This window comes from Nocardia asiatica NBRC 100129 (assembly GCF_000308415.1).
Taxonomy (GTDB): Bacteria; Actinomycetota; Actinomycetes; order Mycobacteriales; family Mycobacteriaceae; genus Nocardia; species Nocardia asiatica.
Genome location: NZ_BAFS01000007.1, coordinates 1 through 57671, shown reverse-complemented (window position 1 = coordinate 57671; position 57671 = coordinate 1). Strand labels below are relative to the sequence as shown.

General features: G+C 68.5%; 41 protein-coding genes. 15 read left to right on the top strand and 26 right to left on the bottom strand.

The window, feature by feature from the left end; genetic code table 11:
• The first annotated feature begins 296 nt into the window (after nucleotides 1-296).
• The 3 genes from ON27_RS01040 (at nucleotide 297) to ON27_RS01030 (ending at nucleotide 4056) form a co-directional block, all read left to right on the top strand.
• Nucleotides 297-815: a hypothetical protein gene (locus tag ON27_RS01040; protein ID WP_245559734.1), complete on the top strand. Its 519-nt coding sequence runs from the start codon at nucleotides 297-299 to the stop codon at nucleotides 813-815.
• A 189-nt stretch (nucleotides 816-1004) separates the two neighbouring features.
• Complete coding sequence (locus tag ON27_RS01035) at nucleotides 1005-3191, top strand: molybdopterin-dependent oxidoreductase (protein WP_043717933.1); 2187 nt, start codon at nucleotides 1005-1007, stop codon at nucleotides 3189-3191.
• A gap of 232 nt (nucleotides 3192-3423) precedes the next feature.
• A complete protein-coding gene (locus ON27_RS01030; protein ID WP_043717930.1) occupies nucleotides 3424-4056 on the top strand; it encodes a pyridoxamine 5'-phosphate oxidase family protein in 633 nt (210 codons plus the stop codon).
• A gap of 141 nt (nucleotides 4057-4197) precedes the next feature.
• Here ON27_RS01030 and ON27_RS01025 read toward each other — a convergent pair whose 3' ends face one another.
• On the bottom strand, nucleotides 4198-5061 hold the full coding sequence (locus ON27_RS01025) for an NAD(P)-dependent oxidoreductase (RefSeq protein WP_043717925.1): 864 nt from the start codon (nucleotides 5059-5061) through the stop codon (nucleotides 4198-4200).
• Nucleotides 5062-5160: 99 nt separating this feature from the next.
• Here ON27_RS01025 and ON27_RS01020 point away from each other — a divergent pair, with 99 nt between their 5' ends.
• On the top strand, nucleotides 5161-5520 hold the full coding sequence (locus tag ON27_RS01020; protein WP_043717921.1) for a winged helix-turn-helix transcriptional regulator: 360 nt from the start codon (nucleotides 5161-5163) through the stop codon (nucleotides 5518-5520).
• Here the strand turns inward: ON27_RS01020 and ON27_RS01015 are convergent.
• A complete protein-coding gene (locus ON27_RS01015; RefSeq protein ID WP_051046101.1) occupies nucleotides 5477-6112 on the bottom strand; it encodes an SDR family NAD(P)-dependent oxidoreductase in 636 nt (211 codons plus the stop codon). The genes ON27_RS01020 and ON27_RS01015 overlap by 44 nt on opposite strands.
• Nucleotides 6113-6135: 23 nt before the next feature.
• Nucleotides 6136-6318 (bottom strand): SDR family NAD(P)-dependent oxidoreductase, encoded by a 183-nt coding sequence (locus ON27_RS44255; protein WP_218002944.1) that lies wholly within the window; start codon nucleotides 6316-6318, stop codon nucleotides 6136-6138.
• Nucleotides 6319-6438: 120 nt separating this feature from the next.
• Here ON27_RS44255 and ON27_RS01010 point away from each other — a divergent pair, with 120 nt between their 5' ends.
• Nucleotides 6439-7083 (top strand): TetR/AcrR family transcriptional regulator, encoded by a 645-nt coding sequence (locus ON27_RS01010; protein WP_043717917.1) that lies wholly within the window; start codon nucleotides 6439-6441, stop codon nucleotides 7081-7083.
• A gap of 75 nt (nucleotides 7084-7158) precedes the next feature.
• Here the strand turns inward: ON27_RS01010 and ON27_RS43810 are convergent, their stop codons facing one another.
• Nucleotides 7159-7686 (bottom strand): GtrA family protein, encoded by a 528-nt coding sequence (locus ON27_RS43810; protein WP_083887314.1) that lies wholly within the window; start codon nucleotides 7684-7686, stop codon nucleotides 7159-7161.
• Nucleotides 7687-7802: 116 nt separating this feature from the next.
• Here ON27_RS43810 and dprE1 point away from each other — a divergent pair, with 116 nt between their 5' ends.
• The 5 genes from dprE1 to ON27_RS00980 all read left to right on the top strand — a co-directional run bounded on the left by dprE1 (nucleotide 7803) and on the right by ON27_RS00980 (nucleotide 17601).
• Nucleotides 7803-9290 carry a decaprenylphosphoryl-beta-D-ribose oxidase gene (gene dprE1 / locus ON27_RS01000; protein WP_043717913.1) on the top strand — a complete coding sequence of 496 codons (1488 nt, stop codon included), beginning with the start codon at nucleotides 7803-7805 and terminating at the stop codon, nucleotides 9288-9290.
• Nucleotides 9287-10048, top strand: a complete 762-nt coding sequence (dprE2, locus tag ON27_RS00995) for a decaprenylphospho-beta-D-erythro-pentofuranosid-2-ulose 2-reductase (protein WP_043717911.1) — start codon at nucleotides 9287-9289, stop codon at nucleotides 10046-10048. Before dprE1 ends, dprE2 begins: the two co-directional genes overlap by 4 nt.
• Nucleotides 10049-10264: 216 nt before the next feature.
• Nucleotides 10265-12223, top strand: coding sequence for a galactan 5-O-arabinofuranosyltransferase (locus ON27_RS00990; RefSeq protein ID WP_043718032.1), 1959 nt, complete (start codon nucleotides 10265-10267; stop codon nucleotides 12221-12223).
• 120 nt (nucleotides 12224-12343) lie between these two features.
• Nucleotides 12344-14206, top strand: coding sequence for a glycosyl transferase (locus ON27_RS00985; RefSeq protein ID WP_043717909.1), 1863 nt, complete (start codon nucleotides 12344-12346; stop codon nucleotides 14204-14206).
• A gap of 47 nt (nucleotides 14207-14253) precedes the next feature.
• Nucleotides 14254-17601, top strand: coding sequence for an arabinosyltransferase domain-containing protein (locus ON27_RS00980; RefSeq protein WP_043717906.1), 3348 nt, complete (start codon nucleotides 14254-14256; stop codon nucleotides 17599-17601).
• A gap of 48 nt (nucleotides 17602-17649) precedes the next feature.
• On the opposite strand, the gene ON27_RS00975 is transcribed toward ON27_RS00980, so the two are convergent.
• Complete coding sequence (locus tag ON27_RS00975; protein WP_043717902.1) at nucleotides 17650-18573, bottom strand: NADP-dependent oxidoreductase; 924 nt, start codon at nucleotides 18571-18573, stop codon at nucleotides 17650-17652.
• A 98-nt stretch (nucleotides 18574-18671) separates the two neighbouring features.
• Here ON27_RS00975 and ON27_RS00970 point away from each other — a divergent pair, with 98 nt between their 5' ends.
• Both ON27_RS00970 and ON27_RS43805 read left to right on the top strand, forming a co-directional pair.
• A complete protein-coding gene (locus ON27_RS00970; protein WP_043717900.1) occupies nucleotides 18672-19073 on the top strand; it encodes a winged helix-turn-helix transcriptional regulator in 402 nt (133 codons plus the stop codon).
• Between the two features lie 85 nt (nucleotides 19074-19158).
• On the top strand, nucleotides 19159-19317 hold the full coding sequence (locus tag ON27_RS43805) for a hypothetical protein (protein WP_169334478.1): 159 nt from the start codon (nucleotides 19159-19161) through the stop codon (nucleotides 19315-19317).
• Between the two features lie 159 nt (nucleotides 19318-19476).
• Here ON27_RS43805 and ON27_RS00965 read toward each other — a convergent pair whose 3' ends face one another.
• The 3 genes from ON27_RS00965 to ON27_RS00955 all read right to left on the bottom strand — a co-directional run bounded on the left by ON27_RS00965 (nucleotide 19477) and on the right by ON27_RS00955 (nucleotide 23608).
• The gene (locus tag ON27_RS00965; RefSeq protein ID WP_043717898.1) at nucleotides 19477-19893 is read right to left on the bottom strand and encodes a type II toxin-antitoxin system VapC family toxin; all 417 of its coding nucleotides are present in this window, start codon (nucleotides 19891-19893) and stop codon (nucleotides 19477-19479) included.
• Nucleotides 19890-20108 carry a type II toxin-antitoxin system CcdA family antitoxin gene (locus tag ON27_RS00960; protein WP_051046099.1) on the bottom strand — a complete coding sequence of 73 codons (219 nt, stop codon included), beginning with the start codon at nucleotides 20106-20108 and terminating at the stop codon, nucleotides 19890-19892. The genes ON27_RS00965 and ON27_RS00960 overlap by 4 nt, the downstream gene beginning before the upstream one ends.
• A 143-nt stretch (nucleotides 20109-20251) precedes the next feature.
• Nucleotides 20252-23608: an arabinosyltransferase domain-containing protein gene (locus ON27_RS00955; RefSeq protein WP_083887308.1), complete on the bottom strand. Its 3357-nt coding sequence runs from the start codon at nucleotides 23606-23608 to the stop codon at nucleotides 20252-20254.
• A gap of 228 nt (nucleotides 23609-23836) precedes the next feature.
• On the opposite strand from ON27_RS00955, the gene ON27_RS00950 reads away from it, so the two are divergent.
• Nucleotides 23837-24334, top strand: a complete 498-nt coding sequence (locus ON27_RS00950) for a peptidylprolyl isomerase (protein ID WP_043717894.1) — start codon at nucleotides 23837-23839, stop codon at nucleotides 24332-24334.
• Nucleotides 24335-24403: 69 nt separating this feature from the next.
• Here the strand turns inward: ON27_RS00950 and ON27_RS00945 are convergent, their stop codons facing one another.
• The 16 genes from ON27_RS00945 to ON27_RS00870 all read right to left on the bottom strand — a co-directional run bounded on the left by ON27_RS00945 (nucleotide 24404) and on the right by ON27_RS00870 (nucleotide 51121).
• Nucleotides 24404-25948, bottom strand: a complete 1545-nt coding sequence (locus ON27_RS00945) for an acyl-CoA carboxylase subunit beta (RefSeq protein WP_043717890.1) — start codon at nucleotides 25946-25948, stop codon at nucleotides 24404-24406.
• A complete protein-coding gene (gene pks13, locus ON27_RS00940; protein ID WP_083887307.1) occupies nucleotides 25945-31227 on the bottom strand; it encodes a polyketide synthase Pks13 in 5283 nt (1760 codons plus the stop codon). Before pks13 ends, ON27_RS00945 begins: the two co-directional genes overlap by 4 nt.
• A gap of 110 nt (nucleotides 31228-31337) precedes the next feature.
• A complete protein-coding gene (gene fadD32 / locus ON27_RS00935) occupies nucleotides 31338-33251 on the bottom strand; it encodes a long-chain-fatty-acid--AMP ligase FadD32 (protein ID WP_043717886.1) in 1914 nt (637 codons plus the stop codon).
• Nucleotides 33252-33440: 189 nt separating this feature from the next.
• Nucleotides 33441-34484: an LLM class F420-dependent oxidoreductase gene (locus tag ON27_RS00930; protein WP_083887306.1), complete on the bottom strand. Its 1044-nt coding sequence runs from the start codon at nucleotides 34482-34484 to the stop codon at nucleotides 33441-33443.
• Nucleotides 34485-34654: 170 nt separating this feature from the next.
• The gene (locus ON27_RS00925; RefSeq protein ID WP_373282718.1) at nucleotides 34655-35647 is read right to left on the bottom strand and encodes a cutinase family protein; all 993 of its coding nucleotides are present in this window, start codon (nucleotides 35645-35647) and stop codon (nucleotides 34655-34657) included.
• Complete coding sequence (locus ON27_RS00920) at nucleotides 35638-36129, bottom strand: DUF732 domain-containing protein (protein ID WP_245559732.1); 492 nt, start codon at nucleotides 36127-36129, stop codon at nucleotides 35638-35640. Before ON27_RS00920 ends, ON27_RS00925 begins: the two co-directional genes overlap by 10 nt.
• Nucleotides 36130-36836: 707 nt before the next feature.
• Nucleotides 36837-38636 carry an alpha/beta hydrolase-fold protein gene (locus ON27_RS00915; protein ID WP_051046098.1) on the bottom strand — a complete coding sequence of 600 codons (1800 nt, stop codon included), beginning with the start codon at nucleotides 38634-38636 and terminating at the stop codon, nucleotides 36837-36839.
• Nucleotides 38637-38858: 222 nt separating this feature from the next.
• The gene (locus tag ON27_RS00910; protein ID WP_373282716.1) at nucleotides 38859-39773 is read right to left on the bottom strand and encodes an alpha/beta hydrolase; all 915 of its coding nucleotides are present in this window, start codon (nucleotides 39771-39773) and stop codon (nucleotides 38859-38861) included.
• Between the two features lie 1069 nt (nucleotides 39774-40842).
• On the bottom strand, nucleotides 40843-41904 hold the full coding sequence (locus ON27_RS00905; RefSeq protein ID WP_043717878.1) for an alpha/beta hydrolase: 1062 nt from the start codon (nucleotides 41902-41904) through the stop codon (nucleotides 40843-40845).
• A 305-nt stretch (nucleotides 41905-42209) separates the two neighbouring features.
• Nucleotides 42210-43277, bottom strand: coding sequence for an alpha/beta hydrolase (locus ON27_RS00900; protein ID WP_245559730.1), 1068 nt, complete (start codon nucleotides 43275-43277; stop codon nucleotides 42210-42212).
• 230 nt (nucleotides 43278-43507) lie between these two features.
• Entirely contained in the window at nucleotides 43508-45445 is a 1938-nt protein-coding gene (locus ON27_RS00895; protein WP_083887304.1) for an arabinofuranosyltransferase AftB family protein, read from the bottom strand.
• A gap of 4 nt (nucleotides 45446-45449) precedes the next feature.
• Nucleotides 45450-46376, bottom strand: a complete 927-nt coding sequence (locus ON27_RS00890) for a decaprenyl-phosphate phosphoribosyltransferase (RefSeq protein WP_043717873.1) — start codon at nucleotides 46374-46376, stop codon at nucleotides 45450-45452.
• Nucleotide 46377: 1 nt separating this feature from the next.
• Entirely contained in the window at nucleotides 46378-46938 is a 561-nt protein-coding gene (locus ON27_RS00885; RefSeq protein WP_051046105.1) for a phosphatase PAP2 family protein, read from the bottom strand.
• A gap of 74 nt (nucleotides 46939-47012) precedes the next feature.
• Nucleotides 47013-48947 (bottom strand): glycosyltransferase, encoded by a 1935-nt coding sequence (locus ON27_RS00880; RefSeq protein WP_043717870.1) that lies wholly within the window; start codon nucleotides 48945-48947, stop codon nucleotides 47013-47015.
• 7 nt (nucleotides 48948-48954) lie between these two features.
• A complete protein-coding gene (glf, locus tag ON27_RS00875) occupies nucleotides 48955-50181 on the bottom strand; it encodes a UDP-galactopyranose mutase (protein WP_043717867.1) in 1227 nt (408 codons plus the stop codon).
• 217 nt (nucleotides 50182-50398) lie between these two features.
• Nucleotides 50399-51121, bottom strand: a complete 723-nt coding sequence (locus ON27_RS00870) for an SDR family NAD(P)-dependent oxidoreductase (protein WP_043717864.1) — start codon at nucleotides 51119-51121, stop codon at nucleotides 50399-50401.
• Between the two features lie 108 nt (nucleotides 51122-51229).
• On the opposite strand from ON27_RS00870, the gene ON27_RS00865 reads away from it, so the two are divergent.
• Nucleotides 51230-51865, top strand: a complete 636-nt coding sequence (locus tag ON27_RS00865; RefSeq protein WP_043717861.1) for a TetR/AcrR family transcriptional regulator — start codon at nucleotides 51230-51232, stop codon at nucleotides 51863-51865.
• A 163-nt stretch (nucleotides 51866-52028) separates the two neighbouring features.
• On the opposite strand, the gene ON27_RS00860 is transcribed toward ON27_RS00865, so the two are convergent.
• Nucleotides 52029-52787, bottom strand: coding sequence for a MerR family transcriptional regulator (locus ON27_RS00860; RefSeq protein ID WP_043717857.1), 759 nt, complete (start codon nucleotides 52785-52787; stop codon nucleotides 52029-52031).
• Nucleotides 52788-53209: 422 nt separating this feature from the next.
• Entirely contained in the window at nucleotides 53210-54595 is a 1386-nt protein-coding gene (locus ON27_RS00855; protein WP_245559729.1) for a SpoIID/LytB domain-containing protein, read from the bottom strand.
• A 427-nt stretch (nucleotides 54596-55022) separates the two neighbouring features.
• Here ON27_RS00855 and ON27_RS00850 point away from each other — a divergent pair, with 427 nt between their 5' ends.
• Complete coding sequence (locus ON27_RS00850) at nucleotides 55023-57473, top strand: N-acetylmuramoyl-L-alanine amidase (protein WP_083887312.1); 2451 nt, start codon at nucleotides 55023-55025, stop codon at nucleotides 57471-57473.
• The last annotated feature ends 198 nt before the right edge of the window (nucleotides 57474-57671 follow it).

Sequence of the window (57671 nt, the reverse complement as noted above, 5' to 3'; positions counted from 1 at the left end):
CATGCCGGAATCCTCCCTGCCCGGGGCGGGCGAATCCAGCCGGAAACGCACTCGACCGGGATGTTCTCGTACCAGCAACATCGTTCACACCCATCCACAGCGATCTCGCGGCCTCGGCACAGCGAGCGGCCAGGTCCGCGGCCGAAAGTAGCTGCGTGGCAAGCCTGGCGAGCCACCTCGGGATGCTTGGCCGAAAGCCGACGAACCCCCTCGGAAATGAGACGTAGACGACACTCCGGAAATTCTTTCGGAGAACCCGTAACGTCCGCGGCGGCCCCCGGCGATACGACCCATGAATGCAGGACCCAGAGATCTACCGGGGAATGGAGAAGACAGTGCGCACCACGTTTCCGACTTCCGTCACGGCGGCCGAACTGACCGCCGCTGCGCAGGACTACAACCAGCGCGGGTGGACGGTCGCCGAAACGGCCAACGGTCTGAGCCTGATCACCGACAACGACCTGTCCGGCATCGAGGTCACCGGCGAACTGGCCGGCGAGGTCCGCCGCTTCCTGCGCGCGAACAACCTGTCCGGTGCGGTGATCGAGATTCCCGGCCCGGAGCGTCGCGAGATCCACCTGGTCACCGGCGTCCGCAAGGCCGCGATGGCGCTGCAGGCGCTGCGCGAGGCCGGCGCCACCGTGTACACCGACGGCGCGGGCATCCCGCTGCCGCCCACCCATCTGTCGGCCGGTTCGGCCTGCTGGGGCGTCGCACCCGCCGAGGCCCGCTGGGTGCCGCCGGTCGTCGCGATCGCAGCTGCCGTGCGCGCCGCCACCGCCTCGCGTCGCGCGAAGCTGACCATCGCCTGCTGAAGCAACGCGCCCATGATCGAGTTCACCTGCTGATCGCGGGCCGGGGCCGCGCTACCCGGCCTGTTTGCGACCGGTATCCGTCCTGACGCTCCGGCTCCCCACCCCGGAGCGTCACCGGGTACCGGTCGTTTGGCGTCGCGATATCAAGCGTTCTCTTTTCAGTTTCGCCACCGGACGACAAGATGGGGTATGGCCCCGATCACGCAATCGCGCAATCTGCTGCGGACCTGCCCGCTCTGTGAGGCGGTCTGCGGCCTGGAACTCACCCTGGATCCCGACGACCACGTGACCTCGGTCCGCGGCGATCGCAGCGATCCCTTCAGCAAGGGCTTCATCTGCCCCAAAGGGGCCAGCTTCGGCCACCTCGACGAGGACCCCGACCGGGTGACCGAACCGCTGATCCGCGATCGCGTAACCGGTGCTCGGCGCACTGCGACCTGGGACGAAGCTTTCGACTACATCGCCGAGCGCTTCCCCGCCGTCGTGGCCGAGCACGGAAACCAGTCGGCCGGGGCATACTTGGGCAACCCCAACGCGCACACGGTGGCAGGCACGCTGTACGTGCCGATGCTGCTGCGTGCGCTCGGCACCAAGAACATCTTCTCGGCCAGCACCGCCGACCAGATGCCCAAACAGGTCGCCAGCGGACTGATGTTCGGCGACCCGCTGACCGTGCCCGTGCCCGACCTGGACCGCACCGATTATCTGCTGATGCTCGGGGCCAATCCGCTGGAGTCGAACGGCTCACTGTGCACCGCACCCGATTTCCCGGGCAGGTTGAAGGCGCTGCGCGGCAGGGGCGGCCGCTTCGTGGTGGTCGATCCGAGGGTGACCCGCACCGCGAAACTGGCCGACGAGCACCTGTTCATCCGGCCCGGCAGCGACGCGTACCTGCTGTTCGGCATCGTGCACACGCTGTTTTCCGAGCAGCTGACCGATCTGCGTGTCGAGGTCACCGGCCTGGACGAACTGCGCACGGCCGCCGCGGCATTCGACCCCGAGACGGTCGCGGCCCGCACCGGCGTCCCGGCCGCCACGATCGTGCGCTTGGCCCGCGAGCTCGCGGCGGCGCCGACCGCGGCGGTGTACGCCCGCATCGGCACCTGCACCGCGGAATTCGGCACCATCACCCAGTGGCTCGTCGACGCCATCAACGCGCTGACCGGCAACCTCGACTCCCCCGGCGGCGCGATGTTCGCCACCGCCGCCGCGGGCGGCATCCCGCGTACCAGGCCGTTCCGCACCGGCCGCTGGACCAGCCGGGTGCGCGAACTGCCCGAGGCGATGGGCGAACTGCCCGTCGCCACGCTCGCCGACGAGATCACCACGCCCGGCGCGGGGCAGATCCGCGCGCTGGTGACCGTCGCCGGGAATCCGGTGCTGTCCGCGCCCAGCGGAGCCCGCTTGGACGAGGCGTTCGCCCAGCTCGACTTCATGGTGAGCGTGGACCGGTACCTGAACGAAACCACCAAGCACGCCGACGTGATCCTGCCTCCGCCGCGCCCCATCCAGTCGGCCCACTACGACTTCGCGCTGCTGCAATTCGCCGTGCGGAACTACACCCGCTACTCCCGTCCGTTGGTGCCACTGGGCGATCGGCCGTCCGAGCCCGCCGTGCTGGCTCGCCTCGCCGCGGCGCTGACCGGCAGGCCGCACAACGGCTCCGACGGGGTCGATCCGCTCACCGCCGTGGACGAACTCGTCATCGCGGGGATGCTGCACAAGGCCGGGATCGCACAGCGGCGCGGCGACCTGATCGGCGAGAACAGCACCGAGCAGCGCATCGATCTGATGCTGCGTCTCGGACCGTACGGGGAATGGAACGGCGGCGCGCTCAATCTGCAAGTGCTGCTGGACAACCCGCACGGCCTCGATCTCGGCCCTTTGCAGCCCCGGCTGCCGGGCGTGCTGCGTACGGCGAGCGGCCGGGTGGACCTGGCCCCCGCACCACTGCTCGATGACGTGGCGCGGATGAAGGCGCGGCTGTCGGACGCCGCACCGGAGATCGTGCTGATCGGGCGGCGGCAGCTTCGGTCCAACAACAGTTGGATGCACAACATCGCACCGCTGGTGAGCGGATCGAATCGCTGCACACTGCACATCAATCCGGCCGACGTGGCGCGACTCGGGCTCGGCGACCGAGCGGTGGTCAAGTCGGCCGCCGGGACACTGACGGTCCCGCTGGAGCCGACAGAGGCCATCATGCCGGGCGTGGTGAGCCTGCCCCACGGGTGGGGCCACGCCGACAGCGAGCAGAGCGTGGCCCGTGCGCACGCGGGCGTCAACGCCAATGTGCTCACCGATGATTCGGTGGTCGACGCGCCTTCCGGGAACGCCGTGTTCAACGGGGTTCCGGTCACGCTGGCCCCTGCCTGAGGCACCGTGCATCACTTCCGCAAATCCCGACCGGCCGGAAATAATTCCGGCCGGTCGGCTCTTAGCTAATCTATGGAAATCACTGCGCCGGAAGCGAATCGCGGACCGAATCTCCGTGGATTCCGGCGTTTTGCCGCGCGCTCTTCATCTAAAATTGTCGCGATCTCGGTACGACCGCGGTTCAACGTCGAGCCTGGCGGACCCCGGATTCCGGCAACCAGAGGGGGCGGCAATGCCCGGCACACACAACGGCAGCGACGGTGAGCGTGAGCTGCAGGAACGGTACGGAACACAAGATCGCGCCCAGCGCTTCTACGACGATCAAGTGCTCGATCGCCTCAATCCGGCGATGATCGAATTCATCGGCCGGATGGATATGGCTTTCATCGCCACGGCGGACAAACGCGGCGAATGCGACTCGACTTTCCGTGCCGGGGTACCCGGCTTTCTGCATGTCATCGATGAACGCCGGATCGCCTACCCGGAATACCGTGGCAACGGCGTGATGGCCAGTCTCGGCAATATCCTGGAGAATCCGCACGTCGGGATTCTGCTCATCGATTTCGTGCGCGACCTCATCGGACTGCACATCAACGGCTCGGCACATATCGTCCCGGACCCCGCACTCCGGAGCGTCGTGACCGACCTGCCCGTCGATCACAAGGGCCGCACTGCCGAGAACTGGGTAGTGGTCGACGTCGAAGAAGCCTACATCCACTGCCGCAAACACATCCCGCACCTGGTCCTCGCCCCACGCGAACAGCGCGAGTGGGGCACCGACAACGTGCGCGCCAAAGGCGGCGACTACTTCGGCGCGAAGGCGGAGAAGAACGAACTGGCCGAGACGTCGATCAGCGCTTCCTGAGGGGTGGGCGGCCGAGCGAGCCCGGCATCAACCGCTCCCCATCCTGCCCAAGCGGACACACCACGGACCTGCGGTCGACCAGTGCCTCCGACTCGACCGAGGGCGGGCATCGCCTCGCCCCTCGATCCACTCGCAGAACTCTCAGCGGCGCAGGAGGTCGACGACGCCGGTGGTCGACTCGTTCCCGCCGCCCTCGGCCAACCGGCGCTCCATCAGCGCCATGAAGGGCGTGAGGAGTTCCGGGCTGACGCCTTGTTCGGTGGCGGTACGCAGCAGCGTTCGATTGCTCGTCACCATCATGGCCAGGTTCGACTCGACGCCTTCGGTGTAGTCGCCGCTGGCCAGTTGCGCGGCGGTGCCGTACGCGTATCCCGCCATGGCCTGCTGGTAGGCGACCAGGAGCGGCGCGAACTCCACCGGCGCGATGTCTTCCTTGCCGATCAGCGCGAAAGCGTGTGCGGCGCCGGCGAACATGCCCCACATGGCACTCAGCAGGGCAACGTCGTACAGGGCTGCGAATCCGGGGTCCGCGCCCACGTACTCGACACCGGCGGGTACGGCCAAGGTCTCGGCGTACGTCTCGTGCAACTGCGGCGAACCGCTGTAGAACACGTACGCGCCCGAGCCGGCCACCCCGATCATCGACGGAACGGCCATGATCCCGCCATCCAGGAAACGTCCCCCGCGGGCGGTGATCCATTCGGAGAGCCCGCGGGCTTCCGCGGGGGTGCTGGTGGTCAGGTTGACGATGTCGCGACCGGTCAGGTCGATCCCGTCCAGGGTGGCACGCACCGAAGCATCGTCGAGCAGGCAAACGACGACGAGAGTGTTCGCGGTGACGGCGGCGGCGACGGTGGTGGCGACCGTCGCCCCCTGCGGCGCCTGCCGGGCACTGCGATTCCAGACCGTGACGGCGTGGCCGGCAGCAAGCCAGGCGCGGACGAGGGCCGACCCCATGTCACCGAGACCGAGGACAGTGAGCGCTTTGTTCGAGTTGACGGACATGACCGCTACTCTTCGTCCGGCGCCCGGGCCGGACAAGTACGCACAGGGAAGTGGGTACGCACCTCCGGGTAAGCAAACAGGCAGGTGAAAGGGGTAGTCGTGCCGATCACACGCAGGCCGGGTGCGTACACGTGCGGGCTCGACGCGACACTGTCGGTCCTGAACGGCAAGTGGAAGATGCTGATCCTCTGGCCCCTGAGCGAACGCCCCCACCGCTTCGGTGAGCTGCGTCGCCAGGTGCCGGGCGTCACCGAGAAGGTCCTCACCACACACCTGCGCGAACTCGAGGCAGACGGGATCGTCCACCGCGAGGTGTACGACGAAGTGCCTCCCCGAGTCGAATACTCGCTGACCCCGCTGGGTGAACAGCTCAACGCCGCCCTGCTCCCGCTGGAAGCGTGGGGCCGGGCGAACCTCATGGCTTCGGGGTCTGAACCGCTAGGAGCAGATCAGCGGTGATACGCGCCAATCGGTCGGCAGCTTCGGGGTCGAACGGACGGCCGTGGACGTCGACCGGATCGTCCTGCATGAAAGCGCTGAGGCGTGCGGTCGGCGGGTGGTCGAGGTGACGGAGGATGCGAGTGAGAGCGGCTTGCACCGGTTGACCCCGCTTCCGCATGCTCGCGACCAATTCGGCACTGGCGGCGTCGTATTGCCCGGTGAATCCGGTCGCCGTCAGTCCGGGATGCAACAGGACATATCGAATCCGGCTGTCGGGATAGCGCCGAGTGAAGTTCACCGCGAGTAGATCGCTCAGCTTCCCGCATTGCCGCATGACCGCGTCCGGGTCGTAGGACTCGGCGAACTGCAGGTCTTCCCAGCGAATTCCGGCGAGGTCGCCACCGGGGCCGGACAGGTCGAGGATCACTGGAGCGTCCGCCCGGTCCAACTGGGTCACGATGCCGTGCCCGAGCAGGTACCTGCTCAGATAGAACAGCGCGAAACCGGCTTCGAAACCTTCCGCGGTGACGAACCGCGTGGCGCGGTAGTAGCGCGCGCCCAGCACCAGCGTGTCCACCACCTCGTGCGCCGCCGTGATCTGCTCGATCACCCGCCTGTTCTCCGCGACCGAGCTCAGATCCGCCCGGATGACTCGATGCGCGCGCCGGCCTCCAGTTCGGCGGCGGCATCCAGCATCGCCTGCCCTTTGGACGCGTCGGTGCCGATGACGACGACCTGATCGCCGCGACGCAGGTAGGTCAGCGCCAGCGCCTTTCCCATGCCATCGGTCCCGCCGGTAATCACCGCTGTTTTCACGGTCATTCCCTTCGCATAGATCCACAAGAACAGTCGATTAGACTCACCAGTCTAGGTTGACCAGTCTGACTGAGCAGACTCGCGAGTTCAAATCGCTGGTCCGACGGTTATGATGACCGCATGACCGCGTTGCAGACCTCAGGGAACTGGCGAACGCCGTCCCGTGGCCGGATCGACAAAGAGCAGGCCGTTCTGGGCGCGGCGTTCACGGTCTTCGCGCGAGAGGGATACGCGCAGGCCCGGGTGGAGGACATCGCCGCCGAGGCCAAGGTCGCCAAGGCCACGGTCTACAACCACTTCCACGACAAAGAGTCCTTGTTCCGCCGAGCGGTGCAATCGCTTTCGCAGACCGCGCTCGCGGCGAACCTGGGCGTGATCGAGCAGCTCGAATCCTCCGGTGACGACCTGCCCGCTCGCTTACGTGAAGTCGGGCTGCGATTGCTCAGGTGCTACTGCGCCGAGGAATCGCGTGCGTTGCGACGGCTGGTCTCCGCCGAAGCCACGCGATTTCCGGATCTGATCGATCTGGTGACCGAGGTCTCCCGTCGCACCACCGCCGCACTCGGCGATCGGCTCGCCCGGCTGTCGCTGGCCGGCCGGCTCGGCATCGATGACCCCGAGATGGCAGCCGGGCAGTTCACCGCACTGCTGGCCGGTCCCGCCGACGGTCTGCTCCGGCTCGGGACATCGCCGGTCCCCGACGCCGAACTCCGCAACCTCACCGACTCCGCGGTGGCCACTTTCCTCAAGGCCTTCGGCCGCTGACTACACGCAGCGAGGGCACCGTAAGTGAGCCAGCCGGTTGCCAGGTCGCGAAGATCGAGGCGGCCGACCCGCGCCTCAGCGGATCTTGAAGATCACCAAGCGCTGGACGACGAAGTTGATGACCGTCGCGGTGCCCTGGGCGACGACGAAGGCCAGCGGCTGCCGCCACCACTCGCCGGGCAGGGTGAAGTAGAGCAGTGCGTTGATGCCGACCTGCACCGCGAAGGTCACCGCGTAGAGGGCGACCACCGCGAGGAAGCGGACGCGGCTGGGCGCGGCCTGGAAGGTCCAGCGGCGATTGATCAGGTAGGCCGTGGTGGTGCCCGCCACGAAGCCGATCGACTTGGCGACATTGACCGGGAGGCCCACCAGGTTCAGCAGCAGGCTGTAGAGCCCGTAGTCGACGACGGCCGAGAACCCGCCGGTGAGGGTGAACCGGATGATCTGCGTTTTGAGATCGACCTCGGCGCTGGGCTCGATCCGGCGCTCCCGGGACCCTGCGTGGTCACGCACGCTGCCTCCTTCGGGCCCGTCGCTCGCGTCGGCGGGCTCGTCGACCAGGGGCAACTCCGCCGGCAGCGGCAGGTGGGGTTCGGCTTGCACGCCGACGAGCGTAGCGGCCGACCGGGAAATGGCCGAGATTCGGTTGGGCGACGCGTACATCACTACCCAGGGGTAGAGCGACCCCGTCCCCATCTGGCGTCATACCTGTAGCCTCTATGCCGATGTCCACGAAAGCTCCGACCGCCACCAAGACAACCGGGAACGACAAAGGCGCCGGCGTCACGAACGACGGCCCGGCCGCGGGGAACGCGTTCGATCTTCCGACGCGCACCCGCACGTTGACCGGGTGGGGTCGCACCGCACCCACCTCTTCCGAAGTGCTCTCGACCAGCGATCCCGAACTGATCGCCAAGGCAGTCGCCATGGTCGCCGAGGACAACGACGCCAAGCCCGCCCACCTGCGGCGCGGCGTGATCGCCCGCGGCCTCGGCCGCTCCTACGGCGACCACGCGCAGAACGCGGGCGGCCTGGTCGTCGACATGACCGCGCTGAACAACATCCACCGCATCGATCGCGACACCCGCATCGTGGACGTGGACGGCGGTGTCAGCCTGGATCAACTCATGAAGGCCGCGCTGCCGTTCGGCCTGTGGGTGCCGGTGCTGCCCGGCACCCGCCAGGTGACCATCGGCGGCGCGATCGCCTCCGACATCCACGGCAAGAACCACCACAGCGAGGGCAGCTTCGGCAACCACGTGCGCTCGATCGATCTGCTCACCGCCGACGGGCAGGTGCAGCACATCACGCCGAAGCGCAACGCCAAGCTGTTCTGGGCGACCGTCGGCGGCAACGGGCTCACCGGCATCATCCTGCGCGCGACCATCGAGATGGTGCCCACGGAGACCGCCTACTTCCTCAACGACGGCGTGAAGACCACCACGCTCGACGAGACCATCGCCGCGCACAGCGACGGCAGCGAGTCGAACTACACCTACTCGAGCGCCTGGTTCGACGTGATCAGCCCGCTGCCCAAGCTGGGCCGCGCGACGATCACCCGGGGCAGGCTGGCGAAGCTGGACGAGCTGCCCAAGCGGCTGCGCAGCAAGCCGCTGAAGTTCGACGCGCCGCAACTGATGACCGTCCCGGACATCTTCCCGAACTGGACGATGAACAAGCTGACGCTGATGTCCATCGGCGAGGCGTACTACCGGATGGGCGGCAACTACACCGGCAAGGTGCAGAATCTGACGCAGTTCTACCACCCGCTGGACATGATCGCGGAGTGGAACCGCGGCTACGGCTCCAACGGCTTCCTCCAGTACCAGTTCGTGGTGCCGACCGAGGCGGTCGAGGAGTTCAAGCGGATCATCGTCGACATCCAGGCGTCCGGGCACTACTCGGCGCTCAACGTGTTCAAGCTGTTCGGCCCGGGCAACCAGGCCCCGCTGAGCTTCCCGATGCCGGGCTGGAACATCTGCGTCGACTTCCCGATCAAGCCGGGCCTCAACGAGCTGGTCGGCGAGCTGGACCGGCGGGTGCTCGAGTTCGGCGGGCGGCTGTACACCGCGAAGGATTCGCGGACCACCGCCGAGACGTTCCACCGGATGTATCCCCGGATCGATGAGTGGATCAAGGTGCGCAGGAGCGTCGACCCCACAGGCGTGTTCATGTCCGATATGGCGAGAAGGCTGGAGCTGCAGTGATCAATGCCGTTGGCAACCCGCAGTCGATTCTGCTGCTGGGCGGCACCTCGGAGATCGGCTTGGCGATCTGCGCGGAGTACCTGAAGAAGGGCCCCGCGCGCATCACCCTCGCGGCGCTGCCCGGTGATCCGCTGCGCGAGGACGCGGTCGCGCAGATGAAGGCCGCGGGCGCGAGCCAGGTCGACGTCATCGATTTCGACGCGCTCGACACCGAAGGCCACGCCAAGGTGATCGACGCGGCGTGGGACGCCGGCGACGTGGACGTCGCCATCGTCGCCTTCGCGCTCGACGGCGATCCCGAGGAGCTGTGGCAGAACCAGGGCAAGGCCGTGCGGGTCGCCCAGGTCAACTACACCGCGGCGGTTTCGGTCGGCGTGCTGGTCGGCGAGAAGATGAAAGCGCAGGGCTTCGGGCGGATCATCGCCCTGTCCTCCGTCGCCGGTGAACGGGTGCGGCGCTCGAACTTCGTCTACGGATCGACCAAGGCCGGGCTGGACGGCTTCTACCTCGGCCTCGGCGAGGCGCTGCGCCCGCACGGTCCCCGCGTGCTGGTGATCCGGCCCGGCATGGTGCGGACCAGGTTCTCCGCGCATGTCGACGAGGCCCCGCTCACCGTCGACAAGGAAGACATCGCCGTGCTGGCGGTGTCGGCGTCACAGCGGGGGAAGGACCTGGTCTGGGCGCCGGGAGCCTTCCGCTACGTGATGATGGTCCTGCGGCACATCCCGCGCTCGATCTTCCGCAGACTGCCGATCTGACCTTCGGCGAACGAGCCCGGACCCGGTGCCCGCGTGATCGGTGATCGCGCGGGCACCTATCGTCTGACGGAGTGGATCCTGTGAACCCGGAGGCGCCATGCGAGTAATCCCCTGCGACGTGCGCGGAGCGGTCCGTTGAGCACGGTGACCGCGACGGACCAAGCGCCGCCGCGTCCCGCCGATCCGGCCCCGGCGCCGGGGCGGACAGCGCTCGCGGTGCGGCAGGTCGCCTCCGGAGTCGGTGAGGCCGCGCTCGCCGCGCTCGTCGCCGTGGTGGTGGCCGCCGTCGGGCTCGTCGCGTTCTCGATGGTGCAGTGGCCCGCCTTCAACTCCTCGAACGTGACCCGGGCGCTGACCACGGTGGGCCAGGTCGGCGCGGCGGCGCTGCTCGCGGTCGCCATCGCGCTGCTGCGGCTGCGCAAGTGGCTCTGGGCGGCCAAAGTGCTGTCCTGGGTCGGTCTTTCGACGTTCGTCACGGTCACCCTCGGCATGCCGTTGGCGGCGACGAAGCTGTATCTGTTCGGCGTCTCGGTGGATCAGGAGTTCCGCACCGAATTCCTCACCCGGCTGACGGATTCCGCCGCGCTGCGCGACATGACCTACGCGGATCTGCCGTCGTTCTATCCCGCGGGTTGGTTCTGGATCGGCGGACGACTGGCGAACCTGCTCGGCATGGACGGCTGGGAGGCGTTCAAGCCGTACGCGATCGGCTTCCTCGCGGTGGCCGCGGTCGTCGCGCTGGTGCTGTGGTCGAAGCTGATCCGCGCCGACTGGGCCGTGGGCGTCACGGCGGCGAGCACGGCGGTCACGGTGGCCTACGCCGCGCCGGAGGCGTACAGCGCCGTCATCGTGCTGCTGCTGCCGCCCGCGCTCGTGCTCGCCTGGGGCGCGCTGTACCGGCCTCTGGAGGACGTGCGATCGACCGCAGCGGCCGAGCGCCGCACCGCCGGGGGCTGGGGCGCGATCGTCGGCACCGGGCTGTTCCTGGGCTGGGCGGCCACGTTCTACACCCTGTACTTCTTGGTGGCCGCGTTCGCGGTCGCTTTGATGGGCCTGCTGGCGGCGGTCCTCGCGGTCCGGGAGCAGCGCACGACGAACCATCCCCGCCGCACCGGCTCCGCCGTGGACACCGGCCGTCCCGCGTGGCGCGCGGCGGTGCCACCGCTGGCGCGACTGGTGGTGATCGGCGTCATCTCCGGCCTGGTCGCACTGCTGGTGTGGGGGCCGTACCTGGCGAAGGCGCTGCGCGGCACTACGGCGAGTTCCGGAACCGCCCTGCACTACTTGCCGGAGGCGGGCGCGGAACTGCCGCTGCCGATGTTCCATTTCTCGCTGCTCGGCGCGCTGTGCCTGCTCGGCACGATCTGGCTGGTGCTGCGCGCCGCGTCGTCACGCCGGGCGCAGGCGCTGACGATCGGCGTGGCGGCGATCTACCTGTGGACGCTGCTGTCCATGGCGGCCACCGCCGCGGGCACCACGCTGCTGTCCTTCCGGTTGGAACCGCTGCTGCTGGTGCTGCTGGCGGTGGCGGGCGCGTTCGGGTTCGTGGAGGGCGCGCGGGTGATTTATCAGGCGTTGAACGAACCCGCGCGGTTCCGGCTCGTCGCGATCGTGGTCGCGACGATCGGCGCGTTGGCGTTCACCCAGAACATCCCGCACGTGCTGGCGTCGGAGATCACCACCGCGTACACCGATACCGACGGCGACGGGAATCGTGCCGACCGACGGGCGGCCTCGGCGGTGTCCTTCTATGACGAGGTGGACGCGGCACTCACCGCGCAGACCGGTCGCCCGCGCTCGGACACCGTGGTGCTCACCGCCGACACCAGCTTCCTTTCCTTCTATCCCTACTTCGGCTACCAGGCCCTCACCTCGCACTACGCCAATCCGCTCGCCGATTTCGCGGGCCGGGCGGCGACCATCGAGCGCTGGAGCGAACTGAAGACGCCACAGGAGCTGCTGGACGCGCTGGCGACGAGTCCATGGCGCGCGCCGGACGCGTTCCTGTTCCGGCGCAGCGGGGACGCGTACACGCTGCGGCTGGCCAAGGACGTCTACCCGAACGACCCGAACGTCGAGCGCTACACGGTGAGCTTCCCCAAGCAGCTGTTCGCCGACCCGCGTTTCACCACCACCGTCATCGGGCCGTTCACCCTGGTCACCGTGCGCCGCTGATCGTTCAGCGCGCGACGATTGAACTCGCGCGAAATGGATACCCCTTCGGTTTGTCGGTCCACGCACAGCGTGGTTGGTCACGGAGGCGGCTATCGAACGCTGGCGAGGAGTGGTGCGCAGGTGACATGGGCACAGGACGTCGATACCGGCGAACAGGCGGAATCGGCGGCGGTCGCAGTCGCGACGGAGACCACGACAGCGGCCGGAGTGCTCAGCCGCCCCGCGCGCACGCGGAGGATCCCCCGGACCGGTGGCGCCGATCTGCTCGTCGGCATGGGCTACCTGGCACTGGCCGCGACGGTGCTCTCGGGTCAGTGGCGTGACACCGGCAGCGGGTACCTGATCAAGAGCGGTCAGGACCAGACGATGTGGGAGTGGTTCTTCGCGGTCACCGCCCACTCGGTGGCAACCTTGCGCAATCCGCTCGGCACCGATCTGCAGAACTTCCCGGCCGGAGTGAACATGATGGCCAACACGGCCATGTTCGGCGTCGGCGTGCCGTTGACGCCGGTCACCCTGCTGTTCGGTCCCACCGTCACGTTCGTGCTCGTGCTCACGCTCGGGCTGGCCGGGACGGCGTTCGCCTGGTACCGCCTCTTCGCCTTCGCGCTCGTCGGCTCCAGGGTCGCGGCGGTGATCGGTGGCCTGTTCTGCGGTTTCGCGCCCGGCATGATCTCCCACGCCAACGCGCACCCGAATTTCGTCGTGCTGCTGTTGCTGCCGGTCATCGCGGGCCGACTGATCCGGATGGCGCGACGAGCCGCCGCGGCGGAACCGGACCGGCCGCGCGGGCGGGTGCGCGACGCCGTCGTCCTCGGACTGCTGGTCGCTGTGCAGATCGCGCTCGGCGAGGAGCCGCTGTTGATCTTCGCCCTCGCGTTCGCGGTATTCGCGCTCGTCTACTACCTGCATGTTCCGCGCACCGCACTGCGCGTCACGCGCACCCTCGCGCCGACCATGCTGCTGGCCGCGACGATCACGCTGGCGCTCACCGAGGTGCCGCTGTGGTGGCAGTTCTTCGGACCGCAGAGTTACCGCTCGATCGACCACGGGCCGATGGGCAACGATCTGCGAGCGCTGGTGCAGTTCCCTTCCGAATCACTGGGCGGGATCTTCGCGCCGGGCGTGAACGTCGCGATCAACCCGACCGAGCAGAACGCGTACTTCGGCTGGCCGCTACTGCTGCTGGTGTTGTTCACGGTGGGACTGCTGTGGCGCGATCGCGTGGTCCGGGCCGCGGGCGTGGTGATCGCGGTCTTCGGCGTGCTGTCGCTGGGCGCGGTCGCCACGATCGGCAAGCGGCCGACCGGCGTCGAACTGCCGTGGCGCTGGGCCGAACAGGTACCGCTGCTGAATACCGTGCTGGAGAGCAGACTGAGCATGGCGGCGATCCCGGCCATCGCGGTGGTGCTCGCGCTGGCCACCGAGCGCGCGGTGACGACCTGGACGCAGTCGGCGGTGGACTGGAAGCCGCTCGCGTGGTTCGCCGCGCTCGTCTGCGCGCTGCTGCCGCTGACCCCGACCATCCTCCCCGTGGTCGAGCGAGCGCCGACACCGGATTTCTTCGCCGACGGCGCCGTCCGCCGCTACGTCGCCGACGGCTCGGTGGTCGTCGTCCCGCCGCCCCGGCCGCCCGACGCGCGGGCCCTGCGCTGGCAGGCCGACGGCGGTTTCGCCTTCCCGCTGGCCGGGGGCTACTTCGTCGGCCCGACCGGCACCACCAAGAAAGGGATCTACGGACCCGAGGCCCGCCCGACCACCACCCTGCTGGTGCAGGTGCAGGACACCGGAGTGGTGCCGCCGATCGACGCCGACGTGCGCACCCGCGCGCTGACCGACCTGCGGTTCTGGCAGGCCGACGTGCTGGTGCTACCCCCGGCGAAGAACGGCGAGGCGCTGCGCGAGACGGTCACGCAACTGCTCGGCTTCGCACCGACCCCGGTCGAGGACGTCTGGCTGTGGGACGTTCATACGCTGCGGTAGTCGGGGGCAGTCGGCATCACACCGCACGGTAGCTAGCATCAACCACCGTGCGACCGGACCGATCTACTCGAGCGTTCACCCGAATCCGCTTGATCGCCCTCCTCTCCGGGCTTCTCGGATTCCTGCTGGCATTGCTGACCCCGCTGCTGCCGGTGCGGCAGGACCGGGCGAGCCTGGACTGGCCCCAACCCGGTGCGGCGAGCGTCGCCGCGCCGCTGGTGTCCTACGAACCGCTGCGATTGCGCGCGACGCTGCCCTGCTCGCTGCTGGGAGAACTCGGCGCGGCGGGCACGCTGCTGTCCACCGCTCCGGTGTCCTCCGGTCAGGCGGCGACCAAGGGGCTGGTGGTCGCGGTCGCCGACGGAGCCTTGTCGGTGGTGCTGCGGGACATCCCGCTGCTGTCGGCGCCTCTGACCGAGATCGGGTCCTGCGCGACGATCGGCATCGAGTCGGACACGGCCGCGACGACCGTTGAACTCACCGGAGTGACCAGGCAGGACGGCACGCCGTTCCGGTCCACGGTGGGCCGCGACATCCGGCCGCAGATGGTCGGCGTGTTCACCGATCTGGACGCGGGCCGGCTCGCCGGGGCGCAGGCGCACGCGGACATCGACTCGCGTTTCTCCTCGACGCCGACGTCGCTGAAGCTGGCCGCCATGCTCGCCGCCGCCGTGTTCACGCTGATCGCTCTGGTCGCACTGCATCTGCTGGACACCGCCGACGGGCGCAGAGCGCGGCGCTTCCTGCCCGCGCACTGGTGGCGGTTGACCCCGGCCGACGGCGTGGTGCTGGGCACCATCGCGCTGTGGCACGTCATCGGGGCGAACACCTCCGACGACGGCTACATCCTGAACATGGCGCGCGCCTCCGAGCACGCGGGCTACATGGCGAACTACTACCGCTGGTTCGCGGTGCCCGAGGCGCCGTTCGGCTGGTCGTATGAGGTGCTGGCCTGGATGGCCCGGGTCTCCGACGCCAGCCTGTGGATGCGGCTGCCCACCCTGCTGGCCGGCGTCCTGTGCTGGCTGGTGATCAGCAGGGAAGTGCTGCCGCGTCTGGGCGCCCGGGTGCGGCGCAACAAGGTGGCGCTGTGGACGGCAGGACTGGTGTTCCTCGCGTTCTGGCTGCCCTACGACAACGGTCTGCGCCCCGAGCCGCTGATCGCGGCGGGCGCGCTGCTCACCTGGTGCTCGATCGAACGCGCCATCGCGACCGGAAGGCTGCTGCCCGCCGCGGCGGCGGTCTTGATCGCGGCATTCTCGCTCGCGGCGGGCCCCACCGGCCTGATCTGCATCGCGGCGCTGATCGCCGGGTCGCGACCGGTGCTGCTGATCATCGTCAAACGTGCGCGCGGGCTCGTCCCGGCCCGCACCGGCCCCGACGCGGACGCGGCCGCCGCGGGTTCCGCCGAAGCCGCGGCCGCGGTGAACGCCCCCGCGCACGAGCGCAAGCCGTCCCGGGCCGCCGCGGCGTTCCGGTTCGCCGCGCTGCTGGCGCCGGGTCTCGCCGCGGGCACTCTGGTGCTCGTGGTGATCTTCGCCGACCAGACGCTGGCCACGGTGCTGGAAGCCACCCGGGTCCGCACGATCGTCGGCCCGAACGTCGCGTGGTTCGACGAGCGCACCCGCTGGGATTCGCTGCTCATGCTCTCGCCCGACGGTTCGCTGGCGCGGCGGTTCGGCGTGCTGGTGATGCTGCTGTGCCTGCTGGTCTGCGTCCTGCAAGTGCTGCGCAAGGGGCGGATTCCGGGCACCTCGCGCGGCCCCTCGGTGCGCATTCTCGGCATCGTGTTCGCATCGCTGTTCCTGATGATGTTCACGCCCACCAAGTGGACCCACCACTTCGGCGTGTACGCCGGGCTGGCCGGATCGCTGGCCGCGCTGGCGGCGGTCGCGGTGGGCACCACCGGCATTCGCTCGCCGCGCAACCGCGCGCTGTTCGCCGCCGCGGTGCTGTTCCTGCTCGCCGTGACCTTCACCGGCTCCAACGGCTGGTGGTACGTGTCCAGCTACGGTGTCCCGTGGTGGGACAAGGCGCCACTGTTCGCGGGCAAGGGGTTGTCCACGCTGTTCCTCGGACTCAGCGGCGTCGCGTTGCTGGTCGCCATCTGGCAGCACTACCGCGAGCCGTACCGGCGCGAGAGCGCCGGGGCGCCCCGGCGATTCGATCGCTGGGCCTCGGCGCCGCTGACCGTGGCCGCCGCGCTGCTGGTGATCTTCGAGGTGGCCTCGCTGGCCAAGGCCGCGGCCACGCAGTATCCCGCCTACTCGATCACCAAGTCCAACGTGGAATCGGTGCGCGGTGATTCGTGCGCGCTGGCGAACGAGGTGCTGGTGGAGACCGACACCGCCGATTCGCTGCTGCAGCCCTTCACCGGATCGCCCGCGGACGGACTGGCCGCGCAGAACAAGGGCTTCGACCCGAACGGAGTGGCGCGCGACCTCACCGCCGACGCCGAGGAGACCGTCACCGGCGGCGCCAACTCGGTGGACAAGGACTCCGAGAACAAGACCACCAAGACCACCGGCGCGGGCACCGGAGGCGGGACCACCGAGCAGGCGGGCACGAACGGCAGCACGGTGGCGCTGCCGTTCGGCTTGGACCCGGCGAACACCCCGGTGCTCGGCAGCTACCAGGAGGGCGAGCAGCAGCAGGCGAAGCTGACCACCCAGTGGTACCGGCTCGATCTGACCGACAGCATGCGCCACGACCCCGCCTACCAGGTACTCGCGATCACCGCGGCGGGCCGGATCCGCTCGATCGACGCCGACGGGGTGCTCACCTACGGCCAGGAACTGCACCTGGAGTACGGCGTCCGGGGTGCGGACGGCGAGGTCAGCACGCTCGGCTCGATCGATCCGCTGGACATCGGCCCGGCGCCGTCCTGGCGCAACCTGCGGGTGCCGCTGGATCGCCTGCCCGCGGAAGTGAACGCGGTGCGGCTGGTCGCGATCGACAACGACATCACGCCCAAGCAGTGGCTGGCCGTGACGCCGCCCAGGCTGCCCAAGCTGACGACGCTGAATGCCGCGGTCGGAGCGCAGGATCCGGTGCTGCTGGACTGGCACGTCGGCCTGGCGTTCCCCTGCCAGCGTCCGTTCGACCACAAGGACGGCGTCGCGGAGATCCCGCAGTGGCGCATCCTGCCCGACCGGGTCGGCTCCGACGCCTCCAACGCCTGGCAGGACGACATCGGCGGCGGCCCGCTCGGCTGGACCGGCCTGCTGCTGAAATCCCAGACCGTCCCCAGCTACCTGCACCACGACTGGGCCCGTGACTGGGGTTCCCTCGAGAAGTTCACCCCTTACGCCCCCAACGCCGCCCCCGCCGCCGTCGACGTCACCGTCCGAACCACCGGCGGCCTGGCCACCGACGACCCGATCCGAATCCGCTGACCCGGGCGCGGCGCACGGCATTCTCGCAGCGATGTGCCGCGCGCGGGCCTAAGGGACGAGGACAAGGCGGCCACGCAGGCCGCCTGCGGCCAGGCGCTCGTGGGCGGCTTCGACGGAGGCGAAGGGAAGGGTTTCGGCGACGCGGAGGGTGAGGCGACCCGCGTCGACGTGCGCGACGAGTTGGTCGAGCTGAGCGCGGTCGGCGCGGACCAGGACCGTGCGTACGTCGATGCCGCGCAGCGGGATCGGTGTGTTCGGGACGCTGATGGACACGAAACGCCCGCCGCCGCGTACCGCGGCGAGCGTCGCGGGACCGAGTGCGGCCGCGTCCAGCGCGGCGTCCACGCCGCCGGGGATCAGGGCGCGTACCGCATCCGGGAGCGACGCTCGGCGCGGAACGAAATCCGTTGCGCCGAGCGCGCGCACCGCGTCCTCGTCGCCGGGTGAGGCGGCGGCGATCACCCGTAGTCCGCGCGCCGCCGCGAGTTCGACGGCGAAGCCGCCGACGCCGCCCGCCGCGCCGGTGACCAGCAGCGAGTCGGTGGACGCGAGTTCCAGCGCGTCGAGCGCCTGAAGCGCGGTGAGGCCGTTGAGCGGAATGGTGGCCGCCGGCACCGGCGCGACGGACACCGGTGCGGGTGCGACGTTTCCGGCGTCGAGCACCACGTAGTCCGCCTGGGCGCCGAGCGATACGTCGAGCCGGTCGCTGATGCCGATCACGGCCTGTCCGACCGTGAATCCGGTGACGCCCGCGCCGACCGCGTCCACCGTGCCCGCGACGTCCCAGCCGACACCCCACTGGTCGCGCGGCGCGGCGAACGGCGTACCGCCGACGCCCGCGCGCACCATCAGATCCACCGGGTTCACCGTCGCCGCCGCGACCGCGACGCGGATCGCGTACGGCCCCGGCTGCGGTACCGGCACTTCCGCGATCTCCACTACACCCGGTCGGCGGACCACTACTGCGCGCATGACGTTCCTTCCTATCGGCTGTCGCCCAACCTAGGAGTCGGTACTATCTGTTGGGTAGTAGTTACCTGCAAGTGCGTAAGAGGCAGTGAGGTACTCCGATGGCGACGCAAACCGCGGCACAGCGCCGCGACCTGGCCAAACAGCAGTACGACGCGTACCTCGCCGAGTGCCCGACGCGGCAGTTGCTGGATCGGATCAGCGACAAATGGGTGAGTCTCGTCCTGGCCGCGCTCGCCGAAGGGCCGCTGCGCTACGCCGAGCTGAATCGGGTCATCGCGGGTGTGAGCCCCAAGATGCTCACTCAGACGCTGCGCGGACTGGAGCGCGACGGCTTGGTGGAGCGGCGGATCACCGCCGAAGTCCCCGTCCGCGTCGACTACGAACTCACCCCGCTCGGGCACAGCTTGCAACCGGTCATGAGCGCCGTGAAAGCGTGGGCGGAGGCGCGCATGGACGATGTGATCGCCGCGCGGGCGCGCTACGACGACGCCGGGCAGTAAACCGGTTGTCCGGTCTGAAAATGTGCTCCCACCAGTGGCTAAACATCGCAGGACGAATTCGGTTGCCGGCCTTAATCTGATTGCCATGACAACGGCATTCGATGATATGGATCTGCGCGATCTTGTCGGACTGCTCAGCGAAGAGGAACAGCGGGAGCTGCGGCCTGCGGTGCTGCGCGTACTCGGCCGCCTCCCTTCGCAAGAGGTGCTCCGGCGCGAGCTCGGTCTTCGCCTGAAGGTCTGAGCGCCCCGGCAGCACACCGGCGAAATACGGCAGGGCCGCCGCGCAGGACTGGTCTGCGCGGCGGCCCTGCGTTCGGGTACCTATCCCGTAGCCAACTCGGCGAAAGCGACGTCGACCGGTATCGGCACGTCCACGGTCAGCGTCGGGTATCAGCCACGACTATTCGCGCACCTCAGCCGCAGCGCGGATGTCCTCGGCCCGCGACGATGCGCGAGCCAAGCGCCCGTCGGTGGTGACCAGCGGCATATCCAGCTGTTCGGCGAGTTCGACATAGAGAGCGTCGGTCAGCCTGATCGCGGCTCGCCGAGCCCAAGCACCCTTGGTCAGGTTCAGCAGCGGGTGGCGGGTAAGCGGCGCTCGGGCGAGGCGGCTGAGCGCGGTCTCGACGTCGCTATCGGTCAGCTGTCCCGCCCGATTCAGGCGCCCCAGAGCGGAGAGCACCTCGGCGTCGAAGTGGGCAGGGACATGCATGACAGTCGTCGTGATCCTGGTACTCACCGCGGCCGTGCGGTCGTTGTGCACGAGGATGTCGACCATGGCGCTCGCATCGAGAACGATCTGCTCGGTATCGTTCAACGGCCGAACGCTTCTCGCGCGGTATCGATAGCGGCCATGACCGCCTCGTGCGGCACGTGGGCTCGATCGTCGCCGAGTTCGGCAAGCCACGCTGAGGTCGCGGTCTTTTCGAGTTCCGCGAGAATCGCGGCCTGAGTCAGCGCGGAGACATTGAGCCCTCGCTCACGTGCTCGCTCAGCCAGTTCATCGGGGACATACACATTGAGCCGAGTCATATGCCAAATATACACACTTAGGTGTGTATATGACGCCGGAGTGCTCGTGACGACCGGAGCTACGCCGCAACGACACCCCTGTCAGAATCGCCGCGCAAGATGGGTATCCCGCGCGGCGGTTCGATTTCAGCTGGTCTCCTCGATCAGAACACCCGCAGGTTGCCCGGTGACCAGAAGCCGGAACGAGTGGCCGTGCCGGTGTCCAGCTTCGCCGGTACCGCGTTGCGGTCGTACTGGTCGTAGCGTTCCAGCGAGCCCCAGTCGCGCGCCCAGTCGTCCTTCAGGTAGGTGGGCACCGTGACCGACTTCGCCAGCATCTGCGCGAAACCGAGCGGACCGCCGAATTCCTCCGCCTGCCAGGTGTTGGTCGAACTGATCGCGAGCGGACGGTCCGGCAGGATGCGGTAGCCGGGCACCTCCGCCACGCCGTTCTCGTGGTCGAACGGCCGCTGGCACGGGAACTGCAGACCAACCGCCCAGTCCAGCAGAATCGGCTGCTGGGAGCCCAGCAGACCGTTGAGCGTCTGCAACTTCGGCATGCGCGGCGGCGTGAAGGCCAGCCACTGGTCCCCGATCAGGATCGGGTCGTTGGCGACGATGCGCACCGCGTCGGCGTCGGGAGCGATCTCGTCCAGCGGCACCCGCAGATTGCGCCAGGACGGGAACGGGCCGATGTCGCGCGGCAGATATGTGCCGAGCTTCTGCACGCTGCCGTCGGGCAGGCGCTTGCCGTAGTCCACGGTGAGCGACTGGCCGTACTTCATCGCGCCGGTGTCGTCGAAGGAAAGGATGCGTCCGGCGGCCGAGATAACCACCAGCGGCTTGTCCGCCGAACGGGCGGGCAGCTGGTACCAGCTCGAGGTGACGTTGGCCGGCTGCTGCACGCCGTTCTGATAGCTGCCGAGGATCGGCGTGGTCGCCGGGTCGAGGCCGAACGGCAAGGCGACGGTGGAGCCGTTGACGCCGAGTGCGCCCTGTCCGCCGCCGGTGCCCGCGCTCTGGCCTTCCGCGAACGCCGCGCCGACCGACTGGGTGGAGGTGTTGCCGGTGCCCGGCTTGACCTCGACGCTGTCGGCGGACAGATCGTCGGGCACGCCGTTCGGGTCGAAGCCGACCGCGTCGACGCCGGCGAGCGGATCGGCCGGCGGCTGCGCCGGATCGATGATCGGCTCCAGCCTGCCGCCGTTCGGGTCCGGCTCCACCAGCACGTCGTTGGCCAGGCCGCAGGTGCTGCCGCCGAGCGCGTCGATGTTGGACCGGGCCAGCGAGTACGCCGGGTACTGCGACACCGCCCCCTTGACCAGCGAGAGCACTTCGAGCGCGACCATCAGCGCGGCGACCACGGTCAGCGGGATCGCCGCGAACCGGCGGATCCGCCTGCCGCGCGCCGTCTTCGCCGACGGCTGCGGCTTGGTGTAGTCCTCGCGCAGCGCGTACCAACCCACCAGCGCCAAGGCGAGGCCGAACAGCAGCAGCATGATCGTGTTCGACTGGTAGCCCTGCAACGAGATCCGCTTGTCGAACCACGGCACACCGAAGCTGGACACATACCAGTAGCCGTTGATGCCGGAGAACGCGACCGCGAGCACGAACAGCAAACCGGCCAGGAAGATCGCCCGGTTCTTGCGGGCCCGTAGCGCGCTGGCCGAGACCGCGACCGCGGTGACCGCCGCCAGCGAGCCCGCGATGCCCGCGTACGCGCCGAAGTGGTGGGTCCACTTGGTCGGGTTGAACATCATGAAGAAGATCGTCCCGAAGACCACGCCCATCAGCCGCCAGGTCGGCCCGCTGGCGATGCCGGGGACCTGCCTGCGCCGCAGCAGCACCAGCATGGTGGTGAACAGGCACAGCAGCATCACCAGGAAGGCGAAACGGCGCGACAGCGAGCCGTCGACGGTCTCCACGAACAGGTAGTAGTAGCGCAGGTAGTCCTCGTACCAGGCCAGGTTCGGCCCGGTCACCTGACGCACCCGGTTGGCCTCCTGGATGCCCGCGAAGGTCTGGTCGCTGTAGACCACGGTCAGCACGAGAACGCCGGCCGCGGCGATCGGCGCGAGCAGCGGCAGCGTCGAGCCCCAGCGTCCGGCGCCCAGCGCCGCGAACTGCCGGTGCTTGCGCACCACGATGCGCACCATCGGACGGATACCGGCCAGCAGCGCCGCCACACACATCAGTCCGGTCGGCGCGGCCGCCAGCGTGAAGGCCGCCACCAGGACGGCCACCGCGGCGGGCAACAGGCGACCGGTCGCGATGGCCCGCTCGATCGAGACCCAGGTCAGCAGCGCGCCGAGCGCGACGATCGGCTCCGAGCGCAGGCCGTTGTCGAACGGCAGCCAGAACGCCAGGAACACCAGTCCACCGGTCCACAGCGCTACTTTGCTGGTGCGCACGCCCCGGCCGAGGCGGGGCACGACCTCACGGCTGATCACCAGCCAGCACAGGATCGCGCAGGCCAGCGCGGGCAACCGCACCCAGGGACTGGCCGTGGAGATCTCCGAGAAGACCTGGATCACGTAGTAGTACCAGCCGAACGGCGCTTCCGGCACGCCGTACCAGCGGAAGTAGTTGGCCATGTAGCCCGCGTGCGGGGCGACCCGCACCATGCTGAGGATGTAGCCGTCGTCGGAGGTGTTCGCGCCCGCGAAGTGCCACAGCAGCAGCGTGCCGACCACCGCGCCGTCCGCCCAGGTCGGCTTCAGCCAGTTCGCCGGGAGGAACCGGCGGTGCCCGCGCCCGTCACTGCCGTCGAGCCGGGCCAGCGCCGCCAGCGCGATCAGGGTGCACAGCGCCGCCGCGATCATCGCGATCAACTTGATCGCGGTGGGGCTGGAGGAGAAGCGGGTGTCCACGGTCATGTCGAACGACAGCCCTGCGGGCGCCGCGCCCTTGAGATCGGAGAACACGCCGACCACCTGGGGCCGCAGATCGCCGCTCAGCTGCCCTTCCACCGGCACGGTGACCAGCTTGGTCGCCCCGGGCGCCGCGCCCTCGACCGGCCGCTGGACCTGCTTGGTGAGGCCGTTGAACACGCCGTAGGTGCGTTCGCTGTCCGAGCTGATGCTCAGCGACGCGCACTCGCCCATGCGGCTCCGGTCGGCGGAAACCACCACCGCGTTGCGGTCGATCACGTCCACCGAGGTCTCCGACACCCGCACGAACATCGCCTCGAGCGCGGCCCGGTCGCCCTGCGGCGGCGCGGTGGCCAGCAGCATGCCGCCCCGTTCGGGTAGCTGGGCGATCGTTTCGCACGGGATCGTCGCCGCCAGCTCGATGGGGACCTGCGACATCAGCGGCGCCTGCACGTTGCCGAGCGTCCCGCCCTGCGGCCAGTTCAGCACCGCGGTGGTCTGTGTGACCGGCAGGAACGGCGTCGCCAGCGCGAACAGCGCGCCGAGCACCCCGGCGACCAGTGCGATGATGCGGGCGGTCCGGAAATAATTCGGGGTCACCACCGGGGCAGCGGGTGGTTTCGTTAGAACAGCGGTAGCGGCGTCGGGCACGGTTGGCAATGCTATCTGGCTCCCTCGCGTCTCCGGGTCTTTAGGCCGTGCTAGTCGGGCATCGCGGGATTCCCGTACAGGTCCTGCGTCATGCTGCCACCGCTGTTCTGGGCGTTCCCGGCGAGTTACCCATGTGCACACGAAATCGGTCGTCCGTATCCGACCCCCGGGCGCCGGAAAAGTACCCGTATGACGTATCGGCTCGGGGAGGGATGGAAAGGTGGGTGTATGACCAAGGTGAATCTCTCGACCAACTACGGGCCGATCGTCCTCGAACTGGATGATCAGAAAGCCCCGAACACTGTGCGCAATTTCGTGGATTACGTGAACGCGGGCCACTACAACGGCACCATCTTCCACCGCGTCATTCCCGGCTTCATGATCCAGGGCGGCGGGTTCGAGCCCGGCATGCGCCAGAAGGGCACCAACGCCCCGATCCAGAACGAGGCGAACAACGGCCTGAAGAACACCAAGTACACCGTCGCGATGGCCCGCACCAACGACCCGCACTCGGCCACCGCGCAGTTCTTCATCAACGTCTCCGACAACGACTTCCTCAACCATTCCGCGCCCAGCGCGGCCGGGTGGGGCTACGCCGTGTTCGGCGCGGTGACCGAAGGCACCGACGTGGTCGACAAGATCGCGGGCGTCGCCACGTCCTCGGCGAGCGGGCACCAGGACGTGCCGGTCTCCGACGTCGTCATCGAATCGGCCACTGTCAGCTGATCGTTCGGCACCGGCGACGCGAATCGGGCCGCGCCCCATGGGGTGCGGCCCGATCGTGGTCCATTCCGGCTACAGCGGCAACAGGTGGTGTTTGCGCGGGTTACGGGCAAGCGACTTGTCCCGCAACAGCTGTAGCGCGCGGCGAAGTTCGAGCCGGGTGCTCGACGGCTCGATGACCGCGTCGATGTATCCGCGCTCGGCGGCCACCCACGGCGTCGCCACCGTGGCGTTGTAGAAATCGATCATCTGCTGGCGGATCGCCGCACGCTGCTCCTCCGGCGCGGCATCGATCTGCTTGGCGCCGATCAGGCTGACCGCGCTCTCCGCGCCCATGACCGCGATCCGCGCGGTGGGCCAGGCCAGGTTCACGTCGGCGCCCAGCTGCTTGGAGCCCATCACGGCGTAACCGCCGCCGTAGGACTTGCGGATCACCACGGTGACCTTCGGCACCGTGGCCTCGACGTAGGAGAACAGGAAGCGGCCGCCACGCTTGATGACGCCGATCTTCTCCTGTTCCACGCCGGGCAGGAATCCGGGCGTGTCCACGACGAACACCAGCGGGATCTCGAACGCGTCGCACAGGCGCACGAAATGCGCGGCCTTGTCCGAGGCCCTGGCATCCAGCGCGCCCGCGTACACCATCGGCTGATTGGCGACCACGCCGACGCTGCGCCCGTCGACCCGGGCGAATCCGGTGATGACGTTGCGCCCCGCCGACGCGCCCACCTCGTGGAAGGCGCCGTCGTCGAAGATGCGCAACAGGATCTCGTGCATGTCGTACCCGGCGTTGTCGGAGTCCGGGACGATCGAGTTCAGCTCCAGATCGCTCTCGGTGGCCTCCGGCTCCAAGCCGGGGTTCACGATCGGCGCCAGTTCCTGGCAGCTGGTCGGCAGGTAGCTCAGGTAGTCACGCACCCATTCGAACGCGGCCGTCTCGTCCTTGGCGACGTGGTGGATGTTGCCGTACTCCGCCTGGCTGCGCGCGCCGCCGAGCTCCTCGAGGCTCACGTCCTCGCCGGTGACCTCGCGAATCACCTTCGGGCCGGTGACGAACATGTACGCCTCTTCGGTCGCCACCACCACGTCGGTGTTGATCGGGGCATAGACCGCACCGCCTGCGCACTTGCCGAGGATCATCGAGATCTGCGGAACCAGGCCCGACAGCGGCTCCTGCCGCCGCCCCAGCTCGGCGTACCAGGCCAGGGAGGTCACCGCCTCCTGCACGCGCGCGCCGCCGGAGTCGTTGATGCCCACCACCGGGCACCCGACCTTGGCCGCGTACTCCAGGATCCCCGCCACCTTGCGGCCGAACATCTCGCCGACCGAACCGCCGTAGACGGTCTGGTCGTGCGAGAACACGGCCACGGGCCTGCCTTCGACCAGGCCGTGCCCGGTGACGACACCGTCGCCGTAGAGCGCGGCGGGATCACCCGGTTTGCGCACCAGCGCACCGATTTCCACGAAGGTGCCCGGATCGAGCAGCATGTTGATCCGGTCGCGGGCGCTGGGGATGCCTTTCTTCGCCCGCTTGGTCACCCCCGCTTCACCCGCCGGCTCCTGCGCTAACTCCAGTCGCTTGCGCAGGTCGGCGAGTTTTTCGGCAGTAGTGCTCACTTGGCCCCTTTCGCCTCGATCGCGGCGAGCTTCGCGGTCAGGTCGGCTCCGATCTTCCCGATCCGCGGTTCGTCGATGATCTGCAGGTGGTCGCCGGCGATATGGACGACCTCCAAATTCGGGATGTACTCGTTCCAGCCGCCGTTCGGCAGTCGGTCGGCAAAGCGCGGCTCCAACTCGATCATCCCGTCGTGATAGCGATCGGCGAGGTACAGCACCACATTGCCGTCATAGTGCGACGGTTGGGTCTTGGCGAGCTGACGGCTCTCGATCCACGAGGTGCGCTGGTGTTCGAGGACGCCGCCGGGGATCTTCGTGCCACTGATCTTGATCAGGTCACTGATCATCTTGAACTGCTCATCGTCGGATGCCGCGGCCAGCGTCTCCAGCTGTTCCCGGTCCAGTTCGCCGGCGACGCCATAGGTCTTCTGGGCGAACGTCTGGTAGCGCTCGATCCGCCGTATCCGCTCCTCGGGGCTGTTGTCCTCGCCCTGGGTCGGGATGGCCAGGTCGATCAGGCCGACCACGCGCACGTCCGCGCCCTCGGCGCGAAGCAGTTGCGCGGTCTGCATGGCCAGCACCGCACCCAGCGACCAGCCGTACAGCACGAACGGACCGTCGCCCTGGATCTTGCGCAGCTCGGGCAGGTACTGGCGCGCCCGTTCCTCGATCGAACCGTCGACCCGCTCGAAGCCGTACATCGGCGTCTCGGCGGGCAACCGCTTGAGCAGCGGTTCGTACACCAGCGTGTTCCCGCCCGAGGGATGGAACACGAACACCGGCACGGCGTTCGAGCCCTCCGCGCGCGGCCGCAGCGGACGGACGAAACCGTCCACGTCCGCGCCGCTGTCCTGCAGGTTACGGACGATGTCGGCGAGCTGCTCGATGGTCTCGCAGTCGAGTACGTCGTCGATGGTGACCTCGGCCTTGACCCGCTCGGTCAGGCGCGCGGCCAGCTTCTCCGCGGTGTCCTCGTCCAGGATGGGCAGCGTGTTGAAGATGCCCTTGGCGGACTGTCCGGTGACCACCGCCCAGGTGGCGAAGGTCAGGCGCTCGGCCGCGTCGCGCGGCGGGACGTCGTCCTCGTCGGCGGGCTTTTGCGCGCCGCCGAAGACCGCGGCCGGAGCGGCCGGGGCCTGGGCAACCGGTTGCGCGGGACTCTCGGCCGCCTCCTCCGGGCTCGGGGTGGTCGCTGCCGGAGCCGGATCGGCCTCGGGCGCTGCGGTTTCCGATGTCGTGACGGCGCCGGTGTCCGGCGAAGTACTCCCTGCGACGACCGGGTCGGCGCCCGCGGCCAGGGCCGCCCGGGCATTGGCGATGAAGTCGGCGTCGACGGCCAGCTCACCCGTACCGCCCGCGGCCTTGTCGGCGGCCTGCTGATCGGCCATCGCCTGCACCTCGTCGCGGTGCTCGATCGCGTAGCGCAGCACCTTGCCGACCTCGTGCAGGCTCGCGTCGCGCACGGCCTGCACCTGCAGCTGCGGGATGTCGAATTCGTACTCGACCCGGTTCTTGATGCGCATGGCCATCAGTGAGTCCAAGCCGAGTTCCATCAGCGGGATCTCCATCGGGAGATCCTCGACCGCGTAACCCATGGATTCCGCGACGATCAGCGCCAGCCGCTCCTCGACGGTCTGCGTGCCGTTCGGATCCCAGCGGTCACCGAAGGTCTCCACGACCTCGATGTCGGCGTCGCTTTGCGTCTGCGCGGCGATCGCCGGGACGGGCTCGGCCGCAACGGGCGCCGGCAGCGGCGCGCCGGAAACCACCACGGCGTCGAACACCAGGCGGAAGTCGTTGCCCTCCTTGGCGTGGACCTGCACCGAAGCGCCGCCCGGATGCGGGGTGAGCGTGGTGGTGAGCGTGCCCGCGGCCGGGATCGGCGCGTGCGGGATGGACGCGCCGAGCGAGACGTCGCTGAGCACTCGAGCCGCGGCGGCATTCACCAAATCGGCGAGATCGGTCACCGACGACGCCTGCACCTCCCAGACGTGCCTGCCGTCCGGCAGCGCGACGTGCGCGCCGGGGATCCGGCCGTTGCCGCCGCCCGCGGACAGCTGCACCTTCGGCCAGTACTCCTTGCGCAGGAACGTGGTGCGCGGAACATCGGCGTAATCGCCCGGGCCGAGCAGCGAGAACAGATCGACCTTGTGCCCGTGCACGTAGAGCTGGGCGAGCGCGGCGATCACGCCCGCGGACTCGTCCTCCTTGCGCTTGAGCGTGGGGATGAGCTGCGCGTCGTGCACGCCCGCGGCGAAGGTGGTGCCCAGCACCTGCATCAACGCGACGGAATTCGGCGCGAGCTCCAGGAACGTGGTGTGGCCCGCGTCCACCGCGAGCTTCACCGCGTTGGTGAAGTACACGCTGTGGCGCATGTTCTTGACCCAGTAGTCCTCGTCGTGGATCGGGTCGCTGCCGGAACGGAAGAACTCTTCCTTGTGCACCGTGGAGTACAGACCGGTCTTCAGCTTGGTGGGCTCGATGCCGGCCAGTTCCGCAGCCAGCTCGCCGAGCAGCGGGTCCATCTGCGACGTGTGGCCCGCGCCGCGGGTCTGCAGCACGCGGGCGAACTTGCCCTCCGCCTCCACCCGCGCGACGATCGCCGCGACCTGCTCCTGCGGGCCGCCGATCACCGTGTTGGTCGGCGCCGCGTACACCGCGACCTCGACGTCCGGATAGTCCGGCAGCAGGTTCGCCACGTCCTCGGCGCTGTACTCGATGAGCGCCATGTTGCGCACGTCGTCGTCGCTGATCATCTGCTCGCCCTCGCCCATCAGGCGGGAACGGGCGCAGATCACGCGGACCGCGTCCTCGAGCGGGAGACCACCGGCGATGTACGCGCCCGCGACCTCACCCATGGAATGACCCACCACCGCTTCGGGTTCCGCGCCGTGCGCGCGCAGCAGCGCGGCCAAACCGATCTGGATGGTGAAGATGCCGACCTGCGAGGTACCGACGTTGTAGTCCTGGCTGTCGTCCAGGAACAGTTCGCGCACCGAGTATCCGGCCTCGTCCTGGACCAGCTCGTCCACCTCGTCGACGGCGCAGGCGAAGATCGAGTTCTCCAGGTAGAGCTGCTTGCCCATCTTGCGGTGCTGCGCGCCGAAACCGGCGAGCACCCACATCGGGCCCATGGCGGCGGGCGCGTCGGCGGTGAAGACGCCCGGACCGGGCTTGCCCGCCGCGATGGCACGCAGCCCGGCGATCGCCTCCTCGTGCGTCTTGGCCAGCACCACACCGCGCGAACGCCAATGGCTGCGCTTGGCAAGCGACCGCGCCACATCGGCGAGCGGAGTGCGCGACCCCGCCTCGGACTCCAGCCAATCGGCCAGCTCGGCGGCGGCCCGGCGGCGACGCGAGGGCAGGTAACCCGATACCGGCAGGATCTGCGGCAACGGCTCGGTGCGCTCGGCGGTCCATTCGGCGGCCGCGGCTTCGGCCGCCTCGGCCACGGCGACCAGGGAGTCGGATTCGGCAGCGGCCTCGGTGGTTTCCTCCACCGCCTCCTCGTCCAGCTGCGACTCGAGTTCGGAGAACGGAGCCTGGTTCGCGCCGGCGGGGCTCGGCACGTACTCCTGCACGACGAGGTGCGCGTTGGTGCCGCCGAAGCCGAAGCCGGAGACGCCCACGGTGGCCTTGCCGCTGTAGCGCGGGAACTCGGTGGGCTCGTCGACGACCTTCAGGTGCGCCTGGTCCCACGGAATGTACGGGTTCGGGCCGGCGTAGCCGATGTTCGGCGGAATGACGTTGTGCTGCAACGACATCACCACCTTCGCCAGGCTCGCGGCACCGGCGCCGGACTCCAGGTGACCGAAATTGGTCTTGGCCGAGCCGAGCAACGCAGGCTTGTCGGCCTCGCGGCCACGGCCGACGACGCGGCCCAGCGCGTCCGCCTCGATCGGGTCGCCGAGCAGGGTGCCGGTGCCGTGCGCCTCGACATAGTCGACGACGGACGGAGCGATGCCCGCGTCGCGGTAGGCGCGCCGCAGCACCTCGGCCTGAGCGTCGGGATTCGGGGCGAGCAGGCCGTTGGACCGACCGTCGTTGTTGACCGCCGATCCCTTGATCACGGCGTAGACCGTGTCACCGTCGCGCTCGGCGTCGGCGAGGCGCTTGAGCACCACCAGACCGCCGCCCTCGGAGCGGACCATGCCGTCGGCGTCGCTGGAGAACGCCTTGATGTGCCCGTCCTTGGCGACGCCGCCGTTGGCGTCGAAACCGAGCGTGGCCATCGGCGCGAGCAGCATGTTCACGCCACCGGCCAGCGCCAGATCGGCCTCGCCGCCACGCAGCGCCTGCACCGCCTCGTGCACGGCCACCAGCGCCGACGAGCAGGCGGTGTCGACGGCCATCGACGGGCCGCGGAAGTCGAAGAAGTACGAGACCCGGTTCGGGATGATGGAACTGACGCTGCCCATGATCGCGTACGCCTCGGCCGACACCGGCACGTTCGGATCGCGCTCGCTGCCCAGCCCGAGCGCCGCCAGCAGCATGAAGTCGTTACCCGACGAGCCGATGAACACGCCGACCGGCGCGCCCTTGAGATCGCTGGCCGGAATCCGGGCGTGCTCCAACGCCTCCCAGGTCAGCTCCATCGCCAAGCGCTGCTGCGGATCGACCCGCTCGACCTCCACCGGCGACATGGCGAAGAATTCGGCGTCGAAGCCTTTGACGACGTCCTGATCGAGGTAGCCGCCCATGGTGTTGGCCTGCTCGATCGCCTCGGCCAGCTGCGGCTCGGCCATGAACTCCGACCAGCGTCCCTCGGGGCGCTCGCGGATGCCGTCACCGCGATTGATGAGGAAATCCCAGGTCGTCTCGGGGGTATCGCCCGCGCCGGGCAGTCGCGTCGACAGACCCACGATCGCGATGTCGTGCGCCTCCCCGGGTCGGTAACCCGCGGTGTAGAACGCGTCGTCCGCGGATTCCTCCGGCGCATCCGGCTCGCCGTTGACGATCCGCTCGGCCAGCGAGGCGATGGTGGGATGCTGGTACACGATCGTCGCGTTCAGCATCACGCCGGTCAGTTCCTCGATGTCCCCGCCGAGGGCGATGGCGTCACGCGAGGCGAGCCCGAACTCCTCCATCGGCCGGTCCACGGTGATCTGCTCGATCGGTTGCCCGGTCGCATCGGCGACCCAGCGCCGCAGCCATTCACGCAGCTCCGTCACCGATATGTCGGTCTGCGCGCCGCCCTTCGCGGACTCGGCCGCGTCGGCGACGGTCGCCACGGGCGGGGTGTCGGTCGTCTGGGTGGGCGTGCCCTCGTTGTCAGCCATCAATTCCTCAAGCTACCTGTCTGCGTACCGGGCGTACCGTGAAATGACGCCCGGCGCGTGGGAAGGTCGGCGCCGAGCGTCGATGGTCGGTCCGAGGCCGCCCCTGGCAATTACTCTTCCGGTGCATCGGGGAAAGCCTGCTGGGTGTAACCACCCCGCAGCGTTCCCTCCAGATAGGCCGCCCGGCAGGCACGTCGGGCGATCTTGCCGCTGGAGGTGCGCGGGATGGAACCCGCGGGCACCAGCAGCACGTCGCGAACGGTCACGCCGTGGCGCTGCGAGACCGCGGCGCGCACCGCGTCGGCGATGGGCAGCGGATCGGCCTTGCCCGCACCCGGGCCCCGCTCGCCGACGATGACCAGCTGCTCGGAGGCGTCGTCGGCGTCGAACTGCAGGCCGGAATGGCTGCCCTGCTCGAAGACCTCGGCCGGGAGCTGGTTGGCGGGCACCGAGAACGCCGCGACGAAGCCGGGCCGCAGCGCGGTGCTGGCCTCCTGCGCGGAGAACTCCAGGTCCTGTGGGTAGTGGTTGCGGCCGTCCACGATCACCAGGTCCTTGACCCGGCCCGTGATGTAGAGCTCGCCCTCGAAGTACACGCCGTAGTCGCCGGTGCGCATCCAGTTCGCGTCCGGCTCGGTGCCCTCGGCGTGGCTGCCCTGCGACAGCCGCTCGGTGACCTTGTTCTGGAACGTCGCCGCCGTCTCGTCGGGACGACCCCAGTAGCCGATGCCCATGTTGTTGCCGTGCAGCCAGATCTCGCCGACGTGCCCGTCGGGCAGTTCGCGGCCGCCACCGGACTCCACGGATTCCGGATCCACGATCGTCGCCCACTGCGAGAGCGCGACGTAACCGCAGGACACCTGCGCGATCGCGTCCTCGTGACCGGGATCGACCTTCACCATGCGGCCCGCGTTGAGTTCCTTGCGGTCGACATAGGTGACCTTGGCCTCGTCCTCGGCCTTGGTGGCGGAGACGAACAGCGTCGCCTCGGCCATGCCGTAGCACGGCTTGATGGCGGTCTTGGGCAGGCCGTAGGGCGCGAACGCCTCGTTGAACTTCTTCATCGACGAGGTGGTCACCGGCTCGCTGCCGTTGATCAGGCCGATGACGTTCGACAGGTCCAGCGACTCGCCGTTCTTCGGCAGACCACGCGCCGCGGCGTGCTCGAACGCGAAGTTCGGCGCGGCGGCGAAGGTCCCGGCGCCGTCGGAGACCGCGGCCAGTTCCTTGATCCAGCGGTAGGGACGGCGCACGAACGCGCTCGGCGACATGATGGTGATGTACTTGCCGCCCACCGCGGGCAGGATCACCGTCAGCAGGCCCATGTCGTGGAACAGCGGCAGCCAGGTGACGCCGCGCGAGTTCCAGTCCAGGTTGATCGCGTCGACCATCTGCAGCAGGTTGGTGCCCACCGCGCGGTGGGTGATCTCGACACCGGCGGGCACCCGGGTGGAGCCCGAGGTGTACTGCAGATAGGCGATGTCGTCGATCGCGATGTCCGGACGCACCCAGCTCTCGCCGACGCTGTCCGGGATCGCGTCCACCGCGATGATGCGCGGACGCTGGGCGGCGGGCAGCGAGCGGAAGAACTGCCGGACCCCGGCCGCGGAGGAGCTCGCGGTCAGGATGGCCGAGGGCTCACAGTCGCCGAGCACCGCGTGCAGGCGATCGGTGTGGCCTGGCTCGTCCGGGTCGAACAGCGGGACCGAGATGGTGCCCGCGTAGATCGCGGCGAAGAAGGAGATCACGTAGTCCAAGCCCTGCGGAGCGAGGATCGCGACCCGGTCGCCCGGGTTGGTCACCTGCTGCAGTCGAGCGGCCACCGCGCGCAGCCGTATTCCGAACTCACGCCACGTCAGCTCCTGCGCCTCGCCGTCGCGCTCGCGCGAGTAGTCGATGTAGCGATACGCCAGGGTGTTCGCGTCGTTCCGGGTGTGCTTCTCGACGTGATCAACCAGGGTGTGATCCTCGGGAATGCGGATGTTCCCGGTTTCGTCCAGGTAGTCGTCGAAAGTCTCTTCCATTCCTTCTTCTCCTCCGAGGCACACGCAGCAAGACGGCGAGATCGCCGCTGTTACCTGTGAGGCCCCGACTCGCTTTCGCCCGCGGGTGCTCCAAGTGCAGAGCCGGCCTGCAGATTTTGTGCGGTCTGCGCGGTGACCGCTATCGGCTAGATGTCCTCAAACCAGAGTCATGTTACAGAGAAGACCGGCTCACTCGTCCCGCAGCAGGGGAATAACGGGGGCGAACGCGTCCATCTGGGTGGGGAATACACCGACGTAGGACATCGAGGTGAGTTGCCGCACACGTCGGATCTGCTCGGCGATCTCCTCGAAAGTGCCGATCGCCACGTACGGCGAGTTCAGGATGTCCTCGACGGACAGCTGAACGTCGACCTCCAGGTTCGGGTGCAGTCCCCGGTCCAACGCCGACAGTGCCATCTCCGCGGTCTTCTCGCGATCGTCGGTGATCACGACGGCGGTGATGGCCCAGTTCAGCTCGATGTCGGCGAACCGGTCACCGGCGGCCTCCTTGATCAGATTCACCTTCTCCACGGCCTTCTCGATGGTGATGCCGGAGAGCAGGCCCTTGCCGTTCTTGGTGGTCACCGGAACGACGGAGACGATGTCGGCGTGCTTGGCCGCCAGGCGCAGCATCTTCGGACCGCCGCCGCCGGTGCAGATCGGCGGGCGCGGGCCCTGCCGCGGCCGTGGCGTGCCCTTGACGCCGCGGACCTGGTAGTGCTTGCCCTCGAAGGTGCACTCCTGGCCGCGCAGCAGCACGTCGATGATGGTCAGCGCCTCGTCCAGCTTCTCCAGCCGGACACCGGGCGACTCGTAGGGGATGCCCGCGTTCTCGAACTCCTCCTTGATCCAGCCCGCGCCCAGACCGACCTCGAGCCTGCCTTTGGACAGCACGTCGATGGTCGCCAGGTCCTTGGCCAGCACCACCGGGTGGCGGAAGCCGTTCGCCAGCACTGAGGTGCCGAGCCGGATCTTCTCGGTGGCCTGGGTCAGCGCGCCGAGCGCGGCGATCGGACCGATCTGCTCGCCGAGGTGGTCGGGCACCACGAAGGTGTCGAAGCCGTACTCCTCGGCCTGCTGAGCGGTCTGCACGAACTTGCGCGCACCGCCCTCCTGCTTGTTTCCCTCGCCGGCCGCCGCGAAGCGGAACGGGCGCAACGGAGTGCCCAGCGCGGTCAACGCAGCATCCGCGTCACGGCTCGCCGTGGTGGCCGGTGCGGCGGCTTCTGTCATGAACTCATGCTCCTGGCTGTAAGGAAAATACGGGCGCGACGCCCGCCCGAGGTCTGCGCTGCGGCGGTGCCCGGCGTCGCGATCACCAGCGCACTTTACAGCGTGCTACCCAACTCGAGTTGCGCTTGTCACGCCAAGGGGGTGCGGGGCATCTCACGGCCTGTGAATTTTCACGAATGGGCGGGATGCGGCGCTGCCTCGATGAGGCCGGCCGCCCAGTTGACCGTCCACTGCGTCGCGGTGGTGCCGTCGCCGTCGACGACGAAACCGTTGTACAGGGCGTGCACCGGGTTACCCGCCGCGCGGACCAGGGTGTTCACGCTGCCCAGGATGTTCCACGGGCTCAGTGCCTCCCGCGGCGCGTCACAGATCAGATCGCCGGGCGCGCACATGGTGTAGGTGCGGTCGGCCAGCGCGCCGAAGCCCCCTTGACGCGGACCGGTCATCGTGATGCCCGGCACGTTCAACCCCTTCAACGCGACTTCGGCACCCACCCCGGCCGGCGGCGTCCCGATCTGGATCGCCTGACCCGGCCCGGTCTCGCCGGTCCGGCGTCCGTCGGCGATCAGCGTCACGCCGAGCACGAGATCGGCGGGCACCGGACCGTCGCCCGCGCCGATCTGGGCGGCGACGTCACCGGCGATCACCGCGCCCTGGGAGAACCCGGCGAGCACATAGGTGGTCAGCGGGCACTCCCGATGCCGTGCGGCCATGACGTCGATCATCCGCGCCGTGCCCTCGGACCGGCTGTTGTTGTAGGACTGCTGGCCGTCCGGCGGGAGCGCGATCGGATTGGAGAACTGCGCGACATAGGGAACCGTGTACACCTCCACCCGCTCGCTCGGGAACCGCTGCGCGATCGGACCCGAGACATTGAGCATCAGCGACACCGGGTTGGCGGTCGGATTGTGCGGATCGTCGAAGCTGTTCGACTCCCACGTGCCCGGCACCGACATCATCTGCACATCCGGACAGCTGGCCGGCTGCGAGGTCGGCCGCTCCGGCGGCTTCGGGCCGGGGCCGGGCGGGCGCAAACGCCCCGCGAGCAGATACCACAGCAGCAGGACGACCAGGACGATCAGCAGGACGACGCCGATCACGACCAGACATCCCGCCGGCCTGGACCGGCGGGAAGTCGAACGGGCACGCGAACTCACTGGCAGTACGTGGCGCGAGCGGTCGTGATGTAGATCTGCCCGGCCTTCTCCACCGGCATCTTGGCCGGGTCGAAGGACGGATCGGAACCTGCCATGGCGTTGACGAAGGTCATCAGATCCTGGTCGGACGCGCCCGCCGCGGTGCCCTGGCAGACGTACGCGCCGATGCTCAGCGCGATATCCGGGGTGGACGGGGTGACACCCTGCTTGGCCAGCTCGTCGAGGAACCGCTTGTCCTTGTCGGTGAGCTTGGAGGTGTCCGCGGGCGGGACCGCTTCGGTCGGCACCGGCTGCGGACGCTCGGGCGCCACCGTCGTGGGGGGCTGCTCCGGCGCGGGAGCGGGCTGCCCGGTATCGGCGGGCGCCGAAGCAGCCGGCGACGTCGTCACCGCCGTCGTGGTACGGGCGGGCGTCGGCGTGCTCGTCGCGGTCGAATCATTGTCGCCGCACGCGGCGAGCAGGCCGGTCACGGCGATCGCCGCAACCACGCCGAATACCTTTCCACGGGTCCGATGCATGAATTCTTGTCCTCGATCTGTCACTGAGCGGGGTCGGGTCGCCCACCAGGCTAGCTGTGTTGGATTTGCCGCGCCTTCGCGCGGCGTGTTCGCGGCTGTGTTGGTTTGGCCGCGACTTCGTCGCGGCGTGTTCGCGGCCCCCTTGTGGCTCGCATTCGAGTGGCCGCCGCTTGCTCCTTCGTCGCCTGCGCGGCGGCCACTCGAATGCGAGCCGGGCCGCGAACGGGCAATGCTAGGTCTCGCTTCGCTCGAAACCGGGGGTGGGGCCGACGCGGTCGTGGGAGCGTGAACTCACCATCCACATGTGCGGGTCGTGGTCAGGACAGTCGCGCCGCTGACGCATTCTCGGTCCGCCTTCGCTGGTATTCGATCGTGGGCTCGGCCGGTGGCGTGAGCGGTCACAGGCCGTGGATTTTTGGTTTGCCGTCGCGCACGGCTCGCTCTGTCGCCGCTCGCATTCGATACCGGACTCGGCCAGTCACGGGAACGCTGCACAAGCCGTCGACCTCCAGCTCGCCACCGCCCACAACTCGGCTCGCCACCACCCGCACTCGATACCGGGCTCAACCAGTCGCATGAACGGTCCACAAGCCGTCGACCTCCAGCTCGCCACCGCCCACAACTCGGCTCGCCACCACCCGCATTCAATGCCAGGCCCGGCCAGTGGCGTGAGCGGTTCACAGGCCGTGGACTTCCGGTTTGCCGTCGCGGACGGTGATGAAACCGCCTTGGAAGTTCTGCTGTATGCCGTCCGAGAGCGGGAACTCGTCGCCAGTGGGGTAGCCGAGCTTGCCGTTCTCGTAGCCGGAATCGCGCCAGGCGTCCAGGATCGGACCGTTGCGGACCGCCCACGCGCCCGACACCGGGCTCCAGTAGATGTTGCCGCCCTCGAAACGGCTGAAACGGCCCATGTCCTTCAGCGCCTGTTCCCCGGCGATCGGGAAGCCGAGCGGGCTGTTCTCGAAGCCGAGCTGGGCGTATTTGCCGAGGATGAGACCCTGGACGTGGTGCACACCGGTGGACGGGCTGTAGTAGAACGGCCCGTTCTCGAACGCCTGCACCGCACCGTCACGGCTAGGTGTCTTGACTTCCGGTGCGGCCGGGTAGCCCGCTGGGCCGCGCTCGAATCCCTGCTTGCCCCACTCGTCCAGGATCGCGCCGCGCACGATCTGCGCACCGGTCTGCGGCGTCCAGTACAGCGAGCCGTGCTGGAAGGTCTGCAATTTGCCGCGGCCGTCCTCCAGCGCGCGCTCCGCGCCGGTCGGCAGACCCAGTGGTCCGGTAGGCCCACCGGCCGCCTGGTAACCGGCGCCGAGCAGGCTGCCGACCGAGTACGCGCCGCTGCCCGGTGTGAAGAACACCCGGCCGCCCTCGAAGTCCTGCGCGGTGCCTCCCGCGACCGCGTACTCCCCGGTGAGGCATTCACCGAGCCACTCGGTCGCGGCGGCCACCGGGCCGATCGCGCCGCCTGGCTGGCAAGCGGGCTTGCCCTCGTCGGTGCCCAGCGCGGACGCGGCTTGTTTCCAGGACTGCCGCATCTCGAAATCCCAATACGGCCAGGAGTGCGTGCCGGACGGGCGATAGTTCACCTGCGCCGGAATGGCCAGCTTGGACAGTTTGGTCACGAAGTTCTGCGAGGTGAGCCGGGAGAGGATCTCCAGGCCCATCCCCGCGATATTGGTGCTCACCCCGGGAATGCCGAGGGCCTGGTCGTAGGGACCGATCGCGCCGCTGCCGCTGGAGACATAGAGACTGACGCCCCGCAGTTTGTCGGCCAGCGCGTACGGATCGTGCGCCTCCCAGGCCGGGCTGGTCTGCGGGCCCCACATGGCGGCGGAATCGAAACCGCCCGCGTCGCGCATCGCGAACTCGATGGCCTGCGGCATGCCCAGCGTCGTCGTGGTCAAGAAGCCGGAGTACGACGCGGCGTGCCGGGCGAAGCCGGGATTGCGGGCAGCGAGGAACATCGCGGCCGTGCCGCCCATCGACAGCCCTTCCACGCCCCGCACGTTCGTCGCCCGCCAATGGCTCTCCAAAAGCGGCGGCAACTCCTTGGTCAGGAAGGTCTCCCACTTGTAGGTGCGGCCGTTGTCCGGTTCCAGCCAGTCGGCGTAGAAGCTGGACTGCCCGCCGACCGGCAGGACGACGGTGACGTTCTTGTCGGCGAAGAAATCGACCGCCCCCGCTTCCTTCGTCCAGCCGTTCTCGTCGTCGGTCGCGCGCAGGCCGTCGAGCAGGAACAGGACGGGAAACCTGGCCTCCGGGCGCGCGTTCCAATCCCTGGCCAGCAGCAATTGCACCTGGATCGGCACGCCCATCGCCGGCGAGGTCACCCACAGCGCCACCCGGCGCTCGCTGAGCCACTGCACCCTCTCCAGCACCGGCGTGGTCACGACCGCTGTCGGCTGCGCGGCAGCGGGGGCCTCGACGGACGTACTCGCGGCTAGGGGGACCACCAATGCGGTGGCGAGCAGCATGAGCCGCCCGCGTGCCGACCGAGCACCGAGACGCCCGCGTATGCCACAGCTACCGCGCGTAATCCCTGCCACATGAGCTTTGTACTCCCGTTATAGCGACGTTGACGGGAGACACGCGCTGCACAGCAAACTCTGTTCGCTATGTCCCGATCCGAACTGCCCCCGAACGCAATTCGGGCCGCACCGAATCGGTGCGGCCCGAATGTGTCGAGAGTGATCAGGTCACCAGGCGCCGGTGGCGTCCAGGATCATGTTGCGAGAAGCGAACAGCTGGCCCTCCCAGTACTTCCAGGAGTGCGTGCCCGCAGCCGGGAAGTCGAACCGGGCGGGGATGCCAAGCGAGTTCAGGCGGACCTGGAACGCGCGGGTGTTCACCAGCGAGAGGGCTTCCAGCGCCATCGCGTTGCCGGTGTTGAACACGCCGACCGCCGAGTTCGGCTGGTCGAACTGACCCGGCAGGCCGCTGGCCGCCGAGATGTACATCGGCAGGCCGCGCAGCTGCGGCGCGAACACGAACGGGTCCATCCGCAGCCACTGCGGGCTCCACGGCGCGGCCATCGAGTCCACGTTGAAGCGGCCCGCGTCCAGCATCGCGATACGGATCGCCTCGCGCATGCCCGGCGCGGAGATGTTCAGGTAGCCCGAGTAGGAGGCGGCGAACTTGAACTGGTCGCGGTGGTAGGCCGCGAGCGCCAGTGCCGCGCTGCCACCCATGGACAGGCCGACGACCGCGTTGTTGGTGCGCGAGACGCCGTAGCCCTCCAGGAAGGCCGGGAGTTCCTTGGTGAGGAAGGTCTCCCACTTGTAGGTGGTCTTCTGGCCGTTCAGGTTCGAGGGCGCGTACCAGTCGGTGTAGAAGCTGGACTGGCCGCCGACCGGCATCACCAGGGTGATGTTGTCGTTGCCGAACTGCTGCAGCGCGTTGGTCTCGAACGACCACGCGTTGCGGTCGTCGCGGGCGCGCAGACCGTCGAGCAGGTAGAGCGCCGCGTTGCCGCCGCGCGCGGCCCACTGCACCTGGACCTTGATCGGGCCCATGCTGGAGGGGACCATCAGGTCCTCGAAGCCACCCGCGGGCGCCCGCAACACCGGCGCGTGCGCCGACGGCGCCGCGGTGGCGAGTGTCGGGGTCGCCATACCTGCGGCGATCGGTAGCGCCAGTACGGCGGCACCGACAGCCAGAATTCGACTACGCCAACCGCGCGGCGCGCTTCGCCGTCCCGACGGTGTTCTCTTCGGGCCGGCCGCCCTGCCGAAACGCATGAATCCTGCTCTCTTTCTGCTGTTGTGGTGCCGCTCGCCACCCGAAGGGCGAGGCGCCACCCGTGTTGCCAACGAGACGCGCGTCACGAGCATGGTCCCGACAATCCGATCCCATGACGGCGCTACAACGATCTGGTCACACTTGCGCTCGCTGGACGATATTCGACGCCCTTCGCTTTAGCAAGATCCGGGTCTTTCCACTGGCCGAAATCCATCCGTGTGCGCAAGGTAATGGTGCGGTGACCTTATCGCGTTCTCGCGGCGATGTCGTGTCGGAACGCAAGATATTCGCGCTCCCGGCGGGAACTGTCACCGACCCGAGATCTTCGCAAACCCGGCACGCACCCCACCCCTCTCCTGGACCACATGAGTCCCAGACCAGGGCGGCTTCCCTCACGAGGCCCGTGGCCGGACCGTGATCGGGACCGAGATCTGCCGTGATAACACCGGAAAGACCTCGAGCAAACGGCTCCCATCACCGATGACCATACATCAGCGATCAAATAGCAAACTCCCGGAGGCCCGACCCTCGCCCGCCCACGTCCAGGCATCGCGATAGCCCGGCAAGCCGACGGCCGCCAGCTGCCCGCTCAGCGGCCCGCCACGCACCGTCACGCACCATCACGCACGAGCTTTTCCCGCCATCCCCTCCAGCCACCTCGCACGCAGTGCTGCCGCAACAACGCCCCCCACCAAAAAAAAGCGAACAAATGTTCGCGCCCAGCGCAACCACCAGCCATAAATCGCGACCTCCCCTCCCCAACCCACCCCCGCCGAGTGCGAGTCTTACGAGCACCGTTCGCGGCCCGGCTCGCGTCAGAGCGGACGAAGCGCATGCGCCGAAGGCGCGAGTCTCGTCCGCTCTGACGCGAGCCATGAAGGGGCCGCGAACACGCAGCGCCGCAGGCGCTGCAAAACCAACACAGCGAAAACCAGCACACCCTTACCCGATGTGCGCCGACAAATCCGGAATCATCCGCATGGCCTCGTCGGCCCAGTTGTTCCAGGCGTGGATGCCGTACGGCGGGAAGGAGTAGACGGCGTTGCCGCCGCCCAGGCTTCCCATCCGGACTTGGAACGCGCGGGTGTTCGCGAGCGCGAGCGTTTCCAGTCCCATGCCGTTGAGGGTGCCGAAGCTCGGCGGGTCGGTGGCGGAGGGGAGGCCGCTGGCGGCGGCGATCCACAGGCGGGTGCCGTTGCGCACCAGGTTGGGCGCGAACACGAACGGGTCCATGTGCAGCCACTGCGGGCTCCACGGCGGGGCCATCGAGTCGACGTTGTAGCCGCCGGCGTCCAGCATGGCGGCGCGGATCGCCTCGCGCATGCCCGGCGCGGAGTTGTTCAGGTAGCCGGAAAAGGAGCCTGCGAAGCTGAACTGGTCCGGATGGTAGGCCGCCAGGGTGAGCGCCGCGCTGCCACCCATGGACAGGCCGAAGGCGCCGTTGCGGTTCGGGTTGAATCCCAGCCGGTCGCGCAGCGCCCAGCGCAGGTTGTTGGTCAGGAAGGTTTCCCACTGGTACCGGTAGCTCTTACCCGGTCCGCCCGCGAACCCGTCCAGGCCGCCGGAACCGGTGCTGGAGCCGCTGCCCGCCGGTACGCCGAAGAACTCGCTGGCCGAGTTCCAGTCGGCGTAGAAGCTGGACATGCCGCCGACCGGCATGACCACGTTGATGTTGTGACCGGCGAGGACCTCTGGGATGTTGGTCTCGATCTCCCAGCCGTTCAGCGATTCCGGCGCGCGCATGCCGTCCAGCACGTAGACGACGCGATTGGTGTTGCCGTCGGCGGCACGCAGGATCCGGGTCTTGATCGGCCCCATGCCGGAGTCGACCCAGAAGTCGAAGGCCGCGGGGTTGAACGCCGCCGATGCCGTGGCTCCGGCGCCCGCGACGGCCGTGCCGAGCGGTAGCAGCATCGCCAGGGCGACACCGAGGACGGACCGTCGCAACCACGAACCGGGTGTTCGAGACCTATGAGGCTCGCGCTCGCCGCGCGCACTTCGCATCACATTCGACCTTTCCCTCGGGCGGCCTGATCAGCAAACATGTAGCGATCCCTAGCGGCACCCTCGTCGGGCACCGCCGCTCGACTTTCACCGGCATCCGGACGAGTCGACCACGGTGCATGTTGTTCGCACATCAATCGGAAACGAATGCCTTCATGTTGCTGTATGGTGATCCAGACCACAACTACCGAAGCTGTTTTCTCTTCGTATTCGTTGCGGGTTTACCCGAGGACGAGCGTAGAAACGCCAAGAGACCGCTGCACGCGACAACGCGCAGCGGTCTTCGGTCGATACGGTCCGGGCTGTTACCCGATGTTCGCGGACAGATCCGGAATCATCCGGTAGACCTCGTCGGCCCAGTAGTTCCAGTTGTGCACACCCACGGCCGGGAAGTCGTAGGTGACGTTGTTCGCGCCCAGAGTGAGCATGCGGACCTGGAAGGCACGGGTGTTGGCCAGGGCCAGCGCTTCCAGACCCATCGCGTTGAGGGTGTTGAAGCTCAGGCCGTCGGCCCCGCTCGGCAGCCCGCTACCGGCGGAGACCCACAGGCGGGTGTTGTTGGCCTTCAACCGCGGCGCGAACACGAACGGGTCCATCCGCAGCCACTGCGGGCCCCACGGCGGCGCCATCGCGTCGATGTTGTAACCGCCCGCGTCCAGCATCGCCACCCGCAGCGCCTCGCGCATGCCCGGCGCGGAGATGTTCAGGTAGCCGGAGTACGAACCGGCGTAACGGAACTGGTCGGGATGGTAGGCCGCCAGGGTGAGCGCGGCGCTGCCGCCCATGGACAGGCCGAATACGCCGTTGCCGTTCGGGTTGAACCCGAGCCGGTCACGCAGCGCCCAGCGCAGATTCTTGGTGAGGAAGGTTTCCCACTTGTAGGTGGATGTCTTGCCCGGTCCGCCCGCGGAACCGGTCAGCAGGCCGGAACCCGAGTTCGCCGAACCGGTGGAGGACGAGCCCGCGCTGCCCAGGCCGAAGAAGTCGCTCGGGCCGTTCCAGTCGGCGTAGAAGCTGGACTGGCCGCCGACCGGCATGACCACGTTGATGTTCCACTTGGTCAGCTCGCGCACGACCTCGGTATCGATCTCCCAGCCGCTCAGGTCGGTGCGCGCCCGCATACCGTCCAGCGCGTAGACCACGCGCCCGGTGTTGCCGTCGGCCGCGCGGAAGACGCGCGACTTGATCGGCCCCATCTCGGAATCGACCCAGAAGTCGATGCCGTCCGGATTGAACGCGGCGGACGCCGGGGCGGCAGGCCCTGCCACCGACACCCCGAGCGGTAGCAGAACAGCCAGCGACACCAGCATGGACCGCTTGAGCCAGGAACCTGCTCTTCGAGAATTAAGACGACGCCCGATCACGCCTCGCATCAGTTTCAACCTTTCGTTTCACAAGCGACAGCGGCAAGCCGTCCACACGGTAACCCGCCGATGTCCACGACCGGTGGACGCCAGGGGGGCATACGGTCGTAGCGTATATCGGTATCGACACGGTGGCGTTACCAAAAAGAGATAAAGCGGCGTACGCCACTCAATCTACCTTCCGCGCAGAGACGACCGGGGCCCATCCCCTCAGGATGGGCCCCGGTGTGGTTCGAGCGTCAGCGCGGTACGGGCGGCTGCGGGAACGGATCGACCAGCCCGCAACGCTGGATCTCGTACTTCGGCACCCGGTCGATGCGGTACTTCGCGAACCGCAGCGCGTTGCGCAGGTTGTGCCGGAAGCGCTCGAAGGTGAGCGGATCGCGGTAGGAGATCATCAGCGCCTGGGTGTCGGGGCAGGACATCGCGGTGCGCGCCTGGGTGACCCACTTCTCGTCCAGGTACCAGGGCATCCACGGCTTCTTGTCCACCATGCCGGTGTCCACGACGACCCAGTCGGGGTAGAGGCTCTTGTCGTGCCCGATCCGGCCGTCGACGAGCCGGTCGGTATGCGCCGCCAGCGGGTAGGCCAAGCCCATCGGGTCGAGCACGGGCACGTCCAGCGGGACGTTCATGCTGGTCATTCCGAGATTGAGGAAGTAGACCGTGTGGCCGGCGCCGCCGTCCGGGATGGGCTGTGGCGGCGGAGCGATGTACCAGAACATGAACGACGGCGAGTTGAGCAGCAGGCCGCCGTTGGGGCTGTTGGCGATGTCGTTGACCATCGCGCGGATGCGCGGGTAGTCCAGGTAGTCCTCGGCCAAGATCGGATGGTCGTGCCCGGTGTTGAGCACGTAGTAGACGCGTTCGTCCACGATGCCGGTCGAGGTGATCTTGGTGCCGGTCTTGATCGCGGTGGTGTCGGCGGCGAACACCGCCCAGCCCACGACACCCAGGAAGGCGACCGCGAGCGCCGCGAGGGGCCAGTCCGCGGCCGTCGCCGCGCGCACCCCGCCCTGGGGCGCCCGGATCGGCAGCACCGCCACCGGGAGCAGCAGCAGGAACAGTTGCGGCAACAGCATCCGGCCGTGCATGAAGTCGCCGCCGACTCGCAGGGCGTACACGGTCAGGAGGAATCCGCTGAACAGGACCAAGGCCACGACCGCGCCCGGCGAACGCAGCCGCTGCCGGACTCGGCCGACCGACCAGCCGCGTGCTTCGTCGCGGTCGGCAGCGGAGGTCCGGCCCGCTCGCGTGCGCGCGGCAAGCACACCGGCGACAAGCAGCACCACCAGCGGCGCCCACAGGAAGTACGGACCGACAAGATCCCAGAGATAGGTGAAGCCCTGGCCCCACTTCGCGCCGCCCGCGTCCTTCGCGACAGCCGTGTTCGGGTAGGGCAGGCCGTAGTAGCCCATCCGCCAGATCTGATAACCCAGCGGAACCAGCCCGGCCACCGCGACGACCACCGCGCGCAGCACGATCGGCCGCAGCCTGCTCTCCGGCATGGGGGCACAGAAGATCAGCAACAGCGCCAGCGCGCCGACCAGCGTCATCTCGGGACGGATCAGTGGGGCGAGACCGGCCAGGAAGACCAGTCCGAGCAGGCCGGGCAGACGCACCGACTTCGCCTGGCTCCAGCGCATCAGCTGCCACCACAGCAGCCCGATCCAGCAGATCACCAGACCGCTTTCCAGGCCGGAGGTGACGTAGTCGCGCGCCGGAGGCAGTGCGATGTAGACCAGCACACCCGCGGGCAGCAACAGCCCGGCGCCGGTGCCGCCCCACAGCCGCGCGGAACCGAGCATGGCGAACACCACCGCGGCCAGCGAGACCGTGAGCGCTACGCCGAGCACCACGTACTCGAGCCGCGCCTGGGTCAGCCAGCTGAAAAACCAGACCAGGTAGGTCCACGCGGTGCTGGTGTTGGTTTCGACGCGCTCGCCCTCGTTGAAGACGGGGCCGTTGCCCGCGAGCAGGTTGCGCACGGTGCGCAACACGATGAGGCCGTCGTCGGCGATCCACCGCCGCTGCCAGCCACCGATCGCGAAAAGGACAACGGTGAGCGCGATCCCACCGACGAACGTGGCTTTGGATAGACGCGCGAACCGCGAAGCGGAGCGGGTCTGCTCATCGGCCCGCTCCGCCGCGTATTCCGTTCGCTCCGCTACCAGCATCTCGTCAGGTGAGATAGACAGCGACACCTACCGCTCCGATCCAGGCGATTGCGAGCAACTGGAGGATGCGATCCCCCAGCGCGATCTCTTCTGGTTCCCCGGCCTCGCCCCCGTCGACGTCGACCGCGTAACGCAGGATTGCGATGGTAAACGGGATCATCGAGATCGCGAACCAGTTGGTGTCTTTGATGCCGTCCTGCTGGAACGCCCACAGCCCGTAGAACACCACGACCGCCGTCGCGGCCAGGGTCCAGATGAAACGCAGGTAGGTGGGGGTGTAGTACTCCAGCGACTTGCGGATCTTCGCCCCGGTGCCCAGCGCGATCTGCAGTTCCGCGTAGCGCTTGCCCGCCGCCATGAACAGCGAGCCGAAGGCCATGATCAGCAGGAACCACTGCGACAGCTCGATGTCCGCGGCAGCGCCACCGGCCACCGCGCGCAGCAGGAAGCCGGAGGAGACGATGCAGATGTCCAGCACGGCCTGGTGCTTGAGGCCGAAGCAGTAGGCCAGTTGGATACCGATGTAGACCGCCATCACCACGGCCAGCTGCCACGACGCGAGGAACGACCCCGCGATCGATCCGGCCAGCAGGGCCGCCGAGAGCAGGTAGGCCAGGTTCACCGGGACGACGCCAGCGGCGATCGGCCGGAACCGCTTGGTCGGGTGCGCCCGGTCGGCCTCCACGTCGAGCGCGTCGTTCACCAGGTAGATGCCCGAGGCCGCCATGCAGAACGCCACGAAGGCGATGCCGACGGGCGCGAGCACGTTGACGTCGGTGGCCGTGCCCGCGGCCAGCGGCGCGGCGAGCACCAGGACGTTCTTGACCCACTGCCGCGGACGGACTGCCTTGAACAGACCGCCGGCCAGCGTCTTGGGCGGACCCTTGACTACCGCCTCGGCGAGGTCGGCGCCGGTCGGCTCTTCACTCATGTCAACCAAGGCTCTTTCTTGTGCGGTCACTGTCGAGTCTCTTTTCGGCGGCGAGCAGGGCGGCGGCGGACGCGGCGCCGAGCGCGGAACCGGCGAGCACGTCGGAGGGGTAGTGCACCCCGAGGACCACCCGGGAAAGCAGCATCGGGGGGACGAGCACCGCAGGCAAGGGTAGCCCGGTCAATCTGCCGAGCAACACGGCCGCCGCCGTCGTCGAGGTCGCGTGCGAGGACGGGAAGCTCAGTTTGCTCGGCGTCCCTACGTTGACCTGCACCGACGGATCGTTCGGGCGCGGGCGGCGGACAACGCGCTTGATCACGATCGAGGCCGCGTGCGCGCCGACCGCGCCGACCGCGACCCCGGCCCACTGCCTGCGCCGCGGCTTGTCCACCAGCCAGCCCGCGGCGGCGATGCCGATCCAGCCGAGCGCGTGCTCGCCGAAGTGCGACATGCTCCGCGCCGCGGACACCACGGCGGGCTTGCTGCCCAGGGTGGCCTGCACGGCGTTGATGATCGCGACCTCCGGTGGCGCCTGCTCGGCTGCCGCCTGCCGCGCGGACACCGGGCCGCCGTGACCGTTCGCGCTGTGCAGCGGCGGCCGCACCGCCGCGTCGTCGGCCGCGCTCGCTCCGAGACTCACTGCTGACCGTCCTTCGTGTCGATGCCGAACACCTTCTCCCACGCCGCGGTGCTGGTCAGCTGCGGATGCGCGGCGCGGTAACGCTGCTGCATCTCCGGGAAGCGTGCGGCCAGCTCCTTGCGCAGGCGCATGGCCTCCTTGAACAGGCCCAGCGCCTGGCGCGGGTCGCGCTTGCGGTAGACGACGCCGCGGCCGTCGGCCGTGGTGACGGTGACGCCGTCGACCTGCGAGAGCAGGAACCAGCGCGCGTCCAGCGTCGGCACGTTCAGCTGCGGGGTCTCGTGATGTTCGGTGTGCGCGGGCCGGACGTTGTGCACCACACCCTTGGCCAGCCGCACCACCTTGGCGATCGGGTTGGCGGGCTCGCCGACCGCTCCGACGCCGACGTGGCTGGCCAGCGGCAGTTCGGTGGACGAGGGCAGGATCACCGCGTCCGGGTACTGCTTGCGCAGCTCGTGCACCGCGCCCAGCGCGCTGGGCAGCAGTTGGAACAGCCGCTCAGGGCCGGCGAGGAAGTCGCGGATCGCCAGGTTCTGGATCGCGACCGTCGAGTACTCCAAGCAGAGCAAGTGCTTCAGGGTGGCCTTGATCGTGTCGACGACCATGGCGCGCCCGTTGCCCGGCAGGTGCAGCGACGCGACCACCAGGCGATTACGCAGGTGGAAGTACGCCTGCCAGTCGATGGCGTCGTCCTTGTCGCTCCAGGCCATGTGCCACACGGCCGCGCCCGGGAGCGTGACGGTGGGGTATCCGGCGGCGCGGGCGCGCAGACCGTACTCCGCGTCGTCCCACTTCAGGAACAGCGGAAGCGGCTGGCCGAGTTCTTCGGCCACGCGACGCGGGATGACGCAGGTCCACCAACCGTTGAAGTCGACGTCGATGCGCCGGTGCAGCAGCTTGGAGTTGTCCCGGTCCTTGAGCGGGTACTTCGAGAAGTCGTGGTCGTATTCGACGTTCGGCGCCGCGGTCCACATGAAGATGCCGCGGTCGACGACCTCGCCCATGACGTGCAGATGCGAGCGTTCCTGCAGGTTGAGCATCTGACCGCCGACCAGCACCGGCGACTTCGCGAAGCGGGCGAAGGCCAGCGCGCGCAGGATCGAGTCCGGCTCGATCTCGATGTCGTCGTCCATGTAGACGATGTACTCGGCGTCGGTGGTCTTCAGCGCCTCGTACATCACCCGGCTGTAGCCGCCGGAGCCGCCGAGGTTGGGCTGGTCGTGAATGGAAAGGCGGTCACCCAGCGCCGCCGCGGACTCCGCGAAGCCGGGCTCGTCGACGACCTTCTTGGTGCCCTGGTCCGGGATGATGACGGCCTTGATCTTGGCCAGCACCAGCGGGTCCGAACCGAGGGCGGCGAGAGTCTTCACCGCGTCGGTGGGCCGGTTGAAAGTGGGCATACCGACCGCGATGCTGCCCTCGCCGGGCGCCTCGACCGGCGCGTACCAGCCGCCGGACAGCAGCGTGACCGCCGTGTCGGTGGTGATGTCGAACCAGATCCAGCCGCCGTCCTCGAACGGGCCCAGATCGGTCTCGAACTCCACGGTCACCGAGTCGGCCCCGGTCGCGACGGCGAATTCCTTGCCCTGCACGTGGATACGGGAGCCGTCCGCCTTGGAGCGGTACACGTCCACCCGGCCGTGACCGGCCAGTTCCAGCCGCAGCACCACCGAGGACAGCACGCTCCAGCGCCGCCAGTAGCTCGCGGGCAACGCGTTGAAGTAGGTGCAGAACGAGACCTCGGACTCCGCGCCGATCGACAGCGACGTGCGCGTAGCCGCGTGCGCGCGCCGGGCGTTGGTCTGCGACTCCTCGACGTAGAGCGTGCGCACGTCCAGCGGCTCACCCGGCCGGGGCAGGATGATGCGCTGCAGCAGCGACTTCGCGCGGGTCTCGGTGGTCATGTCTTCCAGAATGGATTGCGAGGTCATCGGGGTCCTAAGCCTCCTGGTCCACGAGCGGGGCGCCGTCGGCCAGGTGCGGGCTCAGCACGTTGTCGAACATGCTCAGCGCGCTGCCGATCGCCATGTGCATATCCAGGTACTGGTAGGTGCCGAGCCGGCCGCCGAAGACGACCTTCGCCGTCGCGGTCTCGTTCTTGGCCAGCTCGCGGTAGGCCAGCAGCTTGGCCCGGTCCTCCGGCGTGTTGATCGGGTAGTACGGCTCGTCACCGGTCTGCGCGAACCGCGAGTACTCCCGCATGATCACGGTCTTGTCGCCGGGGTAATCCCGCTCCGGGTGGAAATGGCGCGGCTCGATGATGCGGGTGTAAGGCACGTCCGCGTCGTTGTAGTTCATCACCGAGGTGCCCTGGAAGTCGCCGACCGGCAGCACCTCGGTCTCGAAATCGATGGTGCGCCAGCCCAGTTCGCCTTCGCGGTAGTCGAAGTAGCGGTCCAGCGGGCCGGTGTAGACGATCGGCGCGTCCGGGTTCTCGGCGCGCAGCTGCTCGCGCACCTCGAACCAGTCGGTGTTCAACCGCACCTCGATCAGATCGGAGGCGGCCATGTTCTCCAGCCACTTCGTGTAGCCCTCGCGGGGCAGACCCTCGTAGGTGTCGTTGAAGTAGCGGTTGTCGAAGGTGTAGCGGACCGGGAGCCGGGTGATATTGCCCGCGGGAAGTTCCTTCGGGTCGGTCTGCCACTGCTTGGCGGTGTAGTCGCGGACGAACGCCTCGTAGAGCGGACGGCCGATCAGCGAGATCGCCTTCTCCTCGAGGTTCTGCGCGTCCTTGGTCTCGATCTCCGAGGCCTGCTCCGCGATCAGCGCGCGGGCCTCTTCCGGCGAGAAGTAGCGGCCGAAGAACTGGGAGACCAGACCGAGGCCCATCGGGAACTGGTAGGCCTGACCCTTGTGCATCGCGAAGACGCGGTGCTGGTAGCCGGTGAACTCGGTGAACTGCGTGACGTAGTCCCACACCCGCTTGTTCGACGTGTGGAACAGGTGCGCGCCGTACTTGTGGATCTCGATCCCGGTTTCCGGATCCGGCTCGGAATAGGCATTGCCACCGAGGTGGTGGCGCCGTTCGATCACCAGAACCCGTTTACCCAGCACGGTGGCGGTGCGTTCGGCAACGGTCAGCCCGAAGAATCCGGAGCCGACGACGATCAGATCGAACTGTGAGGCGGAATGGACGGAGTTACCGGGGGACGATGCGACGGTCACGGGAGCCCAGAGTATCGGAAGTCCTCGCCGCGTCCGGGTGGAGTCGGGAGTGCGCTGAGCGGCACCGCTCGGCGCACTCGGTTTCACGCTCCCGACCTCCGAATTTCGCCGGATGTTTGCCCAAATGGGCGGCACCGGCAACTGGCCGGCTGTTTACTCCCCTGGCCACATGATCGCGCCTGTCGGCGCGGCGCAGGGCGGCTGTCCGCGACCGGGCTCAGGCCGGGAAACCGACGTCGAGCTCGACCTTGTCCCGCTCGGTGTACAGCCGCCAGTAGTGGTCACCGAGTTCGTCGCCGCTGATCCGGGCGAGCTCGAGACCCTCGGGGATCAGTTCCGGGTGCTCGTCGACGATCTGGGCGGCTTCGCTGCGGTCGATCAGCGCGCCGATGTTGAGCAATCCGACGTAGACGCCGGTGCCGCGCAGTTCCACCTCGAGCTGGCGCAGGTAGCCCCGCTGCGCGGCCAGCGCGATGCCGAAGTTGGCCAGGTAGGGCGCCACGAAATGCTCGGACGAGCCCGAGGAGAACAGCAGCGCCCCGGCGCCGCGCTCGACCATCTTCGGCGCCAGCGCCCGCGTCACCAGGATCGGCGAGTGCAGTTTGAGCGCGAACGGCACATCGAGGGAGGGGATGTCCACCTTCAAGGTCGAGGGAAGCCGGTCGCTCATGTTGCCCGCCGCGCCGTGCATCGCCACGTCGATCGCGCCGAAAGTCGCCTCGATCTGCTCGATCACACCCGTGACCTGCGCGGCATCGGTGACGTCCGCGGGGAAGGCGGCGGCCTCCACGCCCTCTGCCCTCAGCTGCTCGGCGTGCCGCCGCGCTTTGTCCTGGTCGCGCCCGATGACGGCCACCCGGAACCCTTCGCGGCCGAATCGGCGTCCGGTGCCGACGCCCAGACCGGGGCCGTATCCGAAGATCGCGATCGTCTTGGACATTGTCACTCCCGAATAAGTTGAGTCATGGTTCAAGTTCTCGACCGACGGTAGCACCAACTTGAACCTATGCTCAACTTATTCGAGCTGCTCCGTTTGTAGGATCGGCCCGTGGACAAGCCGTTACGCAGCGATGCCCAGCGCAACCGGGACGCGCTCGTGACAGCCGCCCGGGCCGTCTTCGAGGAGCGCGGGCTCGACGCACCGCTGAAGGAGATCGCCGCACGCGCGGGAGTCGCCATCGGCACGCTCTACAACCGCTTCCCCACCCGCGACGACCTCATCGCCGCCGCGGTCGAGGACCGGATCGAAGCGGGCAGCCGCATCGCCGAGGAAGCGCTGGCCATCGACGACCCTTGGGAGTCGTTCGTTCACCTGGTCGAGCAGGTCTGCGCGCTGCAAGCGGCCGACCGATTGCTCAGCGAACTCGCGGTACGGTCGGCGCCCAGCCACGCCATCGCGCAGGCCCAGGAGTACGGCCACGGCCTGATGCGGCGGATCATCACCCGCGCGCAGGAAGCCGGGGTCCTGCGCACCGACTGGGTACTCGAGGACATCGCCTTCATCACCTGGTCGCACACCAGGATCGTCGAGGCGACGAGTCACATCGCCCCCGAAGCCTGGCGCCGCCACCTCGGCCTGATACTCGACGGACTACGCGCGGCAGCCGCCCACCCCCTACCGGTTCCGCCGATCACCGAGGATCAATTGATGCGCGCGCTCGGGCGGGACGACAACCGCGCCTAGTGGATGCGGTGCGGCTGCCTCCGCGTCGACCCAGTCGGGCCGCCTCAGGAGTGCGGTCGCGACTGTGGCGCTGACGGGGCCGAACTATGCCGCGGGCGGCTGCTGACCACCGGGACGGCGACCGGTGCCTGAATCAAGGCACCGGTCGCCGGTTGACCCGGATCTACAGCCGCTGCTCGGCGTAGACCTTCATCGCGTCGCGCACGAACTCGGCGGTGCCCGCGCCGTGCACGTCGTAGTTGACCGCGAAACGCGGGTCGGCGACGTACATTTCGCCCAGGTTGACGAACGCCTCCTTCACCACCGGACGGCCCTGCCAGCCGATGCCGATCCAGTCGTAGTGGCGCTGGACGATGGCCTGCACCTCGTCGGCGCCGGGCGCGAGCCCGTCGGCGTGTGCGCGGCCGTAGTCCGCGGCGATGTCGAGATGGGTCTGCTGGAAGGCTTTCTTGTCCGCGTCGGACATCGAGCGCCACCAGCGGTCACCGCTCTCGTAGGCCTCCTTGCCCCAGCGTTCGATCACCTCGTCCTTGTACTGCGTGTGGTCGAAGCCGTCGAAAACCTCTGCTGCCACGAGTTGTTCACCTCTTTCCGTCTTGTACAGCGTGGTTTGCACCGACTCGATCTGCCGCCGGATCCGGTCCTGTTCCTGCCGGAGCAGTTGCAGGTGCGTGCGCAGCGCGGCGGCGGTGCCCTGCTCTCCGGCGAGGACTTCGGCGATGACCGGGAGGCCGAGGCCGAGTTCCCGCAGCAGCAGGATGCGTTGCAACCGCACGAGGGAGTCCTGGTCGTAATATCGGTACCCGTTGGCGCCGATCCGGCTGGGCGGCAACAGCCCCAGCTGCCCGTAGTGGCGCAGCGTGCGACTGGTGGTACCGGCCGCCTTCGCCAGATCCTGAATGGACCATTCCCCGGGTGCCACGACCCTCGTCCTCCCCTCTCTCGTCGGTGTAACCAGCTTGCAAGTTGACGCTACGTCAAGGTCAACCCTCATTGAGCAGGAAGTTTCACCGCTCGACGCAGTGCCGGATCAGGTGCGGTCGAGACGGACGCCGGCATGCGACAAGGGGGCGCGGACAGCGCGAAGCCATGGACAGCGCACCGGAAACCGCCTCCTACAGCGGCCAGGCCTGGGCCTGGCAGCCGACGACGGTCCTCCTGAAGACGTCGCACCGACGGACGGCCCGGCGGGGCAACACCGCATCACCGGGATCGCGCGTGCCGACGGGCCGAGACCCCGGGCACAGACCGCGCCACTCGCGAGACATCGGCAGATTCCGGGCACAGCACCAGGGGCCTACACCAGCAGACAACGCCAAACGCACCACACCGGCGAACAGGTGCCTACCGTCGAACCGAGCCGGAATGTCGAAGGTGCCGCTGAGCGGCACCACCGAGCTGCGGGGCGTCGCCGAGCTGAGCCGCACTGCCGGGCGTCGAAACACGAGCGGACGCAGCGGCACCGTCACCAGGCTGGACCACACCACCCGGCTGAGCCACGCCACCAGGCTGGACCACGCCACCAGGCTGAGCCACACCACCAGGCTGAGCCACACTGCCGGGCTGAGCCACGCCAACCTGAGCTACGCCGCCGGGCATGGACGCACCATCGGGCACAGCAGCATCAGGTAGACCCGCACCAGTTGGCGCGACCGTGTCGAGTGGAGGCACTGGCATCGGCATAGATGGAAGGCTCTGCGTCGCACCCGCTTCCGGCGCCGGCTGCACCATGCGCGAGTAGTCCACGACTTGCGCGCCGAGCGTGGGTGTCACGATGATGACGCCGTTGGTGTAGAGCCGGTAGGTGCCGGCGCGCTGGGGCAGGATCATCTCCGGCCCGAGCGGCGTGCCGATGGCGCTGCTCGCGCCGCCGATCCGGCGATACTCGGCATCGATCGCAGACTCGGTGACCGCCTGCCTGCGCGGATCCTCGGGCGGCGCGCTGGTGACCAGCTCGCCGGGCGCCGGTCCGACGGCCGAAGTCCGGATGTCCACGGGTGCCCCGCCACTGGGCGCGGCGGAGTATTCCGCTCGCAGGATCCGGCCCGCACGCAGCAGAACGGCGCCCGCCGTGGCCGCGACGGCGGCTGCCGTTCGCGAATCCTCCTGCGCGGTACCGGGGTACCTCTGACAGGCAGTGGTGTCGCAGGTCTGCGCGTACGGATAACGCTGTTCGGCGAGGGCGTACGAGCGCGCCGCGATCGCCTGAGCGCGCAGCGCCTCCTCCGCGCCCTTGTCCGCCCAGTTGGCCTGCACTTCGGCCGGGACCACACCGAGCAGATAGTCCTCGACGTCCACCTGGTTGACCACGCGGGCAGCGCCGTTTTCGAGCGCGACGCCCAGCGCACCGCGATAGGCCGAGCCATTGCACAGCGTGAGGTGTTCTGCCGCAGGTCGATTCGACCGAGAATCGAGCGGATGAATCCACGGGTCGTCGGTCGACGCCTGCCACAACACCGAACCGTCGCAGCCCACGGTCACGACAACATTCGCACCACCACCGGGCATCGGCGTCAGGTGCGCGACCTGACCGGGCGCGACGTCCCGGCCGCCCACGCGTAAACCGGCGGCCGCGAAGGCGTCGAGGGACGAGCCGTCCTGCTCCATGAGCCGCACACGGACAGCGGTCGGCGCGACGGTGGCCAGCGCCGCACCGGGATAGTAGTGCGCGAGGATACGTTCGGCCGACCACCCGTCAAGGGCACTCTCGAACGCGCCCAACTGGCTCATCCCGCGACCGTGTCCCGGTCCAGGCAGTGTCCGCAAGGGGACAGAATCCGGCGCGACAGCCACGGCCAGGACCGTACTGGCGATCGACCAGACTCCAATGAGCAACAGAACAGGACTGATCAACGAGCCGCTTGGACGCCGATGGGGACGACCGTGCGCATGTCCCCTGAAGATAGATCTCACCAGCATTTTTCTGCCCCCGGCGTGCTCGCATTGCGCTGCATACGTTCACTCCCACGGTTTCCGTTGCGGATCGACTCGGCAGTTTTGTAGATGCTGCGGCAATCCAAGAGTTACATTCAAGCAACCCCATAATCCTCAACGAGAGGTTTAGTTATGTGACTATTGTGGCTATTGTGATCGTTGATACATCAGGAAGCAATCTGAATCGCAGGTGATCACCGGTTCGACTTGATTGGAGACGCTCGTGCGGTACCGCAAACCGAAACGTTCCTACGTGCTCCCGGTAGTCACGACCATCGCGGTAGCGGCCCCGCTCGCCACCCTCGCGCCCAGCGATTCGACCGACTACCGCAGCGCCGCCGACACCGAACCGGCCGCCGTACCGGCCGAACTCGCCGAGGTCGCGCTCACGCACGCGCCCGATATCGTGCTGCCCCTGCGCGAACTCACCGGCCTGAGCCTGCCGGATCTGCGTCTTTCCGATCTGCGCATGCTGCCGATTCCACAGTCGATTCAGATTCCGGGCCGGCTACCGGGCGAGCCGCGGGAAGAAATACGACTACCCAGTTCCCATTCCGGCCAAACCTCTGATCCCAACATTTCCGGCCAGATCACCGCCGGCCCGAATTTCCCTGATCAGCCCCCGGGCAGTGTGCGCTTCATCGCCGACCCCGCCCGGCTCCAGCCCGGCACCACGCCCGACACTCCCGCGCTGTCTCCCGGCGCCGTGACCCCCGAACTGATGGGCCAAGTGGGGGCCCAGGTGAAGGAACTTTCCAGCGAGACGCCCTTCAGCATGGTCGCGCTCACCGCCGAGCAACTGGCGGACACCACGGCCACGATCCGCGCCCGGCAGCCCGACGGCACCTGGGGGCCCTGGTACGACGCCGAACCGGTGGACACTCATCGCACCGACCGTTCCGGCCCCGGCGCGACCATCGGCACCGAACCGATCTACGTCGGCGACACCACTGCGGTCCAGGTGCTTGTCACGCGCAAGCAGGCAGCCGCCGGGACGATCCAGCCGATAGCGGAGACCGACCCGACCGTGGACGACCCGGCTCGGCAACCTGCCCCGAGTTCCGGCGATCCGGCCCAGCAGTCCACCGATCTGACCGCCGTACTCATCGATCCGGGCCGCGGCGCTGCCGACAGCACGCTGCACGACGTCGCCGCGGCGCTGCCCGGCGGCGGGCCGAGCGTGATCACCCGCGCGCAGTGGGGCGCCGACGAATCCATCCGCTGCGATCAGCCGACCTACGACGACAACCTCGGCGGCGTCACGGTGCACCACACCGCGGGCCGCAACGACTACAGCAAGGCGGAGTCGGCGGGCATCGTCCGCGCGATCTACACCTACCACGCGAAAACGTTGGGCTGGTGCGACATCGGCTACAACGCGCTGGTGGACAAGTACGGCCAGGTCTTCGAAGGACGTTTCGGCGGCCTCGACCGCCCCGTGCAGGGCGCCCACGCGGGCGGGTTCAACGAGAACACCTCAGGCGTCGCGCTGATGGGCAACTACGAGTCCGAGCAACCGACGGAGGCGTCGATCGAGGCCATCGGGACGTTCGTGGGCTGGCGTACCAAAGTCGCCGGTCTCGATCCCAAGGGCCACACCACGATGATCTCCGAGGGCACCTCGTTCACCCCGTATGCCCAGGGTGAATCGGTGCGGTTGCCGATCGTCTTCGCCCACCGCGACGTCGGTAACACCACCTGCCCCGGCGATGCCGCGTACGCGCTGATGGATCGGATCCGCGACATCGCCGCCGGTGCGCCCGGCACGGCCCAGACGCCCGGCGCGCCCGACAACCAACTCCCCGCACCCAGCGAATCCGACGTGGCGGCCCTCGCCGCGCTCACCACCAAGTTGCTGAACATGGTGCACGACAACATCATCGCCAGGCACTGGTCCCGGTCCGGCGGACCGAACGGACCCCTCGGGACCGCGCGATCCGACGTGCTGCCCGCCGCACACGGCCAGCAGTACGCGCAGTTCTCCAACGGCTACGTCTACACCGCGGCAGACGGGCAGGTCGTCGAAGTGATCGGCACCATCCTGGACCGCTTCCGGCAACTCGGCGCCGACGCGGGCGTCCTCGGACTCCCGCTGCGCAACGCCTACCCCGTGCCCGACGGCCTGCGCGCCGACTTCGAACGCGGCTCCCTGATCCTCAACCAGCTCACCGGCCTCGTCACGACGGTGTGGAAGACCTACAACGACACCTATCAGGAGGAAATGAGCCGCAACCCGGTCGCGGCGCAGGTCAGCGCCCCGATCCCGGGCAGCGCCCCAGCACCCGACAGCACCCCGGCCCCGGACGGTACGCCAGCCCCGGGCAGCGCCCCGGCCCCAGGCAGTACACCGGCTCCCGGCAACGCCCCGGCCCCAGGCAACGCCCCAGTCCCAGACAGTACACCGGCTCCCGGCAACGCCCCGGCCCCAGGCAACGCCCCGGCCCCAGACAGCGCCCCGGCTCCCGGCAGCACCCCGATCCCAGGCAGCACCCCGATCCCAGGCAGCACCCCGGGTCCCGACAGCGCCCCGATCCCAGGGCGCACCCCGGGTCCCGACAGCGCCGCAGTCCCAAGCAGCACACCAGCTCCCGGCAGCGCCCCAGTCCCAGGCAGCGCGCAGATTCCGGCCGACTTCCCCAACCCCGCCGCCCCCTCGATCCACCCGACTCCCTAGGCACGAACCCCACTCGCCCAAGCACCAGCAGTGCCGCACGCTTCGACCTGAGTGGTCCGCCTGCCAAGGAACGGACCCCACCCGTCCGAGGACCGGCAGGCGCTCCAGCCGCGAACGGACCGTCCGCACCTCAGCCGGACGCCGTCCAGCAATATCCCGACTTCGACTACCAACGCGCCCAGCGCACCTCAACCACGT

What these genes read in the sequence shown, in the direction of transcription:
- ON27_RS01040 (WP_245559734.1), top strand. Translation starts at nt 297, where the DNA reads ATGCAGGACCCAGAGATCTACCGGGGAATGGAGAAGACAGTGCGCACC.
- ON27_RS01035 (WP_043717933.1), top strand. Translation starts at nt 1,005, where the DNA reads ATGGCCCCGATCACGCAATCGCGCAATCTGCTGCGGACCTGCCCGCTC.
- ON27_RS01030 (WP_043717930.1), top strand. Translation starts at nt 3,424, where the DNA reads ATGCCCGGCACACACAACGGCAGCGACGGTGAGCGTGAGCTGCAGGAA.
- ON27_RS01025 (WP_043717925.1), bottom strand. Translation starts at nt 5,061, where the DNA reads ATGTCCGTCAACTCGAACAAAGCGCTCACTGTCCTCGGTCTCGGTGAC.
- ON27_RS01010 (WP_043717917.1), top strand. Translation starts at nt 6,439, where the DNA reads ATGACCGCGTTGCAGACCTCAGGGAACTGGCGAACGCCGTCCCGTGGC.
- dprE1 (WP_043717913.1), top strand. Translation starts at nt 7,803, where the DNA reads ATGCCGATGTCCACGAAAGCTCCGACCGCCACCAAGACAACCGGGAAC.
- ON27_RS00975 (WP_043717902.1), bottom strand. Translation starts at nt 18,573, where the DNA reads ATGCGCGCAGTAGTGGTCCGCCGACCGGGTGTAGTGGAGATCGCGGAA.
- ON27_RS00970 (WP_043717900.1), top strand. Translation starts at nt 18,672, where the DNA reads ATGGCGACGCAAACCGCGGCACAGCGCCGCGACCTGGCCAAACAGCAG.
- ON27_RS43805 (WP_169334478.1), top strand. Translation starts at nt 19,159, where the DNA reads ATGACAACGGCATTCGATGATATGGATCTGCGCGATCTTGTCGGACTG.
- ON27_RS00960 (WP_051046099.1), bottom strand. Translation starts at nt 20,108, where the DNA reads ATGACTCGGCTCAATGTGTATGTCCCCGATGAACTGGCTGAGCGAGCA.
- ON27_RS00950 (WP_043717894.1), top strand. Translation starts at nt 23,837, where the DNA reads ATGACCAAGGTGAATCTCTCGACCAACTACGGGCCGATCGTCCTCGAA.
- pks13 (WP_083887307.1), bottom strand. Translation starts at nt 31,227, where the DNA reads ATGGCTGACAACGAGGGCACGCCCACCCAGACGACCGACACCCCGCCC.
- fadD32 (WP_043717886.1), bottom strand. Translation starts at nt 33,251, where the DNA reads ATGGAAGAGACTTTCGACGACTACCTGGACGAAACCGGGAACATCCGC.
- ON27_RS00930 (WP_083887306.1), bottom strand. Translation starts at nt 34,484, where the DNA reads ATGACAGAAGCCGCCGCACCGGCCACCACGGCGAGCCGTGACGCGGAT.
- ON27_RS00915 (WP_051046098.1), bottom strand. Translation starts at nt 38,636, where the DNA reads ATGCTGCTCGCCACCGCATTGGTGGTCCCCCTAGCCGCGAGTACGTCC.
- ON27_RS00910 (WP_373282716.1), bottom strand. Translation starts at nt 39,773, where the DNA reads ATGGCGACCCCGACACTCGCCACCGCGGCGCCGTCGGCGCACGCGCCG.
- ON27_RS00905 (WP_043717878.1), bottom strand. Translation starts at nt 41,904, where the DNA reads ATGCGAAGTGCGCGCGGCGAGCGCGAGCCTCATAGGTCTCGAACACCC.
- ON27_RS00900 (WP_245559730.1), bottom strand. Translation starts at nt 43,277, where the DNA reads ATGCGAGGCGTGATCGGGCGTCGTCTTAATTCTCGAAGAGCAGGTTCC.
- ON27_RS00895 (WP_083887304.1), bottom strand. Translation starts at nt 45,445, where the DNA reads ATGCTGGTAGCGGAGCGAACGGAATACGCGGCGGAGCGGGCCGATGAG.
- ON27_RS00890 (WP_043717873.1), bottom strand. Translation starts at nt 46,376, where the DNA reads ATGAGTGAAGAGCCGACCGGCGCCGACCTCGCCGAGGCGGTAGTCAAG.
- ON27_RS00880 (WP_043717870.1), bottom strand. Translation starts at nt 48,947, where the DNA reads ATGACCTCGCAATCCATTCTGGAAGACATGACCACCGAGACCCGCGCG.
- ON27_RS00870 (WP_043717864.1), bottom strand. Translation starts at nt 51,121, where the DNA reads ATGTCCAAGACGATCGCGATCTTCGGATACGGCCCCGGTCTGGGCGTC.
- ON27_RS00855 (WP_245559729.1), bottom strand. Translation starts at nt 54,595, where the DNA reads ATGAGCCAGTTGGGCGCGTTCGAGAGTGCCCTTGACGGGTGGTCGGCC.